This window comes from Paenibacillus lautus NBRC 15380 (assembly GCF_004000945.1).
Classification (GTDB): Bacteria; Bacillota; Bacilli; order Paenibacillales; family Paenibacillaceae; genus Paenibacillus_AQ; species Paenibacillus_AQ lautus.
This window is the reverse complement of sequence record NZ_BIMF01000027.1, coordinates 1-57,671: the sequence shown is the minus strand read 5'-3', so window position 1 is coordinate 57,671 and position 57,671 is coordinate 1. Positions and strand designations below refer to the sequence as shown.

Annotated in this window: 42 protein-coding genes and 4 pseudogenes (1 of these 46 running past the window's edge); 23 read left to right on the top strand and 23 right to left on the bottom strand. The window is 46.3% G+C overall.

Annotation, left to right across the window (positions count from 1 at the left end):
- The 3 genes from PLA01S_RS28775 to PLA01S_RS32175 all read left to right on the top strand — a co-directional run.
- Positions 1 to 414: the 3' portion of a DUF4184 family protein gene (locus PLA01S_RS28775; RefSeq protein WP_127595422.1), read on the top strand. 324 nt of this gene lie to the left of the window's left edge; the window shows 414 of its 738 coding nt (coding positions 325-738); its start codon lies beyond the left edge, outside the window; its stop codon occupies positions 412 to 414.
- Between the two features lie 41 nt (positions 415 to 455).
- Positions 456 to 1,310, top strand: a complete 855-nt coding sequence (locus tag PLA01S_RS28770) for a protein phosphatase 2C domain-containing protein (RefSeq protein WP_127595419.1) — start codon at positions 456 to 458, stop codon at positions 1,308 to 1,310.
- A gap of 243 nt (positions 1,311 to 1,553) precedes the next feature.
- A complete protein-coding gene (locus PLA01S_RS32175) occupies positions 1,554 to 1,724 on the top strand; it encodes a hypothetical protein (RefSeq protein WP_164817535.1) in 171 nt (56 codons plus the stop codon).
- A 147-nt stretch (positions 1,725 to 1,871) separates the two neighbouring features.
- On the opposite strand, the gene PLA01S_RS28765 is transcribed toward PLA01S_RS32175, so the two are convergent.
- From PLA01S_RS28765 to PLA01S_RS28750, 4 genes are all read right to left on the bottom strand, one after another.
- Positions 1,872 to 3,071, bottom strand: coding sequence for a Ger(x)C family spore germination protein (locus tag PLA01S_RS28765; protein WP_272868174.1), 1,200 nt, complete (start codon positions 3,069 to 3,071; stop codon positions 1,872 to 1,874).
- A gap of 1 nt (position 3,072) precedes the next feature.
- Entirely contained in the window at positions 3,073 to 4,602 is a 1,530-nt protein-coding gene (locus PLA01S_RS28760; RefSeq protein ID WP_127595413.1) for a spore germination protein, read from the bottom strand.
- A gap of 3 nt (positions 4,603 to 4,605) precedes the next feature.
- Entirely contained in the window at positions 4,606 to 5,694 is a 1,089-nt protein-coding gene (locus tag PLA01S_RS28755; protein WP_127595410.1) for a GerAB/ArcD/ProY family transporter, read from the bottom strand.
- Between the two features lie 453 nt (positions 5,695 to 6,147).
- Positions 6,148 to 8,205, bottom strand: coding sequence for a GxGYxYP domain-containing protein (locus PLA01S_RS28750; protein WP_127595408.1), 2,058 nt, complete (start codon positions 8,203 to 8,205; stop codon positions 6,148 to 6,150).
- Between the two features lie 318 nt (positions 8,206 to 8,523).
- Here PLA01S_RS28750 and PLA01S_RS28745 point away from each other — a divergent pair, with 318 nt between their 5' ends.
- The 16 genes from PLA01S_RS28745 (at position 8,524) to PLA01S_RS28675 (ending at position 33,274) form a co-directional block, all read left to right on the top strand.
- Positions 8,524 to 9,672 carry a GntR family transcriptional regulator gene (locus tag PLA01S_RS28745; RefSeq protein WP_127595405.1) on the top strand — a complete coding sequence of 383 codons (1,149 nt, stop codon included), beginning with the start codon at positions 8,524 to 8,526 and terminating at the stop codon, positions 9,670 to 9,672.
- Between the two features lie 165 nt (positions 9,673 to 9,837).
- Positions 9,838 to 12,069 (top strand): hypothetical protein, encoded by a 2,232-nt coding sequence (locus PLA01S_RS28740; protein WP_127595402.1) that lies wholly within the window; start codon positions 9,838 to 9,840, stop codon positions 12,067 to 12,069.
- A 24-nt stretch (positions 12,070 to 12,093) separates the two neighbouring features.
- On the top strand, positions 12,094 to 15,165 hold the full coding sequence (locus PLA01S_RS28735; RefSeq protein ID WP_127595399.1) for an alpha-mannosidase: 3,072 nt from the start codon (positions 12,094 to 12,096) through the stop codon (positions 15,163 to 15,165).
- A gap of 47 nt (positions 15,166 to 15,212) precedes the next feature.
- A complete protein-coding gene (locus PLA01S_RS28730; RefSeq protein WP_127595396.1) occupies positions 15,213 to 16,139 on the top strand; it encodes an ABC transporter permease in 927 nt (308 codons plus the stop codon).
- Between the two features lie 12 nt (positions 16,140 to 16,151).
- On the top strand, positions 16,152 to 17,048 hold the full coding sequence (locus PLA01S_RS28725) for a carbohydrate ABC transporter permease (protein WP_100537064.1): 897 nt from the start codon (positions 16,152 to 16,154) through the stop codon (positions 17,046 to 17,048).
- Between the two features lie 72 nt (positions 17,049 to 17,120).
- A complete protein-coding gene (locus PLA01S_RS28720; protein WP_127595393.1) occupies positions 17,121 to 18,779 on the top strand; it encodes an extracellular solute-binding protein in 1,659 nt (552 codons plus the stop codon).
- A 161-nt stretch (positions 18,780 to 18,940) separates the two neighbouring features.
- Positions 18,941 to 20,953 carry a glutaminase family protein gene (locus tag PLA01S_RS28715; protein WP_127595389.1) on the top strand — a complete coding sequence of 671 codons (2,013 nt, stop codon included), beginning with the start codon at positions 18,941 to 18,943 and terminating at the stop codon, positions 20,951 to 20,953.
- A gap of 18 nt (positions 20,954 to 20,971) precedes the next feature.
- On the top strand, positions 20,972 to 24,190 hold the full coding sequence (locus PLA01S_RS28710; RefSeq protein WP_127595386.1) for a glycosyl hydrolase: 3,219 nt from the start codon (positions 20,972 to 20,974) through the stop codon (positions 24,188 to 24,190).
- A gap of 264 nt (positions 24,191 to 24,454) precedes the next feature.
- Entirely contained in the window at positions 24,455 to 26,056 is a 1,602-nt protein-coding gene (locus PLA01S_RS28705; protein ID WP_127595383.1) for an S-layer protein, read from the top strand.
- 192 nt (positions 26,057 to 26,248) lie between these two features.
- Positions 26,249 to 26,620 carry a MerR family transcriptional regulator gene (locus PLA01S_RS32300; RefSeq protein WP_218033671.1) on the top strand — a complete coding sequence of 124 codons (372 nt, stop codon included), beginning with the start codon at positions 26,249 to 26,251 and terminating at the stop codon, positions 26,618 to 26,620.
- Positions 26,621 to 26,637: 17 nt separating this feature from the next.
- Positions 26,638 to 26,970 carry a hypothetical protein gene (locus tag PLA01S_RS32295; RefSeq protein WP_218033670.1) on the top strand — a complete coding sequence of 111 codons (333 nt, stop codon included), beginning with the start codon at positions 26,638 to 26,640 and terminating at the stop codon, positions 26,968 to 26,970.
- A gap of 161 nt (positions 26,971 to 27,131) precedes the next feature.
- On the top strand, positions 27,132 to 27,815 hold the full coding sequence (locus PLA01S_RS28695; protein ID WP_127595379.1) for a DUF554 domain-containing protein: 684 nt from the start codon (positions 27,132 to 27,134) through the stop codon (positions 27,813 to 27,815).
- Between the two features lie 208 nt (positions 27,816 to 28,023).
- Positions 28,024 to 29,697, top strand: a complete 1,674-nt coding sequence (locus tag PLA01S_RS28690) for a ribonuclease J (protein WP_127595376.1) — start codon at positions 28,024 to 28,026, stop codon at positions 29,695 to 29,697.
- A gap of 276 nt (positions 29,698 to 29,973) precedes the next feature.
- Complete coding sequence (locus PLA01S_RS28685; protein WP_127595373.1) at positions 29,974 to 30,924, top strand: carbohydrate ABC transporter permease; 951 nt, start codon at positions 29,974 to 29,976, stop codon at positions 30,922 to 30,924.
- Positions 30,925 to 30,984: 60 nt separating this feature from the next.
- The gene (locus PLA01S_RS28680) at positions 30,985 to 31,854 is read left to right on the top strand and encodes a carbohydrate ABC transporter permease (RefSeq protein ID WP_071220686.1); all 870 of its coding nucleotides are present in this window, start codon (positions 30,985 to 30,987) and stop codon (positions 31,852 to 31,854) included.
- 40 nt (positions 31,855 to 31,894) lie between these two features.
- Positions 31,895 to 33,274, top strand: coding sequence for an extracellular solute-binding protein (locus PLA01S_RS28675; RefSeq protein ID WP_100537073.1), 1,380 nt, complete (start codon positions 31,895 to 31,897; stop codon positions 33,272 to 33,274).
- Between the two features lie 1,400 nt (positions 33,275 to 34,674).
- Here PLA01S_RS28675 and PLA01S_RS33115 read toward each other — a convergent pair.
- Genes PLA01S_RS33115 through PLA01S_RS28650 form a run of 6 tightly spaced genes read right to left on the bottom strand, consistent with a single transcriptional unit; the run spans position 34,675 to position 42,661 of the window.
- Positions 34,675 to 34,809 (bottom strand): hypothetical protein, encoded by a 135-nt coding sequence (locus PLA01S_RS33115; protein WP_371860467.1) that lies wholly within the window; start codon positions 34,807 to 34,809, stop codon positions 34,675 to 34,677.
- Positions 34,810 to 34,849: 40 nt separating this feature from the next.
- Positions 34,850 to 36,511: an alpha-amylase family protein gene (locus PLA01S_RS28670; protein ID WP_127595370.1), complete on the bottom strand. Its 1,662-nt coding sequence runs from the start codon at positions 36,509 to 36,511 to the stop codon at positions 34,850 to 34,852.
- Between the two features lie 32 nt (positions 36,512 to 36,543).
- Positions 36,544 to 39,531 carry a TIM-barrel domain-containing protein gene (locus PLA01S_RS28665; protein WP_164817534.1) on the bottom strand — a complete coding sequence of 996 codons (2,988 nt, stop codon included), beginning with the start codon at positions 39,529 to 39,531 and terminating at the stop codon, positions 36,544 to 36,546.
- Positions 39,532 to 39,576: 45 nt separating this feature from the next.
- A complete protein-coding gene (locus tag PLA01S_RS28660) occupies positions 39,577 to 40,845 on the bottom strand; it encodes an ABC transporter substrate-binding protein (RefSeq protein WP_164817533.1) in 1,269 nt (422 codons plus the stop codon).
- Positions 40,846 to 40,888: 43 nt separating this feature from the next.
- On the bottom strand, positions 40,889 to 41,770 hold the full coding sequence (locus PLA01S_RS28655; protein WP_127595361.1) for a carbohydrate ABC transporter permease: 882 nt from the start codon (positions 41,768 to 41,770) through the stop codon (positions 40,889 to 40,891).
- A gap of 12 nt (positions 41,771 to 41,782) precedes the next feature.
- The gene (locus tag PLA01S_RS28650) at positions 41,783 to 42,661 is read right to left on the bottom strand and encodes a carbohydrate ABC transporter permease (RefSeq protein WP_246059903.1); all 879 of its coding nucleotides are present in this window, start codon (positions 42,659 to 42,661) and stop codon (positions 41,783 to 41,785) included.
- 308 nt (positions 42,662 to 42,969) lie between these two features.
- On the opposite strand from PLA01S_RS28650, the gene PLA01S_RS28645 reads away from it, so the two are divergent.
- Positions 42,970 to 43,869 carry an AraC family transcriptional regulator gene (locus PLA01S_RS28645; RefSeq protein WP_127595358.1) on the top strand — a complete coding sequence of 300 codons (900 nt, stop codon included), beginning with the start codon at positions 42,970 to 42,972 and terminating at the stop codon, positions 43,867 to 43,869.
- Positions 43,870 to 43,926: 57 nt separating this feature from the next.
- Entirely contained in the window at positions 43,927 to 44,112 is a 186-nt protein-coding gene (locus PLA01S_RS33110) for a hypothetical protein (RefSeq protein WP_371860466.1), read from the top strand.
- Here PLA01S_RS33110 and PLA01S_RS28635 read toward each other — a convergent pair.
- Positions 44,050 to 44,445 (bottom strand): annotated as a pseudogene (locus PLA01S_RS28635) (ABC transporter permease); the annotation flags it as partial. The gene PLA01S_RS33110 and the pseudogene PLA01S_RS28635 overlap by 63 nt on opposite strands.
- A gap of 10 nt (positions 44,446 to 44,455) precedes the next feature.
- Here PLA01S_RS28635 and PLA01S_RS28630 point away from each other — a divergent pair.
- Positions 44,456 to 45,957 (top strand): annotated as a pseudogene (locus PLA01S_RS28630) (Tn3 family transposase); the annotation flags it as partial.
- Positions 45,958 to 46,202: 245 nt separating this feature from the next.
- Here PLA01S_RS28630 and PLA01S_RS28625 read toward each other — a convergent pair.
- The 6 genes from PLA01S_RS28625 to PLA01S_RS28595 all read right to left on the bottom strand — a co-directional run bounded on the left by PLA01S_RS28625 (position 46,203) and on the right by PLA01S_RS28595 (position 51,335).
- Complete coding sequence (locus PLA01S_RS28625; protein WP_127595433.1) at positions 46,203 to 47,027, bottom strand: ATP-grasp domain-containing protein; 825 nt, start codon at positions 47,025 to 47,027, stop codon at positions 46,203 to 46,205.
- Positions 47,028 to 47,660: 633 nt separating this feature from the next.
- Complete coding sequence (locus PLA01S_RS28615; RefSeq protein ID WP_127595349.1) at positions 47,661 to 48,035, bottom strand: nuclear transport factor 2 family protein; 375 nt, start codon at positions 48,033 to 48,035, stop codon at positions 47,661 to 47,663.
- Between the two features lie 101 nt (positions 48,036 to 48,136).
- Entirely contained in the window at positions 48,137 to 48,772 is a 636-nt protein-coding gene (locus PLA01S_RS28610; RefSeq protein ID WP_127595345.1) for an NAD(P)H-binding protein, read from the bottom strand.
- Positions 48,773 to 48,969: 197 nt separating this feature from the next.
- Positions 48,970 to 49,713, bottom strand: coding sequence for an SDR family oxidoreductase (locus tag PLA01S_RS28605; protein WP_023988867.1), 744 nt, complete (start codon positions 49,711 to 49,713; stop codon positions 48,970 to 48,972).
- A 44-nt stretch (positions 49,714 to 49,757) separates the two neighbouring features.
- Positions 49,758 to 50,786: an NADH:flavin oxidoreductase/NADH oxidase gene (locus PLA01S_RS28600; RefSeq protein WP_127595342.1), complete on the bottom strand. Its 1,029-nt coding sequence runs from the start codon at positions 50,784 to 50,786 to the stop codon at positions 49,758 to 49,760.
- Between the two features lie 126 nt (positions 50,787 to 50,912).
- Positions 50,913 to 51,335, bottom strand: coding sequence for a MarR family winged helix-turn-helix transcriptional regulator (locus tag PLA01S_RS28595; RefSeq protein WP_127595339.1), 423 nt, complete (start codon positions 51,333 to 51,335; stop codon positions 50,913 to 50,915).
- A 339-nt stretch (positions 51,336 to 51,674) separates the two neighbouring features.
- Between PLA01S_RS28595 and PLA01S_RS28590 the strand changes: the two are divergent.
- A pseudogene (locus PLA01S_RS28590) lies at positions 51,675 to 52,177 on the top strand (recombinase family protein).
- Between the two features lie 277 nt (positions 52,178 to 52,454).
- Here PLA01S_RS28590 and PLA01S_RS28585 read toward each other — a convergent pair.
- The 6 genes and pseudogenes from PLA01S_RS28585 to PLA01S_RS28560 form a co-directional block, all read right to left on the bottom strand.
- A complete protein-coding gene (locus PLA01S_RS28585) occupies positions 52,455 to 53,939 on the bottom strand; it encodes an amidase family protein (protein ID WP_127595336.1) in 1,485 nt (494 codons plus the stop codon).
- A gap of 393 nt (positions 53,940 to 54,332) precedes the next feature.
- Positions 54,333 to 54,767, bottom strand: coding sequence for a DUF6773 family protein (locus tag PLA01S_RS28580; RefSeq protein WP_127595333.1), 435 nt, complete (start codon positions 54,765 to 54,767; stop codon positions 54,333 to 54,335).
- Between the two features lie 4 nt (positions 54,768 to 54,771).
- Positions 54,772 to 54,951 (bottom strand): helix-turn-helix transcriptional regulator, encoded by a 180-nt coding sequence (locus PLA01S_RS28575; protein WP_268801976.1) that lies wholly within the window; start codon positions 54,949 to 54,951, stop codon positions 54,772 to 54,774.
- 829 nt (positions 54,952 to 55,780) lie between these two features.
- Positions 55,781 to 56,632: a DUF4367 domain-containing protein gene (locus PLA01S_RS28570; protein WP_127595330.1), complete on the bottom strand. Its 852-nt coding sequence runs from the start codon at positions 56,630 to 56,632 to the stop codon at positions 55,781 to 55,783.
- Positions 56,629 to 57,195 (bottom strand): sigma-70 family RNA polymerase sigma factor, encoded by a 567-nt coding sequence (locus PLA01S_RS28565; RefSeq protein ID WP_127595431.1) that lies wholly within the window; start codon positions 57,193 to 57,195, stop codon positions 56,629 to 56,631. Before PLA01S_RS28565 ends, PLA01S_RS28570 begins: the two co-directional genes overlap by 4 nt.
- Positions 57,196 to 57,272: 77 nt before the next feature.
- Positions 57,273 to 57,515, bottom strand: a pseudogene (locus PLA01S_RS28560) (N-acetyltransferase); the annotation flags it as partial.
- Positions 57,516 to 57,671: the final 156 nt, after the last annotated feature.

Sequence of the window (57,671 nt, the reverse complement as noted above, 5' to 3'; positions counted from 1 at the left end):
TTGGTGGGCGTTGGCACGCACCTGCTATGGGATCAGTTTACGCACAAAGGTGCCTGGATCGTGAATCAGATTCCTTTTCTTACCCAATGGATACATATCGATTCCGCACAAATACAGGTGTATAAATTATGTCAGCACGGCAGTAGTTTGTTTGGGCTGGTCCTGATCGTATGGTGGATTCATCGCCATTTGTATGTAGCATCAACGCAAAGAGAGCATTCGTATCCGGTTCTACCTTTTTGGGGTGTATTCGTGGTGATCTATATTCTGATTATGCTCATGGCCATGTTGACGGTTGTTGATGGTGATGGGATGACGTTGGTATTACAGCTTGTGGTTCCGGCCATCAGCAGCTTTCTACTTGCAATCCTTGTAACTTGTCTTGTCTTTTGGCGGGCTGCAAGGGGCAAGTAGCAAATCTAGTAAACAGAATCGGAATTGACAGGAGGATGGTAATGGTAACCGTTGAGCAATTCACGCATAGGGGAATCCATTTCTTAAATGAAGATGCACTTGTCATAAACGAGCGAGCTGCCGTGTATGGCGTGTTAGATGGGGTTTCATCCATCGTCCCATACCTCAGCGACAAGGAGGAAACCGGAGGTTACATCGCTGCTCAAGCCGTGAAAAACTACTTCGAATCACTGGACCGGGTCGAACAGCTTACGGAGCATGTTGCGGCAGCGAACCAAAAGCTAAGAGAGCTTATGGTGCAAGCCAATATCAACACGGAGAAAAAAGATGGGCTTTGGGGTACTGCTCTTGCTCTTGTACGAATTCAAGAGGATCTCGTGGAATTTGTACAGACAGGCGACTGCATGATTCTTGCCGTATACCAAGATGGAGAGGTTCGCCCGTTGACCTGGAGACAAGTCGCTCATTTAGAATCTCCGGCCATCGAGAAATGGGAGGAAGGCGTAAATAAGGGATTGTCCAATCAAAAAGACCTCCACGGGACGGTTATGGATATCATCAGGGAGAATCGCTTTCAGAGTAACACGTATGGAGGCTATGGCGTATTGAACGGGGAAGCCCGCGCCGTTGATTTTCTCGAATACGGAAAGCTCAACAGGTCTCGATTAAAGCACGTGATCTTGTTATCGGATGGTTTATTCTGGCCTTCCAAAGATGTGCCCAGTGATCGATCCTATTGGGACTATACCGCGCAGCGTGTACTCGAAATCGGTGTTGAGCAGTATGCACATAAATTGCTAGAGATCGAAGAGGCTGACCCTGAATGCCTAACCTATGCAAGATTTAAAAAATCCGATGATAAAACAGGTATGGTGCTTCACTTTAACAACCCTTAGATGGTCAATCGATAAATTATTTATTGCATGGCAGACCCGGATTCGCTCATTGAGGATATCAGAGTATTTTTCAGCAAGCTTCGCTGCTTTAGACACGTTGAGAAATCGGTATAAAACAAGAGCATCATTAGAAGGGGTTGGGGCCCTATATCATGAAAAATATACAAACGTGCTTTGCCTAACAACATTTTCTTGTCCGGTTCATATTTTATTGTAATGGCATGGAAGCGGGAGGTATGTGGTATGGGCCAACGAACGCAAAGAAAACGAAGACAGCAGACAACCTCGCATAAAGCTACGGTTAAACAATTGGCGTTTATTGCAGCTATCTTAGTGTTAATTGCCTCAGCTATAGGCCTCTACGTTGCATACGATGACTTGTTCGAGGATGACGACGTGGAAGTTATCGTATAACAAAGCGTGTTTGGACAAACCGATCCAAAAAACGTTTATTTATCTTTTTCATATATGGCACATGAAGGTTCCGCTTCAATACAAAGGCAGCCGTTCTTGACCATTAGAACAGGCTGCCTTTGTTGTGGGTTCTTTTTATGGCAAAAGTCAGGAATCTACTTCGTTTTTGGTCATAGGTGTAATTGGACCATAATGATGGGGGAGCAATTTCATGCCAGCGTGATCCAGATGGACTTCGACATGAACGGTTTCCAGCGCGTCTGCTTCAATCGGTTGAGCAGAGGATTGATTGATTTTTTTCCAAAGCCGGGGGTTCTTCCTGAACAATACGTGCTCAAAACCGAAGAGGTCCGTTTTTGAAGTTACCCCATTTTTAAACGTAGCCAGAATTTCCTCTCGTACTTCCTTAGCTGCCTGTAGCTCCATATCCGTCTTGTTCATATCATCAAGCGCTTCCACCACGTTTCCTGTTAAACTGACGCTAACTTGGTATTTAGGCATGCCGTTGACAATGTTTAGTTTCCTGCGGATTTTAGGATTGGATAAAACCACGACGCCTGCTAATTCACCACTCTTATTTGTTATCAGGATGTGTGAACGTTTCGTATCGGCTTCTAGCCAGCGCAAACCGGTGAGCTTGTCATCGGTAAATAAGCCTTTCGATACCCCTTTGGATATAGGAAATACTCCGTTAACCACCAACTTCGGATTTTCTTTTTGGTTTAGACTCCATGTCTTTTTATCGATCGAGAGATTTGGAAGCAACATCGTCCAGCCTGGTTCTGTCATCAGTGCCATAAAATCAAAATATCGAATGGGTTCTATATAGGATCTCTGTTTATATTCCTCAGCAGGTTCATGGGCCAATGTGTTTAATGGGGAAAGGTTGAAAAACGCTGGGACATTCAATAGCTGTTCGATCGAATCTTTCGTGCCAAATATCCACGGGGTCATTCGAACCTCCTGATAACGGCCGATGGTATCCAATTTGGTTAGGACATTTGATTTCAATACGTTCTCACTAATGAGAATACAGGAGATATGGCTCCAGACCGTTCGTTCCTGGGTAGAATCATAGATGGCATTGATCGCCATGTCCAAGGTCCTGCCCTTTGTTTTGGAAGTCCATATTTGGGAGGGCTTTTCCGCCTTACCGGATTCGCTTTTGGCAACGGATGTAAAATCCATCATCTGAGTGTAAACAACAAAGTCATCCCCTTCTTGATCGATTCCGATGGCCGTGATGTAATTGATGTCTTGTATTTCCTTGATGTCCCAGCAGCCTGTTAACATATTGAGAATGACCATTAACCACATTAATTTTAGGATTCTGACGCAAATTGTCATCTCATGTAGGTTCCCTTTCTTCAGATGTGTCATCTATTGTTTGAAACATTTGCGGTCGTTTTTTGTTGAAAGCCCAAGGTTTTTTCAAGAGGGAATTCATCAGATCTTTGATGGTTAATGGTGACACAGGAGCTAAATACGGAAGACCGAAGGATTCCAACACAGAGAGATATGCAATGAGGCTTAGTATTCCAATGAAGAATCCAAGCATCCCCAGCACGGAGGACCAGATTAACACATAGACCCGGATAATGCTGACCGTCCCACTTAGCGTCTGATTAACCAAAGTAAAAGTTGCGACCGCTGTCGTTGCAGATACAACCAGCATGGTTGGTGACGTAAGGCCTGCGCGTATGGCGGCATCACCGATAATCAGACCGCCTAATACTGCGATGGTTTGACCGACTGCTTTGGGCAGCCTGATGCCAGCCTCTCTGAAAAGTTCGAACATACCCAGCATCAACAGGATCTCCATCGGCCCGGACAGCGGAAGCCCGAACCGGGAAACGGTAACGGTCGCAAGCAGCAGAAAGGGAAGCTGATCCATGTTGTAGCTTGTCAGCGCAACCCAAAATCCCGGCAGCATAATGGCGAGAAAGAGACCCAGCAGCCTGAGAAGTCGCTCAAAGATGACAAAGTAATATGGAAAATAGGAATCTTCTGGCGTTTTTAATAATTCCATCAAATTGCATGGGGCTATTAATGCCATTGGCGAACCATCCACAAGAATAACGAAACGTCCTCGAAGCAAGCACTCCACTACAAAATCCGGTCTGCCAATGTAGTCCATCAGCGGAAACAGGGAGAGAGTAGAATCGGAAAGGGCTTCTTCCAGTTGGCCGCTGGTTACGAGTGCATCGACATGGATGCCTTTTAATCGCTTCTTAGCCTCGTTGATTACTTCCGGCCGTATGATATCGGAAATGTACAGCAGCGAAACTCGGGTCTGACTGCGATCGCCGATAACCATTTGTTCATTATGGAGCGTGGTGGTGCGCAGTCTTTTCCTGACGAGTGCCACGTTCGTGATGATATCCTCCGTAAAAGCGTCTCTTGCGCCTTTGATGGCCACCTCGGTATTGGATTCCTCAGGCTGTCTATTGGGACGCGCGGCGATATCGATGGAATAAAAGCATTTTTCGGTTGAAAAAAATAATATCAATCGCCCTTCAAACAGAAGCTTTACAACATCGGCATGCTTGTTAATTTCACTCCATTCCATCGATTTATCCAGTTCTCTGGCTAGTGGTTCCCAATCTTTGAAGTGCTCCAGCTTTTCTTCCAGATCCGGCAGCACGTATTGAGTCATCACCATGGCATCAACCATTCCTTCACTGTAGATCAGCAAAGCAGGAATCGCACTAACCTTCTTTGCCGGGAAGGATTTGATGACAACATCTGCGGAAGAGGCAAACATGGAACGCAGGGTATGTTCATCCAATGTGTCGAAAGTGGGCTGACGGTCAACAGCACCCCGGACTTGTTTTGAATTTCGACGGAACATTCGATTTCGAGGTCTGTGATGTGTCATCGTCTACCCGCCCCCTTTTGTTTTAGGTCTAAATGTGACTACGATCGCAATGAACAGTGTCAGCCCAGATAGGAAGCCAAGGAATGCAAGTGAATATTTGCCCAGAACGAATAACTCAATTTGTCTATCGATTACCGGAATTAAAGAGAAGACAGACAATGCTACCCCTAGCCCTAACAAATACCAAAAGCGCCGCTTGGATTTTTTAAAGGATATGCCATCCGCCATAATAAACAGGAAAAGAGAGATACGGATTAATGTCCCTGAAATCCATTGGTATAGAGCCAGAAAATCGACATGCGTTATATATTTCGTAATCGTGACCAGCATCCACTGTTCGTAAGCAGGATAGCGGGATTCCATCGCAGGAACAGGACCGAATGTGGCGATCGCTCCCATCAATGGTCCAAGCGTGAGCCCGCCGAGAAGGACGGATAATATAACAATGGAGAGGTAGTTCATCTTTCGTTTCATATGATGCTGAAGAAAGATCAGCACAATCATCTCCATAAACCCGCCGCCGGCTACAATCATGCTCTTGAGCATCGGGGTGTAACCTTCTACGAATAGTGGTGTCAACAAGGAGTAGTCCTTATATTGAAGATTCGACACAGCTACAAAATGGCCCAATACCCACACGATGGGAAGTAAGATTCCGGATATAATGGCTATCGAGCGAATGCCGTTATTCGCCACATATACGCATAACAGAATAATGGCCATCGAGACGACCGTTTTGGGCGTTTGCGGCAGGTAGGTGACCCGAATCCAAGTCGCTGTTTCTCTTAATATGACCATGGACATCCAAAAAAAGTAGAGCGTCGTTATGCTAACGAAGATCCAGCCCATGATAGGACCGAAGCTGTCTTTGAACCAGGCGAATATCGATTGCTGCTGTGTTCGTTTCATGATAAAGAACAAAATGTAGATCCAGCCAATATGCAGGATCATCGTCAGCAGGGTCCCCATCCATGCGTCACGGCCCGCGTACTGCAGAATAAGCGGAATCAGGATAACATGATTGGTGATACCCAATGACAACAGCATGATGAAGTAGACCTCAATCAATGATATCTTTTTGCTAGTGGGCATTATACTAATCTCCATATGAGGGAATACATGCTAATCGATATAGTGAGTATTCACCATTTGCCGCATTTTATGTATGAGGGGAAGAGTACGAGCATCTGTCGAATGGATGTGGTTTTTGCGATTACCCAAGAAATAATCAGGAGAAATCATCTGGCTGCAGATTGATTTGACATTGTAAATCGGGTCGATTGATGGGGGAGGGGAGGGTTGAACGATATTAATTAATGATATTAACCAAATTAATTAACGGCATTAAACGACATCAATGAATAGTGATTGCATGGTCAATTAATGTCATTAACTAATTATATTTAATGACATTAATTGTTTTCTCTAAAGGCCGTAAACAAGGGGGAGGGCAGGATATCTATTACATCATAAAAGCATCGCAGATCCAATCATAATCGGACCTGCGATGCCCTCATACATCTGTCACTTATTTAACAGGAATCATCATTTCTTAATTGGCGGCAAGTTGTAGCTTTCACGGATCAGAGAGAAATAATGATCGGCGCGAACGACTTTGAAATCTGCCCCGAGCTGTTCGGTCAGGGCCAGCGCATCGGAAGGGGTCATGCTCCATGCGAGCATACCGAGTGAGACAAACAACGGTGACTTACCGTCCCAATTCGCTTTGGCTTCATTGAGCACCTGCAATCCGTCTTGAACGGTGCTGATCCCGCGGATCGTAGATACGGGCAGGCTGTCGCCAACGATTTCAACCCCGTATTTGTCTTCATAACTAATAAATAAACCGGGTACGTTATATTCCTCCTCATATGCTTTTGCTTTAAACGGAGATAACGGCACATTCTCGCTATCGACTCGGTTCAGTACATAAGGGATCGTCATTCCCGTCTTATTCAGATACTTCTCGGTTTGCCGCAAAAACTGCTGGAAGCTTGCATCCGGCCAAGGACTAGGGTAAAAATATCCGGCTCCAGACGGCCCGGCAATCAGCAAATCGTTCTCTGTAGCCGAGTTGAGATAATAATTCAAAATCGCCGGAGCACCTTCATAGAGCAGCGGGCTGGAGGTCCAGTTGATCGGAACTTTGCCCCGGGCCGGGTCATCCCACATGACGCGCATGCGATGCTGGTTATATTGAAAATTGTCTCCTTCCGTAAAGGTATAGGTCACGTAAATTTTATTCTCAAGTGCCGGTTGTGGAGGTGTTTTCGCGAGCTTGAACTTCGGCTTGGTTCCGGAGAAGACGGTCAGATTGCTGAACCAATCGGCCGCCAGAACATAGACACCATAACGGGAAGCGATCTCGACCGAGCTGAACTCGCCCTCCACATCATTGCTGAACCAGCCGAGGTAAGGAGTACCCGGCTCCACATCGGACATGATTTTCTCGAAGAGCGCTTTTTGCTCAGGCACATTAGAATCGAGCCAGAATACCATCGCTTTATTGGCAACGGCGTAATCTCTTAAATAGCCATAGGGCTCCTGCTGCTCGGCAGAGGGAGGGCGGATATTCCCCGCCGAAACCTTGTACTGGTTCCACATATCGACTTCAGCGGTCAGTTTCTCAGTTCCCGCAGGAGGGGTGAATTCATATACAAAATAACTGCCGTTATCGGCAAAGCGGTGCCCGCCTGAGCCTTCACTATACTTGGAGTTTTGCCGATCATAGAGATAAGTCTCTTCTTCAGGGGTTCCTGCGATGAAGGACGCTATCTCCTTGCCGTCAGCCTTGACCGTCACTTCATGTACCGCGGGTCCCCAACCATCCTGGGTGAAAGCATCATCGAAACGCAGATAAACCGATGATTCTCCCAAGAGGGAGGAGAGGTCGAGGTTATAAGTATCACGGTTGCTTGCATCCCGCACCTGCTGCTTCTCTTCCGCAATCGTCATGAACGATTCAGGCAGTCCGGAAGGAATACGAATCGCTGTATCCGGATCCAGCCCGATCAGCATCTGATGAGTTGTCTGCTTCCACAGATGCTCGTATTGCCAGGTGTATGCTTCAAGCCGGCTATCGAATTTGCCGCGAAGATCGTCCAGAATCTTCAAGTCGTATGGAGCTTTGGACAATTTATCGGCCAGCTCAGGGCTGGCAACGACCGCCTTCTTCAAACCTGCGAGCGTGGTGGCGACATTAATCGTATCAGGAACCTCCGGATCATATACAATCATGCCTTTTGCCTCGCTGCGATAAGCGGAGAACACGTCCCAATAATCTTCATGAAGCGTGTAAGGCACGTTTATATCGTTAAGCCAGGTCATTTTCCCTTCTTCCTGGGATTCAATCAAATAGATCCGGGGCTGATCCCTGTTAACGATTCCCTGCAAGGTCCCTAACAACAATTTAATGTCACCTGGCGCATCATAAATATCTGCGGCGTCCAGATGCTTAGGCTTCTTGAAACTTGGCAGTTCACGATGATTGGAGCCGTTAGTTTGCGCTGACTGTGGATCCGTTTCCGAAGCGTAAGCTGCACCGTTCGTTAATGAAAAAGCACATAGGATGGCTAAACAGAGAATCGTGAATCTACGAGCCATGGCGAATTCACTCCTTGTTATGGTCTATGGTCAGAAATTGAAGCGTGTGTTCATCCGTAAACCTCTATCCTCCTTTTGCGGCCCAATAGCTGGTTAACACTCGCTTATCAACACATATTAAATATATTCAAATATAGATTTACAAGTGGTTCGACAAAACTTCCTATAATTCTTGAAAATTAGGCAATTTAAACACAGGTATAGCAAGGGTTTGTCGTCATAGGCTGTTGATCGGCTCATGCTTGTTTATTGCGCTTGTATGTGTAAGGATATATTATATATTTCAAATATCATGAATGAATTGGTGATGTGATTAGAATGAGTGTAAACGATCGAATTCCGTTGTATCAGCAAATCCAGGACTATATCCGACACGTCATAGCAACAGAAAATATGAAGCCAGGTGATCGTATTCCGACAGAGAAGGAGCTGATGGATCAGTTTCATGTCAGTAAAATAACGGTTGCCAACGCCCTAACCGGATTAGCGAATGAGAAATTAATTGCCCGCGTCCCGGGCAAAGGCAGTTTTGTAGCAGAGGAGGCCAACTTCTTACCTGCGGGCCAGGCATCGACTACGCCGCTTAAGGGAAGAGACGGGAAGCGGGCCACGGGCATGATTGGCGTGATTATGCCCACCATCCATGATTATTTCGCGATCAGACTTATCGAGGGCATCCAAGAGGCACTGAATGACGAAGGTTATCGGAGCATGATCATGTTGACTGACGGCAAGCTGGAAAAAGAAAAGGACGCCATCAAAGAGCTGAAGGCACTCGGAGCCGAAGGTCTGTTGATTTTCCCGGTCGACGAGGAGAACTACAACGAGGAAATACTGGGTATGAAGCTATCCGGGTTTCCTTTTGTGCTGATTGACCGGTATTTGCCTGGGGTCGAGACGCACTATATTGCCGCCGATGGAAGGCGCGGCACGAGACTCGCCGTTGAACATCTATGGGAGCTTGGACACCGGAACATCGCCATATGCTCCGATTCTCCCCTTCAAACCGTCACAGTTCAGGAGCGGATTGAAGGATATATTGATGCATTAAAGGACAAAGGCGCGTTAATCAATCCGGCGCATATGATTACGGATTTCAAACCACTGAGCGTGCTTAAGGATGCCGAAGCTCATCCACTGTACCGGTATATCCGAAATCGTATGGTTACCGCCTATATTTCGCTGAACGGGAGATTGGGCGTACAAATCTATCAGATGGCTAAGCAAGCGGGGCTTAACGTGCCGGAAGACGTGTCGATCGTCAGCTTCGACGATCCGACTTCCATCGTGGAGGAATTCAGCATATTTACACATGTCAAGCAGTTTGAACGGGATATGGGATATCAGGCTGCCGGTAAACTGCTCGAAGTTTTACGCGGTCATGGAGAAGTGAAGAGCTACAGCAAATTGCTGATTGAGCCTGAGCTTGTGATCCGCCAAACTTCGGGTCATGTTCCACAAACTTAATCATTACGCTAAGGAAGAGCCCTTTCCGTTAACTAACGGAGAGGGCTTTTTTTAATTCTCACTAAAAAACATATTGAATATATTAATATTATATATTATATTCTAGAAAATGATGGATTACCTAGAAGCACAAGTACATCTAACCTGAGCAGGGAGGTTGAGAACGTGCCAAAAGATCGCAGAGAAGAGCGAACCGGGTTTCAGGAATCGGCTCCGTATCATCCCGACTATGATCTTCAGACTGATTTTGTGATGGTCTACGGAATTGACGAATCGATGCCGGAGCGCATTCAGCAATGGAAGGAAAAGGGATATATCGTCCATCTGATGACAGGAGTCGCATGGGGGACATACAACAACTATCTGGATGGGGAGGTTGACGGCTTATCACATTGGGATGAAGCTCAGACCGATCGTCACGGGGAGATGATCCTGCATGGCAAACAACCGGTTATTCCTTACATGGTGCCAACGATTTCCTTTGGCCGCTATCTAGCGGATCGAATACGCATCGCGGTTGATGCGGGCGTCGAGGCCATCCATCTGGAGGAGCCGGAATTCTGGGTGAATGGCGGTTATTCGGAAGCGTTTAAGCGGGAATGGCTGCTGTTTTACAAAGAGCCATGGATTCCACCGCACTTTTCACCTGACGCACAATACCGAGCTTCCAAATTGAAAGCGCATTTATACACACGTGTGCTGGACCGGTTATGTGCAGAGATGAAGGATTACGCACTAACTCGTTACGGCCGAGTCCTTCGCTTTTACGTTCCGACCCATAGTCTGATCAATTATACGCAGTGGCGAATCGTCAGCCCGCAATCCGGGCTCGTTGAGCTTCCATCCATTGACGGATACATTGCACAGATCTGGACGGGTACATCAAGGACGCCAAACGTGTATGAAGGGCAACGCAAGGAACGAACGTTTGAAACCGCTTACCTTGAATATGGTGTGATGCAGGAGCTGGTTCGCGGAACTGACAGACGCATGTGGTTCTTGCATGATCCGATCGAAGATAACCCGAACCACACTTGGGCGGATTACAAACAGAACTACTTAAAGACCGTTGTTGCCTCATTGCTGCATCCCGGGGTTGCCCATTACGAAGTTTCACCCTGGCCGCGAAGAATCTTTAAAGGAACTTATCCATCCGATGACGGCTCGGGTAAGGAGTCCATCCCGTCGGAGTATGCAACGACGCTGCTCCAGGTCATGCATACGCTGGGCAACATGGGCCAGGAAGTGATCGTATCGGCGGAAGATGACTTGCAAGTTGGCGTTCTTATTGCCGACTCCGCTATGTTTCAACGGATGAAGCCGGAACCGGAAGCGCCCGATGCCGGCAAATACGACGGTACCGACCCTGAAGGATTTCAGGCGGAAGGGGACACGGAGCTTCTTGATTTTTCCCCTTTTTACGGTCTGTCGCTGCCGCTGCTGAAGCATGGAATACCCGTTCGTCCGCTTCAGCTGGATAATGTAAGGCGGTATCCGGGGTATTTGGCTCCATACCGAGTGCTGGTTCTGAGCTATGAATTCTTCAAACCGGAGTATCCGGACATTCATAATGCGCTTGCCCAGTGGGTGCACGAAGGCGGGGCGTTGATCTATGTGGGCGATGACAGCGACCCGTATCATGGCATTCGTTCATGGTGGAACCATGATCATAAGTATAAGCCGTTTGGCTCCAAGTACAACTCACCGCGGGAGCATCTGCTTGAGCAGCTTGGTCTGAAGGAGAAAGCGGAAGGTATCCATCAGGCAGGAAAAGGCGTCGTGTGCTGGTTGGATCAACATCCGACTGAACTTGCCCTATCCAAAGCAGGGGCAGACCGGCTGCGGCACGCCGTCCAAGACACGCTGGAGGCACTTCACGGTACAGAACTCATGGTGATTCCCAAACATTATTTCAAGCTCAAACGAGGTCCTTATCTTATCGTTTCGGTTCTTGAGGAATCGATCACCGATGAGCCGTTGAACATCGCAGGCCCGGTTGTGGACTTGTTCGATCCAAAGCTATCCGTTCTGCCTCAGGTTACGTTAAGTCCAGGGAAACAAGCACTGCTCTATGATGTTGAGGCCGGACGCCCTTCGGACGGCAAGGCATCCGTTATTGCCGCTTCCTCCCGCATCGAGAATCTTGTCCAGACGGAATCAGGTTTCCGATTCATTGCGAGAGGGCCGTCCAATCTGCAGGCAAGCGCGAGATTATATTGCCCAACAGAGCCGATATCTGTCCAGTACATCATTCAGGATCAAGCCGTACCTGCCGGATGGGCATGGGATCCGCAGTCGCTAACCGTCCTGCTGCAGTACGAACATGGCGGCGCGAACCTAGCAGAGATCCAGGTTGATTGGACAGCGCAATTCATACCTGAGCCTGCAACCGATTGATGCCATAGAGAGGAGCAAATCATCATGCCATACGAACCGATAAGGCTGGAACCGTTAAAACAAATGTTAAACCATCTCCGGGAAGCTATATATGAGCCCGTTGCCGAGTTGGAAGTGACGGCATGGGTTACCCCTCAGCCCGTATCGTACATGGATCGAATGACAGGCACGCCAATGACGCTTGTCCATGGAGAACGATGGGGCAGCCTGTGGGACTGTGCCTGGTTCCGTTTTACCGGGAGTCTTCCGGCTAATTGCCGTAAGGAAAACGTCGTCCTCTTACTCGACATCAACGGCGAGTTGTGTCTGGTAGACCTGGAAGGATCGCCAGTTCAGGGATTGACTACCGTGAATTCGGAATTCGATTTTTCATTAGGACTCCCCGGCAAACGCGTTGTCCGGCTTCATGATATGTACATGAACGGATCTGACATTGAAGTATGGGCAGATGCAGGCAATAACGATCTCTTCGGCAAATATCGGGGAGGAACCTTGAAAGAGGCTGTCATCGCGATCTGCCGGGAAGATATTCGAGGTCTCTATTACGACGTCGAAGTACTCTTGGAAGCTGCGGAGCAGCTCCCTGCCGGAACCGCACGCAAAGAGAGAATCTATCAGGCGCTGTATGACGTATCATTGCAGCTTACGGATTTCTCGCCGGAACCGATCAATCAAGCGAAGAAGCAATTGGATAAACAATTACGCTTGCAGGGGGGCGATCCGGTCTTAACGATCAGCGCGGTAGGTCATGCACATATTGATTTAGCCTGGTTGTGGCCCATCCGCGAAACGATCCGGAAAGGTGCCAGGACGTTCTCGACCGCACTTCGCATGATGGAACGCTATCCGGAGTATGTATTCGGCGCAAGCCAGCCCCAGCTATACGACTGGATGAAGATGCATTACCCCGCGCTATATGAACAGATCAAGGAGCGGGTGCGTGAAGGCAGATGGGAACCGCAGGGGGCCATGTGGGTGGAGTCGGATACCAATGTGCCGGGCGGTGAATCCCTGGTCCGCCAGATCCTGTACGGCAAGCGATATTTTCAGCAGGAATTCGGTTTGGAGATGAACTCACTCTGGATGCCGGACGTATTCGGTTACTCCGCAAGCCTGCCGCAGCTGCTCAAGAAGTCGGGCGTGGATTACATGATGACCCAGAAGCTCTCCTGGAGCGAGTATAATCGACACCCTCACCATTCCTTTCTATGGGAAGGGATTGATGGTTCCGCCGTATTAACGCATATGCCGCCTGAAGATACGTACAACAGCCCGGCAGCCCCGCGTTCCATCGCCAAAGCGGAGCGGGAATATTTAGATAAAAATGTATCCAGCCATGCCCTGATGCTCTTTGGCATTGGCGACGGCGGAGGCGGTCCGGGCGAGGAGCATTTGGAGCGGCTGGCTCGCGAGAAGAACCTGCTCGGCCTGTCCCCCGTCGTACAGGAGCCCTCGTGGAAGTTTTTTGAGCGATTGAATGAAGAACGCAAGTCATTCCAGACCTGGCGCGGTGAGCTTTATCTGGAGAAGCACCAAGGCACCCTGACCAGTCAGGCGAGAAGCAAACGGTACAACCGGAAGATGGAAAAAGCGCTGCGCGAGCTGGAGTTTGCTTCCGTGCTGGCTGCCCGGTTAGGCAAGACATACCCCTCCGAAACGCTGGAGACGATCTGGAAGGAAGTCCTGCTGTATCAATTCCACGATATTCTTCCGGGATCTTCAATTAAGCGGGTGTACGATGAGTCGTTAGAACGGTATGAAAAGCTCCTTTCACAAACGGAAGCCATGATTACCGAAACCTACCGCTATCTCGCAGAGCATATTTCACACGATGCCGAGGCTTCTCCTGGAACTGTCGTATTCAATTCGCTGCCTTGGGAACGCCGGGAATGGCTGCGCTCAAATGGACGATGGCATAACGTGTTGGTTCCATCGATGGGCTACGCCGTCATATCGGATGTCGCCGATCCTGGAGCCGAAGATGAAGTAGCGTCAGGCATCGAAATGCTTCTGGAAAAACCGGAAACGGAATTAGACGTTACAGCCTTGAAACGAAGCCTGGAGAATGACAAATTGATCGTGAAATTTGATCAAAATGGAGGCATTGTATCGATCCTGGATAAGGCGGAAGCACGCGAAGTCATTCAGCAAGGCCGCTCGGGTAATGATCTTCGCGTGTATCATGACGACGGGGATGCCTGGGATTTCCGTCATGATTATTCGGCGAATCCGGGGAAGCAGTTAAAGCTCCTTCACATCCAGGAGCTGCGGGACGGCCCGCGAATCGGGCTGGTTTTCAAGTACGCTTATGGGGAATCTACGCTGACCCAGACCGTTGTGCTGACGGAGGGCAGCCGGCGCATCGATTTCGAGACGGACGTGGATTGGAAAGAGAACGGCAAGATGCTAAGAACCTCGTTCCCGGTCAATATACGCACGGATCAGGTTCACTGCGAAATTCAGTTCGGCAGCTTGAGCAGACCGACCCACCGCAATACGATGTGGGATTTTGCGAAAGACGAGATTTGCGCTCATCAATGGGTTGACTTATCGGAGCCGGATTATGGTGTCGCGCTGCTCAATGATTGCAAATACGGCCATCGGGCGATCCATAACGTGCTGGATCTGCATTTGCTCCGCAGCAGCTCTTATCCGGATCCGGAAGCGGACCGTGCGGAGCACCGATTCACCTATTCGTTATATCCGCATCAAGGGAACCATGTCCAAGCCGAAATCTACCGAAGAGGCAATGAGCTGAACATCCCGCTTCGTACGATGCCCATGCCTTCCATGCTTGATCAAGAGAAGGGAAAGCTTCCTTCATCCCAAGCGTTTCTGCGGCCGGATCATCCGAACATTATGGTGGAATCCGTCAAGAAAGCCGAGGATGGCGACGACATCGTGGTTCGTCTGTACGAAACATCGGGAACGCATGCCAACACGGCACTTCATTTCGGATTTGAAGCGGCCGAAGCCTGGACTACGGATCTGATGGAAAACATCCTTACTGCGCTGCCGATTGACAAAACATCCAACACCATTGCGCTATCCTTCACGCCGTTTGAAATCATCACGCTGCGTTTGAGATTCCGTTAATATAACCGGGGCGGCCAATCCGCCCCACTGAAAGGAGAGGTGGGAATGTGAGCAAGTCACGATTAACCAACAACCGATTCATGAAACGAATCTGGCAGCACAAGCTCTTTTACTTGTTCATGCTGCCAGGCATCGTCTGGTTTTTTCTATTCTCTTACGTGCCCTTATACGGAATTCAAGTTGCTTTCCGGGACTATACCTTCGTTGGCGGATTCACCGGGAGTCCCTGGGCAGGATTTAAGTACTTTGAACAATTCTTCAGTTACTATCAGTCTGGTGACATCATTCGCAACACGGTCATCATCAGTCTCATGAAGCTGCTGATCGGATTTCCGATGCCGATCGTGCTTGCGCTCCTGTTGAATGAAGTTCGGAAGATGAAATTCAAGAAGACGATTCAGACTCTTTCTTATTTACCTTATTTCGTATCGTGGATCGTGGTTGTTACTCTCATGCAGCGTTTACTGACTCCATACGGGGGTCCGGTCAATGACTTGCTGGGCTCATTCGGAGCCGAATCGATCCAGTTCCTGAACAACCCTACCTGGTTCTACCAGATGATTGTCGGGTCGGACATATGGAAGAACATCGGCTGGAATTCCATTATCTTTATGGCCGCCATTGCGGGTATCGATCAGCAGCTCTACGAAGCTGCCAAGATGGATGGCGCAGGACGTTTCAAGCAGATGTGGCATGTGACACTTCCAGGTATCCGCAATGTGGCCATCATATTGTTTATTCTCGCCGTGGGGAATCTGATGAGCGCCGGGTATGAACAGCTCCTTCTCCTGAATGGTCCTGCGACTGCCAGCATGGGCAGCGTACTGGACGTGCATGCCATCAATTCCGGTATCCGAGAAGGGCGTCTCAGTTACGCCGCTGCGGTCGGACTGTTCCAAAGCATCATCGGGCTCATTCTGGTTCTGACCGTCAATCGAATCGCCCGCAAAGTCAGTGATGTATCCCTGTTCTAAGGAGGTGACGTTATGAAACGTAAATGGTCTTTATTCTCGGTGTTCAATTACACCGTTCTTGCCATCATTGGATTTTCCATGATCTATCCGTTTATTTATATTTTGGCGTATTCCCTTAATGACGGGAAGGATTCCATGATGGGGGCGATCTATTTTTTGCCCCGTAAATTCACGCTGGAGAACTACGCCCAGGTATTCGATAATGCCCGCATCTGGAAGGCGTACCAAATTACGCTCATGCGCACCGTGCTGGGTACATTCCTTCATGTTGTGCTGTGTACGCTCATGGCCTATGCGCTTTCCAAAAAAACATTGCCAGGCCGCACTTTTTTCACCTTTTACATCTTTTTGCCAACGATTTTCAGTGCCGGGTTCATCCCGTTCTTCATCACGCTGCAAAAACTGCATCTAATCAACAGCTTCTGGGTGTATGTTCTGCCGATGCTGTTCAATTTCATGCACATCGTCATTATCCGGACCTTTTTGCAAGGCATACCCGAGGAGCTGGAAGAGTCAGCCCGCATTGATGGGTACGGCGATTTTCAAATCTTCGTTCGGATCATACTTCCGCTTTCGGGACCGGTGCTGGCCACCATCTCCCTGTTTATCGGAGTGGCCCATTGGAATGATTGGTTCTCGGGGGCGTACTACGTATCCAACAAAGATTTGATACCCGTGCAGACCCTGTTGCAAGAAATGCTGACGGAAGCTGAAGCACTGTCCAATTCCATGCAGCGGGCCGCGCAGCAGGGAGGGCAGACGGTTGGTGGAACCAGCGGTGCTGGCGCAACGCCGGAATCGCTCCGGATGGCCTTGCTTGTCATTACGGTCTTCCCGATATTGTGCATTTATCCGTTCCTGCAGCGATATTTCGTAAAGGGGGTTATGATCGGTTCGGTTAAAGGTTAGGTCATCCTGACCCGGAATTTGTCCAAAGCTTTACCAAGATCATTGATATCCATATTCCAGGAGGCGATTGGTTTGAAGAGGGTTTGGTCGAAAGGCGTATCCGCATTGCTCGTGTCCATCATGGTTGGAGGTTTGCTGATCAGCTGCACGAATTCATCAGGGAACGGAGATAACGGAGAAGGGGCAGAAGGAGAGAATTCATACAAACTCAAAATATTACACAATTGGAATGGCTCAAACGGTTCCGATGCCATGACACCGGTGGAGGAAGTCATCAAGGAGAAGACCGGCGTTACCCTTGAATGGGAATATACGAAAGGCAGTGAGACGGAGAAGGTCAACCAGATCTTCGCCACGCAGGATTTGCCGGATATCTATACCGGACCTGCCTGGGGCGGGGAGTTGGATGGGATCATCAAGGCGGCCAAAGAAGGACAATTGGTGGATATATCGGACAAGCTGAAGGATTATCCGAACCTGTCCAAATCCATTGCGGAAGAAAATGTGCCGCCGGCATTATATGAGAAAGCGATTGATGCTTACGACGGCAAAAAATATTTGCTGCTGCAAAATCAGCCGGCCACGAACGAAGACGGCATGGATTGGCTCTATGGCTTCTATGTGCGCAAAGACATTGCCGAGAAAGTCGGCGTCGATCCGCAATCCGTTGTCACGAAGGACGATTTCTATAACTTCCTCAAAAAAATCAAAGATGCCAATTTGCAAGAGAACGGCCAGCCGGTCTTTCCGCTGGGGGGGTTCAGTAACGGCTGGGCCGTTGGCATCGGCAACACCATGTTCTACTCGGGTGCAAGTTATGTAGATAAAGGTGATGGCACGGTTGAACATAACTTCTTCACGAAGGGTTATGAAGAGTACACGCTGTTCTACCGGAAGCTGGTTGAAGAAGGGCTGCTGGATCCGGAAACCTTTACCCAGACGGACCCGATCGCCAAGGAAAAAATCAATCAGGGCCGCATCGCTATCCTTGCCGCGCACTATCCGGCCATTCTGGATGCGTCCAAGGAGTATGTCTCCTCGCATCCGGGCAGCGACTACATTCCGCTCGGCCCATTGGAGCGCGCTGACGTCGAGCCGGACAGGCCGGTTGATCTCGGAATTCAGGGCAACAACGTCACGGCGATCACGAAGAACTGTAAAGGCGCTTGCGTCGACGCTGCGCTGAAGTTCCTGGATTTCATGGCCTCGGACGAAGGGTTCATGCTGGCGAGATATGGAGTTCAGGGTGTTCACTGGGACATGAAAGACGGCAAGCCGGTTGCCAACCAGGAATGGTTTGACAAATTCAGCACAGACACCAACATGAAGCTGCGCAAGAACGAAGGTATCAGCATTGGCCTCGAGTCGCTGACGGGCCTTGACCGGATCAATTCGGTTGCTGGCGGAGACATCTGGGCCGAACAGGAACGGCTGGATGCCATGGAGAAAGCACGCAAAATCCTCCGACCGAACGGCATTCACGTGATTACCGCCTATAACCCGGGCGATGTCATCACGAAAGCACCGGAATGGGAAATGCTGAAGCCATCGATGGATCGAATGGGGGATGCTTGGAAGGAAGCGGTATTTGCTAAATCGGATGAAGCCGCCATGAGCATTATTAACGAACTACGAGAACAGCTACGTAAGACCGGATATGAGAAAGCGATGCAGTTCACGAACGAAAATCTGAAGGGGAAAGACGTGGTAACCGTTCAGATGCCGAACTGATGACTTCCATCATCAAGGGAGCCCGGTAATACGAAAGGCTTCGCAGCACCTTGGCAATCAAGGGGGCGAAGCCTTTTGCGCTCTCCTCACTTTTGTTTCCAAATCGCAAGGATATGAAAGGCATTATCCAGAATAAAGAAGAATGAAGGAGTTGAAGTCAGATGACAACGAAATTCAGACCTCCATCCGTACCCCTGGTCACCGTAGATCCTTATTTTAGCGTGTGGTCCGCTGCAGATCATCTCTACGATGATCATACCCGGCATTGGACGAACAAGATTCAGGGCATGGTGGGACTAGCCATCATTGATGGCGCCCCGCGACGATTCATAGGAAAAGTTATCACGCAGGATCCGGCAGAACGACTTGAGCCTGAAGCGCTTGAGCAAACCGATCTGACAGTTGAGCCGCTAACCACCCGTTATACGTTTCAGGGGGAAGGCATTGAGCTTCAGGTTGAGTTCACCACGCCTTTGTTACTGGATAATCTTGATCTGTTATCCCGGCCCGTCACGTATGTGACGGTACAGGTTCGTTCGATGGATGGGCGTGCCCATGATGTTAAGATCTACTTCGATGTCACAGGCGAGTGGTGCGTGCATACACCGGATCAGCAAGTGACCTGGGAGCATCGCCTAATCGATGGACGCTTGAATATGATGTCGATGGGCACTGTTGAACAGCCCATTCTACAGCTTGCCGGAGATGATACGAGGATCGATTGGGGGTATATGGTTCTGGCGGTTCCCCGTACGGAACGTATCCAGACGGTGATTCATGCTGTGCCAAGCCGTGAATTATATGTACGAACCGGCCAATTACCGTCGGAAGATGATCATCAGAAGCCGAGACCGGTATCCGATAACGTTCCCGTTATGGCCGCCGAAATCGATTTGGGTCCGGTCCGGGAAGAATGGGTATCCGAGTATCTGATGCTTGCGTATGACGATATTCATGCAATCGAATATTTTAACCAGCCGCTGGATGCTTATTGGAAGCGAAACGGATGGACCTTTCATGACATGCTGTTAGCCGCAGCCGATCAGTATGAAGACATCATGCAGCAATGTGAGAGATTCAATCGCGAGCTCACGGCTGAGAGTCTTGCCGCAGGCGGCGAAAAGTACCGGGATATCTTGGCGTTGACCTATCGACAGGCGATTGCCGCTCATAAATTGGTTGCCGATGAAGCGGGACGCGTGTTGTTTTTTTCCAAGGAGAATTTCAGTAACGGTTGCATCGCTACGGTCGATGTCAGTTACCCGTCGATTCCATTGTTCTTAAGATACAATCCTGAACTGGTCAAGGGTATGATGCGCCCGATTTATAAGTATGCCATGAGCCCTGATTGGCCGTTCGATTTTGCGCCTCATGACGTGGGAACGTACCCCAAAGCCAACGGTCAGGTGTATGGCGAGAATAAACTGGAATACCAGATGCCGATTGAGGAATGCGGAAATATGCTCTTGATGGCTGCCGCGGTATGCAAGTATGAAGGAGATACGGATTTTGCCCGGGAACACTGGGAACCTCTTACCGCATGGGCGGGGTATTTACTGCAGCATGGGCTCGATCCGGATAATCAGCTGTGCACGGATGATTTCGCCGGACATCTGGCGCATAATGCGAATTTGTCCATTAAAGCGATCTTGGGCATTGCCGCGTATTCGTACATGTGCGATCAACTGGGCTTGCAGGACGGAGCCACTTATCTTGCAGCCGCTCGAAACATGGCGAATGAATGGATATCCATGGCCGATGCAGGAGACCATTATAAGCTTACGTTTGACAGTGCCAACGATTCTTGGAGCATGAAATACAATCTGGTATGGGATCGCCTGCTGGAATTAAACCTGTTTCCAAAAGAAGTTGCTGCCCATGAGCTGGAATATTATAAGTTGAGACAGAATCGTTACGGCCTTCCGCTGGATAGCCGCGATACGTATACAAAAGCGGATTGGCTGGTATGGTGTGCCTCTATGAGTGCTACAAAATCCCAGTTTGAAGCCATAATTGCGCCCTTATGGGATTTCATGAATGAAACCTCTGCTCGCGTTCCGGTGACCGATTGGTATGACACGATGAGCGGCAAGCAAATGAATTTCCAGAATCGCTCCGTTGTCGGTGGATTTTTCATCCAATTGCTGATGTCCCGGTCTGGATTAAATTCGTGAAGAGACAGGTGATGCATTGTGAATAACGTTAATGTTCAGGAAGAAGCAGCCCATAAGGATCATAAGCAGGATCTAACGCAGCTGAAGGTGCAATTCGAGAATCCGGATGCCACGTATCGCCCGCAGCCATTCTGGTTCCTGAATCATGAGCTCACGAAGCCGGAGCTGGAGAGCCAGATACAATCGATGGATGAAGCGGGTGTCGGCGGTGTTGTTCTGCATGCTCGTCATGGGATGCAAACCTCGTACCTGTCGCCGGCATTTATGGAAGCGTTGGAGTTCTGTACCCTGGAGTGCGAGAAGCGCAACATGGTCGTCTGGCTGTACGATGAGGACAATTGGCCAAGCGGAACGCTGGGCGGCAAGCTGACCCGTCAGCATCCGGAATATCGCATGCGATACTTAAGGGTCGAAGAGAAAAGATATACGCACGACGGACAGCAGGAAGGCTTGAAGCTGGACTTTGCACGCTATGATCATAATGAGCTTATAGCCATTCTGGCTTATCGCGCTGTGGAGCAGGACGGGGAATGGCTGCTCTGTGATGATCCCGAGGATCTCACGCATGCATGGGGAGGAGATTGGACGCCGACAACGGAGGATTCTTATATCGTGCTGGCCTGCTGGTCCTGTGAGATCGCGGAAGGCATCACGTTTGCCCAAGGGTACTACTTGGATACGTTGAATCCGGAAGCCGTCCAGGCTTTTATCCGAATGTCCTATGATCCGTTTCAGTCCTTACAGAAATACTTTGGCGCAACGATTCGAGGTGTTTTCACCGACGAACCCGGGCTAATGATCCACGATGGTTTCTTCGGCGTGGAAGCGATCCGTACGACCGTTCACGATGTGGGCGCTACCCTGCCGGGCTTGGTCTTTGCTTGGACACAGGGCATGGCACAGCGGTATCGCCAAGAGAATGGTTATGATCTCATCCCGCGGTTAGGCGCATTGTTATACAATATGGCTGATGGCAGCCGGTCAACGAAACAGCAATATTATGATACGATAACGCGCTGGTATGTTGAGGGTTATCATCAGGCGATTCGTACATGGTGTGAAGAGCATGGACTCCTGTACATCGGTCATACGCTCGAAGAGCCGGTCTGGGGACAGGCCAGATCGCAAGGCAATCAGACCCGGGTGCTGCAGCAGTTTCACTACGCAGGCGTGGATTATCTAACGCCCGGAATCGGTACGAAGGAGAATCCGCATCGGATCGTGTCCGTGAAGACGGCAGCTTCTGTCGCGCAGCTGAACAGCAAGGAACGGGTGATCTGCGAATCGTTTGGGGCAAGTGGTCACGGCTATTCCATGCGAGAGCGGCGACTGGATGCGAATTTCATGGCATTCCTGGGTGTTAATCTGTTCATCCCGCATGCGTTTTATTATTCGTTTGCTGGGTATCGGAAGACCGATTTTCCGCCGACGGAATTCAAACACGCGCCGCATTGGCCGCATTATCGTGCTTTTTCCGATTATATCGGGCGACTGAGTCTGCTCGGCGCGTGCGGAAAACGTACACCGGAGGTTCTTCTGCTGTCACCTATTCATACGGTATACGAAAATATGTTCGTATCCGGTCAATCGAATAGACATCCCTCTTCCGATGCTATGTTCTCGCTCCTGTCGGATCGTTTGCTTCGCAGATCCATAGATTACGACTATGTTGATGAATGTCAGCTTCGCGAAGCCACCCTTATGGATGGGGAAGGGGTTCGATTCAGCGAGGGTGGGAACATATATTCGCTTTTGATTATGCCGGAGATTGAGGTCATGTCGAAGGACATTGCCGCACAACTCGTTTCTTATGTGAAGCAAGGCGGTACTCTCGTTGCTGTAGGAGCGATACCGCGGCATAGCGAGTCCTTGCATCATGATCCGGAACTGGAGAAGCATATGCATGCGTTATTTGGTACGACTCCGCAGCATGATGCGTTACGATCCATTGGCAAGGGTTATAGTCTGTTTTATTCCCTGGAGGATCGCGATTCATTGGATTCGTTGTGTGAACGTTTAGGCGGGTTATTAAGGAAGTCTCCTGTTTTACGATGGAAGTTGATCGAAGGTCAACATGAGGATTTGATCAGTGTAGAACGTGTGTTCGATAATCAAGTATTTGTGTGGCTGATGAACTGGTCGGAGAAGCCTGTTTCCTTGAAGCTTGATGCAAGAGAGGCGAAGCACCGAATCGAAGAATGGGACTTGGAAAGCGGGAACATACGCCGGTTAACCAGCGATTCCATCCTTACCTATGCACCTGGAGAGCTGCGAGTACTCTCGCTTGTACCGGAGGAAAGCCCAATCGGCGAAAAGGAACAAACGTTCGATGCGGATCGAAAATCCAAGGATGTCATCGTTCTTGAAGACATGTGGCGTTTCCAGACACTTGAACCCAACGTTTTATTACTGGACCAATGGCAGGTCACGCTGAATGACCGAAAGTCCAGGATGAACGCAACGATGCCTGGGCAAGTGAACACGTATCGTACAACGTTTACCATGACGCAGGAATTGATCGAACGATTGCAATCACCGAGTCGTCGAGTTCATTCAGATCCATCGGATGACGACGAATCCCGTAAGATGTTGTTAGTTCTGGACGATGTGGAGCAGAAAATACCATCCCATATCGGCTTTCTGCAGCGTAGGCGCAATCTTGAAATCTTCGTGAATGGCGTAAGGCAGAATGCGCTGCAGCCCTCAAATTGGCAGGATCAACACTATGCCAACGTGGATGTCACCCCTCATTTGTTAGCAGGCGAGAACGAACTTGAGATTCTGACGGTTTCATTGCTGGAGCCGATGCCGGCGATTTCATTCCCTGCATTTTTGATCGGACCCTTTGTTATAGAGGATCAGATGAGGCTAAACGCGGATCGCGAACATGTGTTTGGTTGTTGGTCTTCTGCCGGCTATCCTTATTATGCGGGAGCGGGAGAATACTCACAGCAAGTGGATCTAACTCAACTTAACTTGGCCCCAGATGAGGAATTATGGCTGGAAGCAGAAGATATCAGGGAGACGGCTTGTTTATACGTGAATGATATGGAGGCAGGGATCCGGTTGTGGCCGCCTTATCACTGGAACATCACGCCATATGTTGAGCAGGGGAACAATCACTTTACCATCCGTGCAGCCAATACGCTGGAGAATTTGTATGGAAAGTCTGCTTTGCCTTCAGGGATGAACGGACAAGTCAAGTTGGTTCGTCGAACCTTATCCAAAGGTATATAATCTTATAAGATATTTTCTGAAAATGACTACAGCGAGTTCAGGTTGTAGTCATTTCATTAATACAGTTTACATAATATATGATATGTAACCTATAAACGAAGAACTTGTGTATTTCGAGTTTCAAAGCCGGTGGCTTTTTCTATCGGACATAGGTAGGGGAGCTTCATTCTTACAAATTCAACGATTTACGATGACATTCTCTTAATCATAAGGGCTTACACTTGAGAAGTTTGATGAACGATAACAACTCGGAGGTGCCATGAAATGCAGCTAAAGAAGAAAACCATCATGGTTTTGGCGCTCAGCTTGTCCATTCTTTCGCAAGGCATGATTGTTCATGCCAAGGAAGATGGGGCGAGGTTTAAGCCGGAAGAAAACGGCAAATGGATGACGGGAGAGTATCACGCGCATACGTATCAATCCGATGATGCTAGTCAATCCCTGCAGGAATTGCTGGACAACGGATTCGAAAAGTATCATTTGGATTGGATCTCGGTCTCCGACCATCTTAGAGTTTCTAAACGGGACGACGAGGGAAATCGTCTTGCCGGCGGAGCTATTCCGTTCTCCAAGGGAATGGCTCAGTACCAAATCCCCAAGATCCAGCAGCTTCAGAAAGCAGGGAAATACAAGAACAAAATTATCTTTTCAGGTGTTGAGTGGGACATGCCTACATATGAACATGTGGGAGTCGGCATTATAGCAGGCAATTTCGGTTCAGAATCGAGCCTGAAAGCAGTTCGTCAGTTCGAGTATCTGTTCACCGATCGCGATGAAGCGATGTTCGATCCCAAAGATGTTGCCGAATGGAACAAACAAGACAGCCGGGCCTATACTACACCCGAAGATGCCCGAACAGCGCTGGCTTGGCTCCAGAAATACTACGGTAACAGCAGTTATGCATTGCTTAACCATCCTTCTAGAAAAACCGTGTACACCATCGCGGATATACGGGATTTCAACAATATTGCGCCGGATGTCGTATTCGGAAAGGAAGGCATGCCCGGGAATCAGATGGAACCGGATCGCGGCGGACTAAACTTAACCACGCCGGAAAACAGAACGTACGGCGGCGCTGATTTCATGATTGCCAAGGTTGGCGGCGTCTGGGATGCGCTGCTTGGCGAAGGACGCGAATTTTGGAACTTTGCGAACTCGGATTCTCATTTTGAGATCAGTGAAAACCGTTTATACTCCAGTGGATATTGGCCGGGACAATATGCGAAGAACTACACTTGGGTGAACGGAAAAGATATGCAAAGCGTATTGGACGGTATGCGTTCGGGTAAATCATTCTCCGTTTACGGCGATTTAATTAACGCGCTGGATTACCGCGTTCGTCACGGGAACAAGCAGGCCGAAATGGGAAGTAACCTGCAAGTGAAAAAAGGGAACCCCATCGAAATAACAATCCGATTCAAAAGCCCGGACCAAAACAACAACGGTGATTCTGTATCCGTAGATCATGTCGATTTGATCTCAGGCGACGTAACCGGTAAAGCGCAACTAGGTACGGCCGCTTACAGCAAGAGCACCAACGATTCAACCAAAGTGGTTAAACGGTTTACGAGCAAGGATTGGAAAACCGATCGGGATGGATATAATGTGATTACTTATCGGACAACAGCAACGAAGGATCAATATTTCCGATTAAGAGGGACTAACCTTGGCGTGAATGTTACTGGAGAAACCAGCAATGGCGATCCACTTATGGATCTAAAAACGGACATCGAAGACAACGAGCAGCGGTTTGCGGAAATTAATAAACGGAACTATAGTGACCTGTGGTTTTACTCCAATCCGATCTTTGTTAGCGTTGACGACAAGCCGGTTAAAGCCCCTAACCAACAGGGGAAGCATCAGTAAGACGCGACTCGCGCTCGATTCAGAAGACTGCCGATGGTTCGGCGGTCTTTTTGCTTTTTTTCACACGCAGTATAATGAAGGATGATCGTAATATAGCTGATAAACATTGGATTGTAATTTTGTTGCATATCCCATCATTTTATTGTGCAAATTGAACGAAGCGTATAGGCTATTAAGGAGAGGAGAGATGATATGTTTACGATCGGTGAAATATCCAAGCTTTTTCAGATCGATATCCGCACCCTCCGGTATTACGACGATATTGATTTATTTAAACCGGCATCCGTGGATCATCTGACCAGTTACCGTTATTATTCGGTCGATCAATTCGAGCAGCTGAACACCATTCTGTATCTCAAAGCGCTTGGCATTCCTTTAAAAGACATCAAGCATTTTCTGGATGATCGGGAGATTGAACATATATTAACCCTGCTCAAGAGCAGCAGCGCAGAACCGAGGAGAAAATTGAGGAATATCAAAGAATCCAGGCGAAGATTAAAAGCCGAATCGCTCAGATTGAAGATGCCTCGAACAAGGAAGAGCTTTACAAAATTCGGGAAGTAGCGCTTCCCGAGAGAGTGATGGTGTTGCTGAAACAGAACATACATAAAAGCGACAATCTGGATATGCCGATCCGATTATTGGAGAACAGCACGAAGATGAAGTCCACCATTTTTCTTGGCAAAGTAGGATTATCGATCTCGATCGATCGTTTAATGCAGAGCAAATTTGATGAATACGACTCTATTTTTGTGATTGTAGAGCAGGAAAGTGCGCGCAGCAGCTCCGAAGTCGAAGAGAAGAGATGGCCGGAAGGCACCTACATCACGATTCGGTTTGCAGGGACACACGAAGATGAGCGCCTTATTACAGAAAGCTCCTGGATTATATCGAGGAAAAAGGATACAGCCTGATTGAGGATGCGCTTGAGATCACGTACATTGATTATGGGCTTACCGGTGATCCCTCACAATTCGTAACCGAAATTCAAATGCTCGCTAATTAAACGATTGACCCTCCAGCTGCTGGAGGGTTTATTCTTTGTATCAAAACATATTAGTAGGAGAGAACGACTGTGATAGGAACCATTGTAAACGTAACAACCATTGTTGTAGGCAGCACGATTGGAAATGTATTTAAAAAGGGAATGAGCGAATCCTACCAGGACATCCTGATGCAGGCGATGGGTTTGGCCGTTATGGCACTCGGTGTGCATTCGATCGTGAAGTATATGCCCGATAGTCATTATCCCGTCTTATTTATCGTAAGTCTCGCCATAGGCGGTCTGATCGGGGAGAAGCTGAATCTAGAGCAGGGATTTAAAAAAGCGGTGTCGAGGTTTACCAAGGGAAATTTGGCTGAAGGATTATCAACGGCCATTCTGTTGTTCTGTATCGGAACACTGTCCATTATCGGACCGATCGAGAGCGCTTTGAACAATAACCATACCTATCTGTTCACCAATGCCATCCTGGATGGCGTGACGTCAATCGTACTGGCTTCAACCTTTGGCATTGGCATCGTTCTATCCGCCGTGGCCACATTTTGTTGGCAAGGGTTATTGTACGTTATGGCCGGCGCAGCCTCTGGCTTGATCACGACGGAGCTGTTAACCGAAATATCCATTATTGGCGCCATTTTAATTTTTGCTTCAGGCTTAAACATTTTGGGCATACGGAACTTCAAAACCATGAATCTCACGCCGGCGCTGTTGATCCCGGTCGTATTCATTACGATTAAAAATCTGCTCGGTTTTTAACCTAAAACCCGGATTCATACTAGCATATCTGGATTATAAGGATAGCCCGCCTCGGATGGCGGGTTTTTTGCTGTATTCCATACCACATACGCTGCATGAGCCATTGTTTACCTGGGTGCATAAGTTTTGTGACAATTTCAATAATATAGGAGAACCGACAGCATCTAAGAATTGGACTCGTGGATAGAGAGAAGGAGGCTTCATCGTTATGAATATAGCTGAACATAAACTGCTGGTCGCAGCTCTGGGCGGCGTTAATGAAATTGGTAAAAACATGTACTTCATTCAGTATGATCAAGATATCGTGGTCATTGATTGCGGCTCCAAATTTCCTGACGAAAACCTGCCCGGCATCGATTTGATTGTGCCTGACTTTACCTATTTGCTGGACAATGTGGATAAAGTCAGAGCTCTTATTGTCACCCATGGACATGAGGACCATATCGGAGGGATACCCTATTTACTGAAGCAGCTCCCGATCCCTGTGTATGGGACCAAGCTCACGATTGAGCTCATTAAAATTAAGCTTAAAGAGCATCGCATTCTGCGTGAATCCGAGCTTCACACGATCGATGTAAATTCCACCATTCAAGCGGGTGCCATCCATGCCTCTTTTTTTTCGACCAGCCACAGCATCCCGGACTGCGTGGGCATCGTTTTTCAGACCCCGGAAGGCAATGTTGTCCACACGGGGGACTTTAAATTTGACATGTCTCCTGTGAAGGGGCCTTATCCTGATCTGCATCGAATGGCTGATATCGGCAAGCAAGGGGTTAAGGTGTTATTGTCCGAAAGCACAAACGCCGAGAGACCGGGATTTACACCTTCGGAACGTCTGGTTGGCGGACATATCATGGAAGCATTTGCGCAGGCCAAACAGCAGGTATTCATCTCTACGTTTGCTTCCAACGTGAACCGCGTTCAGCAGATCATCGATGCCGCCGCGGAAACAGGACGAAAACTGATTCTGCTCGGCCGCAGCATGGTCAATGTCGTTACCGTTTCCAAGGAGCATGGCTATTTAAACATCCCCGATGACTTACTGATTGATGCAGGCGACAGCGAGCGCTATCCACCAGACAAAATCGCTGTGCTATGCACGGGGAGTCAAGGCGAGCCTATGGCAGCATTATCACGATTAGCCAACTCCACGCATCCCCATATCGAGATTTTACCTGGCGATACCGTCATCATTGCTGCAGGAGCCATACCGGGAAATGAAAGGAACCTTGCTCATGTGATCGATAATTTGTATGTGCTGGGTGCCCAGGTCATCTATGGGTCCGGCTCAGCTTCAGGGATGCACGTATCCGGTCATGGCAGCCAAGAAGAATTGAAATTAATGCTCACCTTGATGAAACCAGACTATTTGATTCCTGTCCATGGAGAATTCCGAATGCTGTATCAGCATCGTCAGCTGGCGGACTCCGTGGGGATCCCTAATGAAAATGTGTTCATCATCCAGAATGGCGACACGATACAAATCCAGCAGGGCATGGCATCCTTAGGTCCCAAAATCCCTTCAGGCAACAGTCTGGTGGACGGATTGATGATCGGAAACGTAGGCAATATCGTTTTGCGGGACCGTAGACAGCTGTCTTCCGACGGGATGCTCATTATCGTAACCACGCTCAGCAAAACGGAAAAGCAGATGGTGGCCAAGCCCGAGCTCATATCCAGAGGTTTCATTTTCGTAAAAGATTCTGAGGAATTCATGGGTCAAATCCACGATATCGTCACGTCTTCCATGAAGGATTTAACGGAAACCGGGTCTACCCAATGGAATCTGATCAAGCAGACCTTGAAAGATCATGTCGGCAAATTCATATACAGCGAGACCAAGAGAAGGCCGATGATTCTGCCCATCATTATCGAAGTATAAGCCCCTCTGCATATATAAAGCACAGCCTCAAATAGGCTGTGCTTTTTTATGTGCGTCGATTTAGGGTCCAAAACTAGGCATACACCCGGATGTGGGCAGCTGCATACACTGCCGATAAAGGAATCACTGAAGGTGTTGTTCTTCCGTTCATGTCTGTGAAAAAAAGAATAACACATAATCCGGATTCGTCCACATAACCATTTACAGAATGGACATGAACGTCTTGTCCGATTACCGGAAAGGGATCCGGCTATTAACGAAAGGAGGAGGATCGGTTTGTCATCCACCCCAGAAGGGAAATGGACTGCGGAACATGGAAAATGGTCTAAACGAAGGTTCAAATTTACGCGCAATGACTGGATGGGTTATCTATTCAGCGCCCCTCTGATCATCGGAGTCATCGTATTTGCCATTTATCCCATGTTCGCCGCACTGTTTATGAGTTTTCATCAGACATCCGGGCTCAATTTATCCGGCACCTGGGTGGGCCTGAGCAACTACCGTTACGCATTAGAAGATTCCTTATTTTGGCAAGCGCTTTCAAATACGTTTGTCATGGGGATTTGGTCTGTACTGCTTGGAATCGCACTATCGTTTGTTTTGGCGAGCCTGATTAATAATCTGAAATGGCATCTGGGACGCAATTTTTTCAAAGCGGTATATTTTCTGCCCAATGTTGTATCCGGCGTTGCTACAAGCCTGTTGTTCTCCTTCTTGTTTTTTCCGTCCAAGGAAGGGCTGATCAACTTTGTGATTGGTTTGTTTGGCATCGATCCTGTCGGCTGGTTCACGAACCCGGAAGTGGCGCGTTACAGTATCGTGCTTATGAGCTTGTGGGGCGCCCTTGGGTATAACACCATTATTTTTCTGGCCGGTTTGCAAAGCGTCCCGCGGGATCTCTATGAGGCAGCCGAGGTGGATGGGGCCGGCACCTATCGGAAATGGTGGTATATTACGATTCCATACTTGCGTCCGATCTTCGTGTTCATGCTTATCATGGGAACCATCGGCGGAATGAAGCGCTTTACGGATGTATGGTTAATCGGTGGAACCGCAGGTAATCCTGGGGGAAGCTTGATGACCGTGGTGCTGTATATTTACCGAAATGCATTCCTCTCTTCACAGATGGGGTTGGCTACGGCCGTATCCTATCTGTTATTCGTCATCATACTCATCCTAACCGTGTTCCTCATGCTACTCAACCGCCGCAAAGACAGTTTGGACTAATGCCATTATCCATTTCCGGGTCCGTAGGGGAACCTTATTCCAGAAGACAGGAGGGTAACTATGAGCAGTTCAGCCTTGCCCAAGGAGCCTGTGCGCCGTAAACGAATCACACTTCAACAGCTGATACTAACGCTGGTTCTGTTGGTAGGATCATTCATCATGATTGTGCCATTCTTATGGATGCTGGTAACGAGCTTCGATTGGGCTGCACGATTAAATATTTCATTCCCGCCGAAAATATGGCCGGAGGAGCCTTCGATCCGAACCTATGAAGCCGCATTCACCAACATTAATATGTTTCGATATATCGGCAACTCCACGCTTGTAAGCGCAGGAGTCATTATCATCAGCTCGTTGTCCGCACTCTTATCCGGTTATGCCTTATCCAAGCTCCGCTTCAAAGGAGCAAACTTCGTCCTGCTGCTAGCGCTAAGCACGATGATGATTCCATTCGAAATGACGATGATTCCTCAGTATTTGCTGTTCAGTAAACTCGGACTGGTCGACAACTACCTGGCTTTCTATTTGCCGGCGATGAACTATGCATTTGGTACATTTTTAGCCAAAGCATTCTTCGATCAATTACCCAGCAGTTTAAGGGAAGCTGCGGTTCTGGATGGCGCCAAGGAAATCACCGTATTCAGCCGGGTTTATCTGCCGCTGTGTACGCCCATTATCGCCACCATGGTCATTCTGCTGTTCTTAGGCGTATGGAACGATATGCTGTGGCCGCTGCTGATCTTGAAATCGGCTGCCAAGTACACGATCCAGATTGGATTGGCCATGTTTACGTATAACAACGGAATTAACCAGCAGCCATCCATCATTATGGCAGCAACGACTACGAGCCTCATTCCGGTTATCGTCGTTTATATGTTCCTGCAGCGTTATATTATCGAAAGCATTGCGCTGTCCGGTATCAAGCAGTAATTCAGAATTGAAGCTAAATTTATGCGGGGGTGTTGATGTGATGAAAAAAGCGGTGCTGCTTATTCTGTCATTCGTGCTGGTGTTTACATTGGCCGCTTGTTCAGGCAGTTCGGGAAAAGATGTAACAGGCGGCGTTACGATTGAAAAGGTATCGGATATGGAAGGAACGGTTCGCGTTGCGCTGGCAGGCTGGCAGCTGGATAACGGAATCGATGCGCTGACAGGCAACCCGACCGTCGGACTCAACGAATATTTGGATAAAACGTTCAAAAAAATGTATCCGAACATCAAACTGGAGGTTTATCAAATCCCTTGGGAGAACGTAAAAGCCAAACAAACGGCCATGCTGCTCTCCGGTGATGCGGATGTCTTGTATACCGGTGGAGCCTTTGCATCACAATGGTACCAGGAAGGGCTGCTGCGTGACCTGGACGACTTGATCGAAAAGGATACTTCGTTTGACCCGAGCATTTATCTGGAAGGCATTATGAACAACTCCTATAGCACCAAGTCGCCCGACGGAAGCAAGCAGTTTGGGATTCCTGCCGTTCTTGGCCGCCGGATGACGATTTATGATAAGAAGCTGTTTGAAGACTGGGGCGTTGAAACACTCTCGGCACAGCCGGGACCGGATGAAATTCTGGAGAAAGCCAAACAAATGACCGGCAAAAACCCGAAAACCGGTGAAGACAATTTCGGTCTGTATTGGAGCGGCAATTCGTTAAACGGATCCACCTTTGTTGCGTTAACCCTTGCTTATGGCGCCAAAGGAGCGGAAGGATCGCTGAAGGATATCAAGAACATTAAATGGCACCTGAATTCTCCGGAAATGGTCAAAGTGCTGGAATGGCTGAAAGAAGCCGCACAACTGCCGCCGGCAGGTTTCGTAAATGCCCAAGGAGCTGAGAATTTCGGTCTGGAGAAGAACAATATCGCCATCGCCCTCGATTCCACCGGCGGCTCAACGATGAGTGAGTACCGGTCGAAGCAGAACAAAGAGCTGCTGGACCGTTTTGAACCTGTGCTGAACATGGGGCCAAAAGGCGAAGGCTGGGTGGCGGTTGACCCGTTCATTATGGCAAAGAATGCGAAAGATGTGGATGCATCATGGGAAGTATTAAAGTTTTTGACAAGCTACATGACGCAAAAATATATGTATGAGAACTTCTCCAGTACCCCGACACTTAAAAACGCTGATTTCGTAACGCCGGAAGACAAGTTTGTGAAAAAAGCACTCGAAATCGCAGATGTTGGCCACTCGGAGCTCATGGATGAAGCCAATCCGTTCTATATGAGCGATATCGCTCCAGCCATTAACGGATTCATAAGCCAGGCTGCATCCGGAAATGCACCGGATATTCAGAAGTTTCTGGATGATCTGCAGGCTCGTGCTGAGAAATGGTCGGCAAATCTGAAGTAAATCAGGAGGGGACTGCACAGGGTGCGCATTGGCGTGGTTGGTACGTTTAGTAACACGGTATCGCGAGTTTCGTATGAAAAGACTGTAGAAATCTAAGGAAGTTCCTATCCCTGCAGAGACGGGCCTAATCATGATGATTATATGAGTCAAACAACACAATATATTCCAATATTATGTAAAACGTGCATTATCCCGATAATGCCCGGATAAAAACCGACCTATATGGCCGGTTTTTTTGTGATTATGCTGACAAATTCCAGATTTGGCCATCATGGAGTTCGGCACATAAAGTGGATAATGAGACCGCTAATAAAATTACATTAAATGGTGAATAATAAGAATGTAGAAGGGAGGCAGTGCGAAAAATAATACCGATGATCACACAATAAACAGGAAGCGCTATGTATTGATTATGATGTTCGGGGCTAAAGGATTATAGATTCAAGTTTTGATGTAAATATAAAAGAAAATCCAGAAACGATCAATTAATCCACAAATCCAGAAACGGTGTAACGATTAATCTATATATGAATAAATCTGGATAATCAAATGAAGTTATGATTAACTACAAAGTGAAAATGTTTAAACCGACCGACGCGACAATCATTGATGATTGATATTGATTTAAGCCAGGATTCAAAAGTAATTTAAATGAGACTTAAACGAATGAACTATAACTTCGAAGATAAGAAATTAAAAACAAAACAAATGGTGTGATTAAAACGAAAGAGAAACGATGAATATTGAGTAAATGTTAATAATGAAGAAATAAGCAAATAAGCAGTAAATCAGAAAAAATGAAGAAATAAGCAAATAAGCAGTAAATCAGAAAAATCAGTTCAGAAAATCTTGCAAGGCGTTTTTCCTTAGGGTCTGTTTCACAAAACTCGTATTTTGTACATATGTCTTAGAATCCGGAATCGTCCTTAGTCTGCTTGTTCTATTGTCACAATACAATTGGCGTGTTTGCTACGATCAATCGATTTATCACTCTCCTTCTCTTTTAAATAAAAAATAAAAAAAGCCGCTGATAGCAGCTTTTACATTATGGTTAATCTATAATTTTATCCGTTAAAGCTTTAATTACTGCAGAAAGTTCCTGATCTTTTTGAAGCATTTGAACTATTTTTTCGTATGCATGAATAACTGTAGTGTGACACAAATTTCAAAGCCAAGCTTCACCGCCTCGTCAACGTTCGCCTTAAAAACATCCTCATTGATTGCGGAAGCCTCATAGGGCCACCAATGATTCCAGGCGATGGGAACGCTGCGCGAAATGGCGTTCACGGGATACCAGAACCGCTTGCCCCAACGGCCAATTCGATGGATACTTCATTGAGTCCGCCGTGCGTAGGGGAATTGCCCCCCAAATAACGGCTCCCTGCAATGGAACGCTGAATTTATTGCAATGTTACACTATCCAAGTAAATCGACGTTTGTCTGCTGGAATCTACAGGAGATAAAAATTGGACGCCAACTTCTTTCGCAATTCCTGAGAGATTCAAAGTCAGTGTGGTGGCACTAGCAGAGTTTATGGTAAAGGTCCAGAATCATCCCAAGCATATCCCTATCCTGTTATAATATAAGCTTTGCTTGAATTCCGCTACTTACGTCGCCCAATTTGGCGGCCTCTGCCCCATTCCGTAATTCGCTCAGCTCGTTCCAGTTAAATGTCATTACCTCCCCGGCCAGCTTCCATTTCTCCGGACAGGTCGTCTCGATCCAATCAAGGGGTTCCCCTGAAGGAATATAAGCCGATGCCCATTCAAACGCGGCTTTGATATCCGATTTCATATCGTCGGTCAGAATCGACGGATCAGCGGAGACAAACAGAGGCGTTCCACTCTTAGCCAAGAGCTCAAGCCACTGGCGGTTCAATCCCCATGGTATTTTGTCCGTAGCTCCGACGCAGTCGGCATCTGCGAGAAAGAACGCCCTGTGCTGAGGCATACGGAAGCCCAGTGTATTAATGCCCATTTTGCGGGTGCGTTCCCATTCATGACCGCTGGTATCGTCTCCGGTGCGCTGGATATGGACCAGACCCGCAGCCAGATGCCCAATGGTATTGCAGCCTATAATGATCGAATCCCCTGCCGCTTCCCGGATATACTGGTAAAAATTTACAATGATTTCAGCCGTCGTTTTCGAGCGGTCCCTGAAAGGCTCGCGATAAGCGAATAAGGACTCGTTCATTTCAAAGCCCCATTTTCCAAAGATGTCGAACGTAGAAAAGTCATGTTTAATGAGCTGGTACCCCCAATCTGCCAGGCGTTGGACGTCCTCCGCAATCATTTCCAGTGCCTCGGGAGCGGATGGATCCACTACGGTGGAACCGTCCCCATCGTTCTTTCTCCGTTTCAAGCCGGGATTCACCCGCTCGCTCGTCAGAAGCGGGCGGTACCATATTCCCGGTTTGACTCCGATTTCCTTCATTTCTGCTGCGAGCCGCTTCATATCCGGAAACAACTGGTTGCCGCGGTCCCATGGCCCACCATTGCAAGAGTTTCCGTTTAGACGGATGGGCTGCCATCCGTCATCGATAACCATGCAAGGACGAGGCCCTTCTTTTGGACTGAGTTCCGCCACGATCCGGCTGTCGTTCAAAATCTCCTCATGAGAGCTGTTTCCATATGCGTAATACCAGTTATTGCTTCCGTATACCGGTTCATCTGGCAGCAAGGGATCATCACACAAAGATCTGCAGAACACCGATGCCGCTTCAAAAGGCGTTTCGCCTTGTTTACCCTCCCGAAACACGATGGTGGCAGCCGCGAGTATACGGTTCCCAAGCTGAACCCCGAGCGTTCCATTCCGCACATCGAGTGTTAGCGTAAACCCTCGCGGATCCGCTTGCCAATAACATATGGCTCCGGGACGTGTCTTAACGCCAATACCATGCGTAACCCCTCCGGTATGGACCAAAAAATACCAGGGTAGCCTCCGTTCAGGGACAAGTCCCCGCCACTCCAAGTCACCATAGCCCCGTTCCCAGTGGTCACCTAGTACTTGAACGGGCCCACCCCAGGGTTTTTCCCATCGGAGCATCACGCTTTTGATTTCTTCGTTCGGTGATTCGATCGTAACCTCCTGGTTTCCACTGACCGGCGTAAGTTTAACCTCGGTCGAGCGAAGGATCCATGAAGCAGTCTCATCAGAATATACCATGGATTCGACTCCGCGGCCCGCCTCCAAATATATAAAATCCGGTTTACATTGTGACAGCCATGCCGTTGTCATATTTCATGCACCTCTTTCTATCATTGTTGCCCTTAAAAGGTTGTAAACTCTAGAAACCCAAGATTCAGTTCGCCATGATCCAGCTGGAAACGGATAACATGCTCTCCTTCCGGAAGAATGAAGCCCGAATTGGATACATTGATCCATGTGCCCGCTCCCTGTCCCTCAAATCGGACAGCTCCGGACAGATTACGTTCATCCACCCAGACACTTAAAGAGCCGCTGACCTGAGAGGCCAGTCGTAGGGTTACTGCGTAACGGTCCTCTTTCGGTATGCGGACGGTATATTCTAGCCAGGAACCAGGCTTGAGCCCGGCCAAATACCATCCCCCGCCCGAATCCTCCGTCTCCTTCATGTTTACTCGTTCGTCCCGGTAGCTATTTCCGCTCAAGTCGTCCTGGACGACCCGGAAGGCGATTTTTTCACCGCCGCGGTCAAAGTTCTCTGCCCTGATCCGGCATGGCAATGTCGCAGGAGGATAGAGATAGGGCGTCTGACCGCCGTATGCCTCATGAATTTGTTCACGTTCGACTCCGGCGCCGGATCCGACAAGGATTGGCTTTGCCGGCCAGGGGAACCATGGATCGCCTGTAGTAACATTCACTTCATAATGCAACCGTTCATCCGTGCTGAAGCGAATAGAGAGGATTCTCCTATCCCGGTCCCAATACCATCCATGATCCCCTTGCTCCCAGATGCGTTCGGAATCGGCTCGGGATAAGTCAATCTCACCCAAATCGACACGATGAGGCGAATACTGCAAATGAATTTTCATTTCGTATGCAGAAGGAGTGAAGTGCTTATTGGACTCATCCAAGGTAACCGTTACGGATGTCCCGGCTAATTCTGCGCAGCGAATGACGGTTTCCGTGTACATGCCTTCGGTCTCGAAACGATTCGTTTTCCCGTCGTCTTGGTACAACGTAAAGGTCGACGTTCCATCCGGATAAATATCGAAACAGATTGGATCCCATGCCTTCTCGCCGGTATGGCCCATTTCGGGGACCATCGGAATGATCGCTCCAGACTTTACAAATAGAGGGATCCGGTTCTGTGGCGCATAAACCATGGCCGACTGTCCGCCTTCATAGACATGGCCGTAATCGTAGTCAATCCAGCGCCCTTGCGGGAAGTAAATCTCGCGAGCATTGGTAAATTCGGTGAATACTGGAGCGACAAGCAGTTCTCTCCCGAACAGAAATTGATCTTTAAGGTCAAAAACTTCCGGATCATCCGGATATTCGAATACGAGCGCTCGCATGATCGGCGAACCAGTGAGATGCGTTATCCGATGATAACTGTAAATATAGGGAAGCAAACGGTACCGAAGCTTGAGATAATGCCGCGCGCTGCTTTCAACGAGCGCCCCGAAAGCATAAGGTTCCGAAGGACCGACATGGTGGGCGCGCGTAATCGGCGAAAAGCATGCAAACTGCATCCATCTCTCGAACAGCAGCCCCTGTGATGCAGAGTCATTCTTGAATAAATGCCCCAAAGTCCCCTCAGCCGGATCGTAGGTCGAGGAGATGAAGCCCCCTGCATCGGACGTCCAGGCGGATATGCCCGACATCGACGCATTCAAGGCCTCCGGTCCATGCGCGGCAAAGGTTTCGTAATCGGAGAACACGTCTCCCGTCCAAATCGATGTTCCGTATTTCTGAATCCCCGCCGTCCCGCTTCTGCCCAGAATGAACACTCTGGAACTTGGAACATAATTTTTCTGCATTTCGTAATACGCTTTCGCGTTCAGCAGGGCAAAAACATTGTGAATCTCCTCTTTGGGACCCCCATGATAATGCGTGTTGAGCGGTTCCCCTTCCGGCTCAATCAGATCCAGCCACCATCCTTTGATGCCTTCCTCATACAAAGGCTGGATTTGCGGCCACAGCCACTCCTTGATGTTCGGTGCCGTAAAATCCATCAATTCGCCGCCATAATGGCCGCAGGTCACCGTGCTTCCTTCACCGTCCGTGGCAAAAATGCCGTGTTCAACGCCGTCCTGGTAATTGGTGCTGTCTTTCTTGATCATCGGTCCGGCATTGGACAACATGAAGTTGACCCCATCAAGCCCGTGAGCAGCGATTCGCTCACGGCTTTTTCCTTTCCAGCGGGGATGCCATTTAAAATTCATCATATGTTCGGCCCAGTCATAATCAAACACGATGGCATCCAAAGGAATGTCCCTTGAACGCATTTGATGAATAACGTTATCCGTTTCTTCCCAATCGTGATACGTGCATTTACTTTGAATGAAGCCCAGCGCCCACAGCGGCAGCATAGACGGGCGGCCAGTCAGCCAGGTATACTGCTCCAAAATACCGGCAAAAGACGGGGCGTTGATGAAATAATACAGGAGCTCGCCGCCTTCAGCTCTCCAGTAATAATAACGCTGCGACTCGTTTCCCATATCAAACCGCATCCGGTAACTGTTGTCCACGAACATGCCATAGGGCTTCTGTTGGGGACCGGTGCTGATAAAATAGGTGACCGGAATGTCTGCTGTTACTCTCCCTTTGGATATTTTTTGTCCTGTGATCATATCCCGGACGATCCCTCTTCGGTCCAGGGAACCCCCATAGTGGTCATTGTCCTGTCCCAGCCCGTAGAAGTGCTCCGAGTCCGAGAGCGTATGATACAGATACACGGCTCCCGATTCGTCCCAACCGGCTCCCGCTTCCGGGCGCTGGGAACTAATAGGCTCCCTGTCGTCCTGCTGATAAAAATCAACGGATACTGGCGATTTATTGACCCTTACCGAGAGGCCAGGCGTCAGGACGCGGATGTACGCCCCTTCATCGCTGACTTGAAAATCGCATGCTTCCCAGTGCTCCTCCTCTACCGCATAGGATGGTTTCTTCTCAAATGTACCGCATGGGTCAACCCATACACGCACCGTTTGAGGCGAACATATATCCAGACGGACACCAGCCTGGTCGCTCGTGTAAATCAACACGCTCGATTTCCGGACATCATGGCTTTCATATTTATAATCTTGAATCCATGTTGGTTGCTTAGTCACATTGCACATGGTTTCCACTCCTTACGCGAGATACGCTCTCTATTTTCATTTCATATTAAATTTCTTTCGGATCTTGTCCGCCAGTTTGGGAAGAGCAACATCCGCTCTTTCCTTGCCTCTGGCAATTTCATCGACGACCGGTTGGATCAAGTCCTGCGCCTGGGCCAGGCTCGGAAACGATGGCATGACCACCGTATTTTCCTTCATGGATTTAGGCACGGATTTTACGTTGTCCGGCGAGTATTGCCCTTCAAGGAAGAACGGCTCTGCTCGTTTCACCGAGGGATAGGCGCCCACAATGTTCGATTGGATATCCTGCCCTCCTCCATGAGTCAAAAACTCAAGCAGCTTCCACGCTACCTCTGGATGCTTGGTTTGCGAGCCGATCGCGATCGGAAGCCCCAACAGCTGTGACTTGTTCCCGGCACGTCCGGCAGGTACTTCCACCACATCAAATTTGAATTTGGCTTCTTCTGTATAGGCCTTCCAGTTCCAAGGACCGCTAAAGGTCATTGCGGCCTTTCCTGCGAGGAACAAATCCCCCAGCCCCTGGGATTCAGCCGTCGTCGGGGCGACGTGATGAACATTGGTCAAATCGGCCACCCATTGCAGTGCTTCGATCGTATTCGGGCTGTCCATCAGCACCTTACTACCATCCTGACTGAAGAGTGCGCCTCCATTTTCAACAATCGCTTCCTGCCAGGAGTATGAGGTCATCCCAAATTGCGTGGTTCTGCCTTTGGCATCCCGGATCGTCAATTTTTTAGCCGCATCCAGAAAGTCATCCCAGGTCCAGTTGTCTTTGGGATAGGGAACGCCTGCTTTATCGAACATATCTTTGTTATAAGCGATATTGATCGTAATCATATCCCGCGGAAGCGCATACATCTTCCCGTTCCAGGATCCCCGTTCGATGGCGCCGGGAAGCCAGTCTTCCTTTTTCATGCCTTTTTCCTTGAAAAAGTTGTCCAGGTCCAGAAGCAGGCCCTTTTCCGCAAAATCGGCCAAGAACGTATCCTGGATCCAGACCAGGTCCGGCTGATTGTTTCCTGCTGACATCGTGACAAACTTCTGCATGATGTTATCGAACGGTGCAACCACGATTTCAACCTTAATTTCCGGATTTTGTTTCTCGAACTCCTCGATGATTTGCCGGTCGCCACTCACCTCCGCGGGACCGTTCCCCCACATCATAATGCGTATGGTTTTGGTTCCGTCAGCGTTAACGCCGCTACTACCAGCGGAGCATCCCGTCAACAACAAACAGCATGTCATCAACATCGATATTGCAATCCATACTAACTTCATTCTCATCCTGTTCATACCTCTTCCCCCCGTTCCGTTCGAATCATCTGCTCTATCCCTTCAGCCCTGACGTCGCAATTCCCTGGACAAAGTACTTCTGTGCGAAAAAAAACAAAGCGATCAGCGGTAAAATCACCATCGTGCTGGCGGCCATCATCGGTCCCCAAAGCATGGTGTTCTGCCCTTTAAAGGTTTGAATTCCCAGGGACAATGTGAATTTGGCCGTATCATTCAAATAAATGAGCGGTCCAAAGAAGTCGTTCCAACTTCCCATAAAGCTGAGGATGCCGACGGTAATCAACGATGGAACGGAAAGCGGCAGCATGATATTCCAGAAGATCCGGAACGATCCGCAGCCGTCGATAATTGCTGCCTCATCCAGTTCTTTGGGGATCGTTCTGAAAAACTGACGCAGCATGAAGATAAAGTAGGCGCTCCCAAAAAAGGATGGTACGATCAACGGTAAAAACGTATTGATCCATCCCAGCCTTGCGAAGATCAGATAGACCGGAATCATAGTAACCTGAGATGGCAGCATCATCGTTGCAAGGAGCATGACGAACCAAAAGTTCCTTCCTTTACCGTTAATTCTCGCAAATCCGTAAGCAACCAGTGCACTGGAAAGAATCGTTCCGAGCACTGACAACAACGTAACAATGATCGTATTTTCATAGAATTTCAAAAATGGAACCAAGTCGAACACTTCGCCGTAGTTTTTCCAATCGAATTGTTTAGGTAAAATGGAAGGTGGATAGGTTATCGCTTCGGCTTCGGGTTTTAACGACGTGCTCAGGAGCCATACGAAGGGCAGCAGAAAGAGGACGGATAACACAATCAGCAGTACATAGACTACGATCCGATCCATTTTTCGGGAGCCTTTTATACTTTGGATTCTTTTGTGCGGCGCCTCAGCAGTTGTTGATATGTTGGTCATGCCATTCCCTCCTTAATCTTCGTAGTAGACACGCTTGCCTAACACCTTAAATTGAATGGCTGTAAAAATCAGAATAATTACGAAAAGCACCCAAGCGATGGCAGAGGCATATCCCATATTGAAATACTTAAAGGCATTCTGGTATAGGTATTGAACCATGAACAGCGATGCGTAGTTTGGTCCTCCGTTGCTCATAACGTAGGATTGGGTAAATACTTGGAATGACCCAATCATCCCCATAATGAGATTGAAGAAGATCACATGGGACGTCATCGGAACGGTCACATTCCAAAACTTCTTCCAACGCCCGGCACCATCCATCTCTGCGGCTTCATAGAGTGAGGTTGGAACGCCCTGTAATCCGGCTAAATAAATGACCATGCCGCCGCCTGCTCCCCATAAGCTCATGATGATCAAGGCCGGCTTGACCATCGTCTCACTGGCTATCCAGTCAGAAACCGGCAATCCAAGCGCTGAAAGCATGGCATTAGCCAGACCGAATTGCGGTTGAAAGATCAGCAGCCACAGGAGCGAGTTGGCTACCGCCGGCACCAGAGACGGGAGATAAAAGAGCGTTCGAAACGCGCCCATAAATTTCACTTTCGCGTTAAGCAGGACTGCGAGCAGGTAACCTGCGGCGATACCAAGCGGCACGCCAATGATCGTGTAATAGAACGTATTCCACAACGATTTCCAAAAAATGTAGTCCTGCGAAACTAATCTATAGTTCTCTAATCCAATCCACTTGGACACCCCAAACAGCTTCCAGTCGGTAAATGAAATATACAGAGAATACAACATCGGTCCAGCTGTGAGTACAATAAACCCGAACAGCCATGGCAAAATAAAGAGATAGAATTGGCGTGTTGTCTTGCTTCTGGAAATCCTCAAGCTTCATCACTCCCGTGTCGGTTTAGAATAGTGTCTTACATCACCACCAAACATAAAGCGCTTTCAAGTTGTTTAAAGAACTATTTATTTTGATATATGTGTTCTCGTCGTCCATCCTCCTCTGGTGTACAATCTCATTTATGAAGATGATGTGGATGCATCACATTTGTTCCTTATTATAAGCGAGAGAGTAACTCCCTCCGATAACGAACGGAGCCAACCCGGGGATGAATAATGAACCAAATGGGACATATTTTGTTTTTGCAGGTATACTAGTAGTGCAGAATCTAAGTGCTTAGAGGTGCGATATGGATATTAAAAAACCAGTCCCTGATTTTGTAACATTTGAGGATATGTATACGGAGATTTGCTTATACGGGGCCCACATTTCCGTTGTCGAACATCCGGGTATGGTGTGTCAGCGGCACTTACACCATATGATGTACGAACTCAACTATGTGCTGGAAGGATCTCAAACTTGCATTATCAATGATCAATCATTTACACAACAGACAGGAGACCTGGTCATTATCCCCCCCATGATGCTACATCAATATCGTGTGGAGTCCGGAGCACGCACCAAATACTTTGTCGCCCATATTAAAATTATCGAACCGACTTTTTTGCAAAAAATGATGAAAGCCGCACCAATGATGATTCACCCGGACACCCAATTAAGCAGAAATTTGAATGTCCCTGTTCAGGATCTAATGATGAGTTTGGAAAACAAGGAATCCTTTATTTCGATTCTTCATCGAATTTTTGACATCTCGTTTCAAATTGAACAATTTTGCGAACATGAGTCTGTGCTGCTCCAGTCTGACCAGGATTTGTCTTACCAAATTGCGCGGGAAATCGAGAAGTTGCTGGTCCCCTCAGAGAAACTGGGGGAGGAATCCTTTTCCAACTGGTTGGAGCAGATCTCAAATCGTCTGGGCTTCAGCAGAAGGCACTGCAGCCGGATTTTTCGAGAGGTCTATCAGATGTCCCCACGAGATTACCTATCCATTCTCCGACAGCAGGAAGCCATGCAATTTTTATTAAATGGAAATGATTCCATCGAACAAATAGCTTATCGAATCGGGTATGAAAATGTACAAAGCTTTATTCGCCAATTTACAAAATGGACTGGGATGACCCCGGGGAAATTTCGCAAGAAACAGGATGGTGCTGCAATGTACCTCACGCCGCTTGAGGAACGAATCTAAAATAAATTATTGCTCTAAGGGTTGGGTGAATATCAAAAAGCCCCTTCGTTCAAAGACGTGACCGACTCCGCCTGGTATCATGACGCCGTGGCGATCGCCAAGGAGAATGGCTTAAGTTCTGGTTTCGAGGACACACCTTCCGGCCGAACGGCCAGATCACACGGGAACAACGTTTATCATTTATGCTACCTTACTCTTGTAAGCCCTCTTTGCGAAAATATAAGCAACAACAAGAACACCTAAGCACCATAGAATCGCAATCAAAGCGTCATTCCCTACAGGCTCATTCATAAGCAGGGAACGGATGGCTCCAACAATAGCAGTAACCGGTTGATGTTCCGCAAAGGCGCGGACGACTCCGGACATGGATTCGGTGGGGACAAAGGCTGAACTCACAAACGGCAGGAACATAAGCGGATAGGAGAATGCACCAGCTCCCTCGGCGCTTTTGGCTAATAGGCCGGATATGACTGCCATCCAGGTCAATGCGAGCGTAAACAGCAATAGAATCCCGGTTACGAGCAGCCATTCAGTGATTCCGGCAGACGCCCGGAATCCCATTAACAGGGCAAATAATCTATCCCACCTGCCCCAAGATTTTGAAGAACACAAAGAAGAATATTTCCAAGCGCTAAAAGCGCCACTCGATGTAGAGCCTTTTATTTCGGACATTATACAACTGATGAAAGATAAGCTCTATTTACTGAACCAAGGCTTTGAAGATAAGAGCAACGATAAAGTTGCGATTACCAGCAGAAATAACAAGGGATGGATTCGTGTTACCCCGCTAGAAAAGCGCCCGAACCTCCACATTTGTCTATGATTAAACAGGAGATCAGAAACCGTTGGTTTAATATCAACCTCTTAGATTTATTAAAAGAAACAGACTTTCATACTGGATTCACCAAGCACTTTAAAACTACAGCGGACCGGTCTATTTTAGATGAGGAAACGATTCAACGTCGGCTACTTCTCAGTCTATTTGGATTGGGAACAAATACAGGTTTAAAAGCTGTCTCTGCTGGAAATAACCAAGATAGCTATCGTGAACTTCAGTATATCCGTAATAAATTTATTCATAAAGATCACTTGCGAAAAGCCAATGCAGAGGTTACCAATCAAATCATTTACCATCGAATAAAAGAGGTGTGGGGGGAAGCTACTACCGCCTGCGCTTCCGATTCAAAACATTTTGGATCGTGGGATCAAAACCTTCTTACTGAATGGCATCCTCGTTATAAAAGACATGGAGTCATGATATATTGGCATACAGATCGCAAGTCAGCATGTATCTATTCTCAGCTTAAAACTTGTCTTTCCTCCGAAGTTGCAGCCATGATGGAGGGTGTTCTTCGTCATTGTACAGACATGGAAATAGACCGAAATTATGTAGACACGCATGGACAAAGTGTCGTTGCTTTTGCCTTTTGTCATTTGCTTGATTTTAAGCTGATGCCACGCTTCAAAAATATTGGCTCTCAAAAATTATATCGTCCTGAAGCCGGAATGAATGAGGAATATCCTCACTTACAACCTGTATTAAGTAGGCCCATTAACTGGGATCTCATCCGTCAACAGTATGAGCAAATCATCAAGTTTGCGACTGCTTTACGGTTAGGAACTGCATCAGCAGAAGCTATTTTAAAGCGATTTACGAGAGATACGAAGCACCCGACTTACCAAGCTTTATGTGAGTTAGGGAAAGCGATAAAAACCATTTTCTTATGTGATTATCTGCATTTTGAGGAAGTTCGTAGAGAAATCCATGAAGGACTAAATACCGTTGAACATTGGAATTCTGTTAACAATTACATTTTTTATGGAAAGAATAGCGAAATTCGGTTCAATTCTCTAGAAGACCAAGAAGTATCTGCATTATCGCTCCAATTGCTTCAAAACTGCTTAGTTTATATCAATACTTTAATGGTTCAAGAGATTCTCTATAATAACAATCAGTATTGGTTAAAGAGGATGACTCCCGAAGACTTTAGAGGATTAACACCTTTATTTTATAACCATGTGAATCCATATGGGACATTTAAATTAAATATGAATAAGAGAATTCCAATCAATCTAAAAATTTCATAAAAGTGTTGCTTTGAAATAAAGTTTGATCAAAAACACCTCACAAACTCGTATTTTTTACGGTAAATAAAAGAATCCACTTTGAAAAAAAGATTGATCAAAATAGATTCTTATTCTACAGATTTAAGTTTCGGTTTTATAAAAAAGTTTGATCATTTTCTACCTTTGATACTCCACAATCGCGCCCTATAATGGAATAACTAAGATGCTTATATTAGCTGGTATAGTTCTATAAGAACAGTAAAAATTTAAACCTTAAGAGCTTTTTGTAATGATTTTTTCATTGCTTCTACAAAATTCTGACGTGTCTCTTCAGATAATTCTAATAAGGAAAGATAAGGATTTAAATCTTCTAATTCGACTAATAAAAGCTCCCCTTGTTCGCTTCGACAGGCATCAACTCGTTGAATCCCCCAGTCAAGATTATTCCAGTCGATGAAACGTTTAGCAAAAGCTAAATCTTCTTCCGTAGGTACATACTCTTTCAATTCCCATCTTTTATCTTTATCCGGTGCATAAAGAGCATACTGAAATTCTTTGTTGATAAAATAAAATGAGACTTCATATTCAAAATTGATAAATGGTTGTACCAATGTATTTTTCGATTCTGAATTAACTTTTTCACTCAATTCATCTTTCGTAACAAATTCCATCCCGATAGAATCTGCTCCATCTTTCGGCTTTACGATATACGTGTCTACATTAGGGAGTTTATTTAGGGAATCAAGCGTATCAATCGTTGGAATAACAGGAAAATGAGCATTTGTTAGTTCTATTAAATATTCTTTTCCGTTCATATCAGCCTTCCCATCAAACGAATTATATGTGTTTAAATGTTTAGAAACAATTCGGTTGCGGAACGCTTCATATTTGTCTTTAAAATTTGCGACTGGACCTGCATTTCGGAAAACAATTAAATCAGCATGATCTTCAAATGCTTCGATATCTTCAGGATGACAGATGACCAAATTAAAGGCTTCTCTAAGTTTAGAAGTAAGAAATAAATCCTCTTCATAATAGTTTCTTCCTTTTGCTTCATAATATAAATCTGTTACAAATAGTAGCGTCTTCATTACGCCTTCACCTGCTTTTCTTAAATTTTTATTCACTAAAAAACACCCCTTAGATAATCTTATCCAAAGGGGTAAAGCATCGTAACTTTTTTGCAAACGGTATAACTTTCATTAAAACGGTACATCTTTTTTATAAACGGTACTTTGTTTCAAATCTACACCTGTTTTTTAAATTATAAGATATTCTAAAACCTTTGAATACCGTAAATTTCCTTCTTTTAGTTCAATAAAAAGAAAAAAGAGGATTATCTCACCATCCCCTCTTGTATATCAGGCTTTTTTATTTCTGGACCCTTTATGAAAACTCTTACATTTATAAAGGCTAATAGACCGAAATTTCCGAATGTTACCACGTTTAAAGTTACCCGTAATTTTTAGCTAACACTAACTAGACAAGCCAATAATCATCTAAATGGTGACATCAATAAAATTAAGCTTTGTACTGTCGTAGGAATAGTAGTTATACGTAATCTTCTTCTTGTCTAGGATTCGCATTACATTGGTTTTGTCCTGCTTTTTTACACATAATTATCACCGATCTGACTGTTTAAAAGGTTTTAATTCCTGTCTCAAAAACAGTGGACAGTCCTCTATTTTTGAGACAGGCTTATGATTCTATTTGGAAATTACTTATTACGAATGCAGATGGAATAACTTCGAAATAATGATCCATTCACCGTCTAGTTTAAGTAATTGCTGAAAATCAGTGTATGATTCGCCATATGCATCATTCTCTAAACTTATACGAACAGAAGCAATCGTTCCTTCAACATCTAGAATATCAACCCTTGATTTAAGATCCATTGCAGAACCAGCTTTATCCATAAAGTCCCATAAGTTTTGAATAGGTCCTCCTAGAAAGCCATCAGTTGTATTGTAACCGTACATAGTTGCATCTTTATGAAAAGCTTGCTTTGCTACTTCTTTGTTCCCTGAAATAAGACCTTCAATATACTTATTCACCACTTTAATAATCTCATCGTAATCTTTTATTGCTGTTTTGCTCATTTTTCCTAAATCCCCCTTAAGTTATAAATAGTCCGTTTAACGATAATAAAGTTTTCTAACCCAGGCTCGTTTTATTTAATTAGCACATATAAAAGCTATTCTTATAAATTCCGCAAAGCATCTGATATAGGAGTTTTACCATCGCTCATTGTGATGACTTTTTCGATGGTATTAGGGTCTTGCAAACTCTGAACTAACGTATCCACTACATTTTCTATAGAATTTTCACCAGGATAATCAATATTGACATCTATTTTTCCAGATCCAGGCTCCTCTTTTAAAACACCAGGCTGTAATATTGTATAGTCTAGCTTGGTATTATTAATTAGCCAATGATCAGCAAAATGTTTAGCAATATTATAATTTGTTAAATCTTTTAGAAAAGACTGATTCCACTTGTCTTGATTTAGGGCAAAAACTGAACTAAGAATGATAAATCTTTTTATTTTCTTGTGCTCAGCAGCGCGCATCACTTTAACAGCACCATTTAAGTCAATCTTCAATAAATCTTTTCCTTTAGAACCAGCTACAAAGAAAATAGCTTCTGCATCATACATATGCTCAGCTATTGCTTCAGGGCTCGCTAATAAATCTATATGAACATAGCGAACATTGTTCGAACTGCTTGTGAGGTTATCCCTTCTAGTTCCTGCGTAAACAAAATGTCCGTTCTCAACTAGTTTATCAACAAGATGTGAACCTACTCGACCATTAGCTCCTACTACTAATACCTTCATGAAAAAACCTCCCCAAAAATGAATTTAAATGAGTATTTATCTTATAGTGATAAAAATGATATTAACATGGTCTGACCATATTGATATTATTTTACTCTATTCAATTTAAAACAAACTATAAATGTAAAAACTTATTGTCTAATTCTTATAAGTGGGGTAAATTACCTCTCTTTTCTTTCGTAATCAAAATTATCTCATTACCATTCCTGTGCTGTAGGTGTGACAATCACATCATTAATCATGACGTTCGCAGGCTTATTAACCACAAATCCAATTGTTTCAGCTACATAGTCTACGTCAATAGCTACCTTATTTAATTCTCCCAGTACAGATTTTACATCTTCATCTGTCACTGTATCCTGCCAATTAGTTGCAATGACACCTGGTGAGACTAAAACAGCTTGAATATTATGTTTGACCGATACCTCTTTACGTAGACTTTCGGTAATTGCTCTTACTGCATACTTCGTAGAACTATACACACCATGACCTTCACCAATCGCATGACCGGCAATAGAACCTACATTAATGATTTGTCCACTTCCTTGTTTCTTCATATGAGGTAGGACCGCAGCTACTCCATACAGCACACCTTTTACGTTAAGGTCAATCATCGTTTCCCATTCGTCTACATGAGCGTTATCCCACATGGAGAACAACATCATCCCTGCACTGTTAATTAACGTATCAACTCTTCCGAATTTATCTACTGTAAAGTCTACGAGAGATTGAACGTCTTCTTTGACGGTAACATCTGTCACCTTGTAAGAAGCCTTCCCCCCTTCTTTATTGATTCGCTCTGCTAGATTTTTTAGTTTCTCTTCATTTCTGGCAGCTAGAACGACAGAAGCTCCATTCTTCGCAAGATGAATCGCTGTTGCTTCTCCAATCCCACTTGAAGATCCTGTAATAATGACTACTTTGTCTTGAATATATGACATCTTTTATACTCCTCCTTTAGGTTTTTATCTTTTGTCATTTCAACTTATCTTCTAAAACCATCTGCGTACTGTGTAGGCACAGTCGTTTCTTTTTTTAATGTAGCTGCAGCTTCTAATGCCCAATGAGGATTTCGTAACATTCCTCGTCCAACAGCTACAAGGTCTGCCTCCTCATTTCCGATAACAGCGTTTGCCAATCCAGGGGCATCCAATCTTCCAACTGCAATGACCGGAACATTGAGAGCTTTTTTAATTTCTCGAGCTAGTGGTACTTGATAAGCAGCATGCGTACCAGGTTTTCCCCAAGCAGCAATAGGACCTTCACCACCTGAAGAGATGTCAAAGATATCTACTCCTGCTTTTTGATATTCTTTTGAAAACTCTATACTTTGGTTAATTCCATATCCACCTTCTACATATTCTTTAGCAGATATACGCATCATTAACGGCATATCTTCTGGTATCTCAGCTTTGGCTGCTTCAATAATTTCTCGGCCAAACTTAGTTAGATCCTTTCCATACTCATCATTTCTTTTATTTGTTAAAGGAGAGTGGAATTGATGAATTAAATATCCATGAGCACCATGGATTTCAATTGTGTCAAATCCTGCTTTTACTGCGCGCTGTACGGCCTTGCGAAACTTTTCTACCATTTCTTTCACTTCATCTGTTGAAAGAGCTCTAGGTGTTTTTGAATTTTCATCAAATGGAATAGCAGAAGGTGCAACTGGCACCGCAGCATCTTCTGCTTTACGTCCAGCGTGAGCGATTTGAATACCAACTTTTGCTCCATAACGGTGGCAAGCTTCTACAATTCTTGCTAAAGCAGGGATTTGCTCGTCTGACCATAATCCTAAGTCAAAGTCTGAAATACGGCCATCAGGCTCAACATCTGTCATTTCAATCATAATAAATCCAGCTCCACCGATCGCTCTATTTACATAGTGCAGGTAATGCCAGTCCGTAGCGATCCCATCTTTATTTTCAACCGAATATTGACACATTGGAGACATCACAATACGGTTTTTTAACTCCAATCCTTTTATCTTATAAGGACTAAATAAATGTTCCATGATAAAAAACTCCTTTTTATTTAAATTAAATGCATGACGCATGCATATAATTTAACGCTAAATTTTCTCCATGTCAAGTCAAAGTACTCCATCTGAAAAATGAGTACTTTGACTGATTAGGAATTTTTATAACTCTTCTATTAACTGTTTCATTAATCCTTCAACATTAACCGTAGAGAGATATGATTTTAGTATTTCACGGAAAGAAACTAAACTTCTTTGTAGTTTCTTCTCACCTAAGTCAGTTAGGCGAGTATAGGTACCTCTACGGTCATCTGTACAAACATGCTTTTCTAATGCACCACAGCTATTCGCTTCCATATTACCTACTAGCCTAGAAAGCGCACTCTGACTTAAACCGATCATCTCTTGCAATTGCTGTAATCTGAGCTTTTTGTCTGGTGCTTTGGAAAGGTAGTAGAGTACGTAGAATTCTTTTAAAGATAAGCTGTACTCCGCTTGCAGGACATTCTCCAATTCTTTCTTTATTTTATTTTGTATAGAGTCTATGGTTAACCAATGATCCATAAAATCATGATTAGTATTCATGATATTCCACCTATTCTACATTATATTATTGCGTTCTAATCAGAATATATGCACAAACTGGTACGATACCTAAACCATGTTACATAATAATTCTTTAACATACAATTTTACCAAAGTAAAGTGCAAACAGTCAAATTTCTACTACTGAATGTTAGGTACCTAAACTAAAATATCCAATTTAACCACCAAGTGTTATTCAATTATCTGGCCCTTTTCTTGAATAACTAATGTGTTTGAGAGGTCATTTAATCACCTTCAAGCACATACGACATCTCTTTTTTTACTCAACTACATTACCGCGTTTCCACGATTGATCAGAACCTAGACAGACAACTTAGCATGCTAAAGGAATATGGCTGCGAAAAGATAATTGATGAAAAATTCACTGGTACAGTGAAAGACCGTCAAGGTCTGCAGAATTTAATGAATGTGATTAGGGCAAATGATATTGTTGTAGTAGAGAGTATTTCACGTCTGGGTCGTAAAACCTCGATATTTTAAGTATCATTCAAGAATTTGAAGATATAGGAGTACAATTTGTCTCCTTAAAAGAGAATATGGACACACGAACATCAACAGGAAAGGCTATGTTTCAAATGATGTGTGTGATTGCTGAATTGGAACGGAATCTCATCGCTGAACGAGTAAAAGAAGGATTGGAAGCAAGTAAGAAGCGTGGGAAAAAGCTTGGAAGACCGAAAGTCGACAAGGATAAAATAGCCTTGGCCCTACGAATGTATGACAGTAAGGAATACTCTGTAAAAGAAATTATAGAAGGCACTGGTATTTCACAAGGTTCTTTATACAGAGCTATTCAGAAGCGGACCCTAGAAACAACATAAGGAGCATACACTTTGCTCCTGTTTTCTCATATCATCACTCCACTTATCTGCTACTTTGCGGTCTATGACAGCAACCCTGTGACTAGGCCATATAGAGCGATCTCCCGCAGGTTTGCTTTTCAAAATTTCACTTTCAGCTCATTTAATAGCAAATTTCAATCGCTGTGTTTGTATTGAACTATCGTTACCCGTTAGCGTAATCACGATGGTTAAGTCCCTGCAGAGACATGGTCAATACGTAGCTGTTAAGACTAATGGTATCATTACGAATCAGTGACTACATCAATTCACCCAGATCTGGCGGACGACGAAAAAGTGTTGCCTGCTCGAAACTATAGGCGATGCTTATTAACGTGGGCTCACTGAAAGCCCTCCCGGAAAAGACAACACCAAATGGACCCTGCGTCGAATCTCCATCCGCATCAATTGTTCCTTTGGCTGAATAACCGGCGGGCACCGTTATAAGGGGATACCCTAATCTGGCAGCAATGTACATACCATCAATATCACCGGGTAGCATTAATGCATCTAAGCCGTGTTGATCGAGTGCATAGTCAATTCCTTGCGATACTGTCGGATGGTTATATTCTTGACGTTTAAGTTGATAGGTTGTCTCGTTTAGTGCATTTTGTTCCGAGCGAATCAGATTATCTTGGCCAAACTTCAATGAGGAAGCAGCGTGCTTCTGATTATAAGAAATCAATTCTTGAAGAGAATGCACGGGCATATCCGAGCTCAACTTCGATAAATAGTGATTCAGGCCTGTTTTGAATTCGTAGCAGATAACATCATTGTTCCATGGATGCTGTTCCAAATAGAGGTCCACAGGATCGATAACTGTAGCACCTTGCTCACGTAGAACATTAATGGCGGATTCCATGATTGAAAGTCTTTCTTCATCCAATGAATCATAGTAATGTCGGGGAATCCCAATGCGAGCTTTACGCAGAAAGTCTCGGTCGAGATAAGTTGTATAGTCATGAGAAGTACGTTGCGGGCTAGTCCATGTTGCCTCATCGTTTTCGTCAAAACCGACGATTGCTCCAAGTAGAATCGCTGCATCAGTGACTGTCTTGGAAATTGGTCCTGGTGTATCCTGACTTATGGAGATTGGGATTATGCCGCTGCGGCTCGTAAGCCCTATAGTAGGCTTTATTCCAACGAGAAGATGTTGGCTGGCCGGCCCAATAATCGAACCTGCGGTTTCTGTTCCTATCGCTGCTGCTGCCAGGTCCGCAGCTAGTGCTGCAGCAGATCCTGAACTTGACCCGCTGACGAAGAGCTTGCCAGGTCCATATGGATTCAACACATATCCACCCCTAGAACTGAATCCAGCAGGCATACGGCTGGACATAAAATTCGACCACTCGGTCATATTTGCCTTACCTAGAAGAACTGCGCCGGCAGCGCGGAGTTTTGCGGCAATAAACGAATCTTCAGGAGCAAACGACTCAGCCAATGCGATTGAACCAGCGCTCGTATGCATTCGGTCGTGTGTATCGATGTTATCCTTGAGCAGGATTGGTATTCCGTGAAGAGGCCCCCGACTACCTGTTGTTTTTAGCTCAAAATCGAGATTCCTTGCGATTTCAACCACATCTGGATTAATCTCTAATACAGCATTGATCAAAGGATTATACCTATGAATTCTTTCGATATATGCTAGAACGAGGGCTTCGGAGGCACATTCACCCGTAGCCATTGCCTTTTGAATGCTGACCAAATCAGCGTCCTGAATCCAATCTTGCAAGTTGATGCTCATATATTAAGATACCCCCCAGTGATGGTAAATTATAGGACAATAATAATACGGTAACATTCTGTCTTACTACGTGTATAGGTAAAGTTTCGATATAATAAAAAAGTATCTTTGGGCATTGCAGGAGAGCTTATACATATCCGAACATCAATATTGTATCTAAAGAAAACTGCCCGTAAGCACAACGAGGCTACCGATCATGACGGCAGCCTCGTTTAAGTTAATTATTAAGTTATAGTTACCCGTTAGCTCAAAAATGAACATAACTTCGTCTATTAAGCAAGCCACGGAAACCAATTCATTGTTGCTATTTAAGCGCATCACCATGAAACTCAAGATTTAGGGTAAAACATCACCCTTTAAGATAGGGACCGTGTCTATATTGGCATCACACAACTATTCCTCTCCCCGATTGTTTCTTCGGTTGCTCCAGTACTTAAACACAACACACAGCACAAGTACGGCAATTGAAATGGCTAAAATAAGGAAGGTTCCGTCTTTGTCGTCCATTGCTTCCGTCAATTTGGAGGAGTAAACGATAGCCGTTACACAGGTAATAACAGAAAGAAGTAGCGCTGCTGTTGACTTTTTGAGCGGCTTTCCCTTCACTTTCTGCCCTGTATACGCCCCGGCAAACAGTAGACGGATTAAATAACAAGACATGCACACGATCATAATCAAGAAGACATTTACAGGATAATCTAGCCATGTAACCCCAAAACCTCTTAGTCCGATATCTAGAAAAAGTAAATAAAATAGTAACATAAACGACTGGTTACCGATGTGGTTGCGTCTGGCCAACTGCATTTCGTCAAGATCCTTCGAGTTCATTATCTCATTCCTCCCAAAATAGCTGATCCAGTGTCTTTCCGAGCCTCTTGCAGATAGCAATACATAAATGGATTGTTGGATTATAGTCCCCATTCTCAATAGCGTTGACCGTTTGTCTTGTAACGCCTACTGCTTCAGCCAACTCCTTCTGGGACAGGTCCAATGCAGCTCTTGCTGCCTTCATTTTCAAATTCTTAGCCACCTTGTCACCTCTATCCAAAATATAAAACAAACCATACATAATGTCAAATATAATTGACGTTATGTATGGTTTAAAGTACTTTGATTGTTAAATGAAGAGAAAAATATTACCCTTAATTGTAGCTTCGGTTTACACTCTTAAGAAGATCCTACAAAAAACCAAAAATATTGCATTCTTGATGCTACTATTGGAAGATTAATTATTATCTCTTGGTTCAATTTATTATCCTCTCTTGTCTTATCTAACTATCCTGCCCGTTAGCTTAATGAAATTGCATGGAACATAGTAAGATACTTATCTAATCGGGAATCGGCTCATGTTCTTGTCCATTACGGCAATCGGTACAAGTTCTTGTCCTCGACTCGGGACAAGAACTTGTACCGATAAAATAAAAAAGCCGCTAAAATAGCGACTTTCAATGGGACCATGTTCTTGTCCCTCGACAATACAGTTCTTCCTTCCCTTACTCATCAACTACTCTTTCATTTGCTCTATTTAGTCGTTGAGCAGCAACAATACACTACTGCTACTCTCCGGCGTCTTGACCACTTCACCAATTTGTTTTAGATCAGGAGTTTATCTCATATTTCAGTGCTGCCGCATACCTTTGCATTTGCTATAATCGCAAATGCATTTCAGAAAGATTTTAACGATCGCGTACGTAGGCACTTGGTATAGTCCGCCTTCTTTTGAAGCAGTTCCCTTACTAGGCTGAAATGGGCTGGACGCAAAAAGAAACGGCAAAGCCGTCCTTTACAGACGGCTCCCGTTTCTCGTAGAAATATAAGATAGTATACCGCGAATCTTACAATTAGCGGATCGACTCGGCAATGCGGATGATTTCGCTTCTGTTCACACTACCACTGGAGAGGGAATACAGTGCGTCCTTGGTTTCCCAAAGCAGCGTTCTGTCATCCATCAGGATCGCTTTAACACCGTTCAACTGCAATTCCTCAATCTTGCCGTCTGTACCCGTTTCGAACGCACTCTCTTCATCAGGTAGCCGCTGCTGCATGTAGATACTGCCTTTTGTCTCCTTGTTTGTAAAATGGAGATTGACATATTTGCCGCTTACCTCCTCCACGTCACGATAGAATTCCGCTCTGTCAAAGGCGTATCCCTCTGGCAAATACTGCGGGAGCTTTACCGGAAAGTCGGCATAGTCGGCCAGCTTTGTTGTGTCCTTTATGCTGAGTATATGCTCCGCGATGTCCGGGTCCTGCTCTCCCTCTTTGGCAGCTTTGTAAGACTGCTTGCCCGTTGATTCCGTCGGTTGAGCCTGAGGTTCTATCTGCGCCACCTCAATATGTCCCAGATTGAACGAAGCCAGCACTTTATCTACTATATCCTGTGCAAAGGAAGGCTGGGCAATGGTTATGCTCAGCACTCCGCCAGCCAGTACAGCGCTCAGCGCGATGGCAGGACGTTTGAATCCACGTTTATTTTTCATTGTGTTTGCCTCCTGTTTATTGTTCATGGCCCGTACTTTAAACAGCACGGCGCTGCGGTTGGAATATTGGCTGAAATCTTTGCCGGACAGCGCTTGGCCGAGCTCCAGCAGCTCACGGTTTTCCTCTGTACCGGCCAGCCCCCCCGGAGCCGCACCGTGCTCACAAGCCTCTATATCGCGCAAAAACTTATCGTTATTGCCTTTGACTTTCATAACTGATCCACACTCCCAAGTTCAGCTTTCAGTTTTTTCATGGCACGGTAGAGAATCACTCCGATATTGCTTTCGGACAACCCGGTAATCTGGGCAACTTCCGTGTTCCGGAGACAGGCTCCGAATTTTAGCGCCACCAGATTCCGCTCTCTTTCATCCAGTTTGTTAAGCGCACCAATCAGTTTGTCGCTCTGCTCTTCCCGCAGGATTAGGCTTTCCGGGTCTTTTTTGCTTGATACCAGCTCCTTGATTGCTTCCAGCGAGAAGAACTGCTGTCTTTTTTGCCTTCTGTAGTAGTCATTCACTACATTTCTGGCGATGGCGAACATCCATACTTCAAAAGGAGCTTTATTCTGCGAATACGTCTCCAGCTTGCTTAATATCTTTTCAAATACCACACTCGTCAGATCCTCGACCGTATGAATGCTACTCACACGATAGCCGATATAGTTGAAAATCCGTTTATAGTAGGCTTCAAAAATCTCTGTAAACAACCTGTCTATTTCCGTCTTTTCCCTGATCTCCTCCTGCATGAAAGGGTGAAGCAGCGCGCGGTCTTGCATCACTTGAGAATCTCCTTTCGCCAATGTATTACCTGGCCAAGTAATTCAACAGTTAATACGCCCGTATCCCGGTTCCATTACAAAAAAAAAGAAACGGCTGCATCGCCCTCACAGGGACAGCACCCGTTTGCCGCACATTTCAGTATTGTTTTGGCCAGCAAAATCTCCAATGGTTCATCGTTAAGCAGCAGTCCGCCGGCATACCGGCACCCCAGTTTTCTGTAAAAATGCTGCGCCCCTTCATTGGACATCGTCGAGGTCATCAGCCGTTTGAACCCCCGCTGCTTCATTTCATTTTCCCAATAAAAAAGCATCTCGCGGCATGGATATGACTTATCGCAGCTATTACCGGATAAATCTGTAACGGATTTACTGCATTCCCTAGTGCCGGATGTGATCGCATGCTAAAAAAGGAAGTTCGGGGTTCTGAGGAAACATTCTCGGACCAACTAATGGAGAAATAATGAAGTCCATAT

Coding starts and splice junctions, on each gene's coding strand:
- PLA01S_RS28615 (WP_127595349.1), bottom strand. CDS start 48,035: ATGAGCAAAACAGCAATAAAAGATTACGATGAGATTATTAAAGTGGTG.
- PLA01S_RS32175 (WP_164817535.1), top strand. CDS start 1,554: ATGGGCCAACGAACGCAAAGAAAACGAAGACAGCAGACAACCTCGCAT.
- PLA01S_RS28565 (WP_127595431.1), bottom strand. CDS start 57,195: ATGCAAGACCGCGCGCTGCTTCACCCTTTCATGCAGGAGGAGATCAGG.
- PLA01S_RS28605 (WP_023988867.1), bottom strand. CDS start 49,713: ATGTCATATATTCAAGACAAAGTAGTCATTATTACAGGATCTTCAAGT.
- PLA01S_RS28670 (WP_127595370.1), bottom strand. CDS start 36,511: ATGACAACGGCATGGCTGTCACAATGTAAACCGGATTTTATATATTTG.
- PLA01S_RS28660 (WP_164817533.1), bottom strand. CDS start 40,845: ATGAGAATGAAGTTAGTATGGATTGCAATATCGATGTTGATGACATGC.
- PLA01S_RS28645 (WP_127595358.1), top strand. CDS start 42,970: ATGGATATTAAAAAACCAGTCCCTGATTTTGTAACATTTGAGGATATG.
- PLA01S_RS28770 (WP_127595419.1), top strand. CDS start 456: ATGGTAACCGTTGAGCAATTCACGCATAGGGGAATCCATTTCTTAAAT.
- PLA01S_RS28610 (WP_127595345.1), bottom strand. CDS start 48,772: ATGAAGGTATTAGTAGTAGGAGCTAATGGTCGAGTAGGTTCACATCTT.
- PLA01S_RS28680 (WP_071220686.1), top strand. CDS start 30,985: ATGAGCAGTTCAGCCTTGCCCAAGGAGCCTGTGCGCCGTAAACGAATC.
- PLA01S_RS28705 (WP_127595383.1), top strand. CDS start 24,455: ATGCAGCTAAAGAAGAAAACCATCATGGTTTTGGCGCTCAGCTTGTCC.
- PLA01S_RS28570 (WP_127595330.1), bottom strand. CDS start 56,632: ATGAAAGTCAAAGGCAATAACGATAAGTTTTTGCGCGATATAGAGGCT.
- PLA01S_RS28715 (WP_127595389.1), top strand. CDS start 18,941: ATGACAACGAAATTCAGACCTCCATCCGTACCCCTGGTCACCGTAGAT.
- PLA01S_RS28585 (WP_127595336.1), bottom strand. CDS start 53,939: ATGAGCATCAACTTGCAAGATTGGATTCAGGACGCTGATTTGGTCAGC.
- PLA01S_RS28655 (WP_127595361.1), bottom strand. CDS start 41,770: ATGACCAACATATCAACAACTGCTGAGGCGCCGCACAAAAGAATCCAA.
- PLA01S_RS28625 (WP_127595433.1), bottom strand. CDS start 47,027: ATGAAGACGCTACTATTTGTAACAGATTTATATTATGAAGCAAAAGGA.
- PLA01S_RS28765 (WP_272868174.1), bottom strand. CDS start 3,071: ATGACAATTTGCGTCAGAATCCTAAAATTAATGTGGTTAATGGTCATT.
- PLA01S_RS28760 (WP_127595413.1), bottom strand. CDS start 4,602: ATGACACATCACAGACCTCGAAATCGAATGTTCCGTCGAAATTCAAAA.
- PLA01S_RS28575 (WP_268801976.1), bottom strand. CDS start 54,951: ATGAAGGCAGCAAGAGCTGCATTGGACCTGTCCCAGAAGGAGTTGGCT.
- PLA01S_RS28580 (WP_127595333.1), bottom strand. CDS start 54,767: ATGAACTCGAAGGATCTTGACGAAATGCAGTTGGCCAGACGCAACCAC.
- PLA01S_RS28735 (WP_127595399.1), top strand. CDS start 12,094: ATGCCATACGAACCGATAAGGCTGGAACCGTTAAAACAAATGTTAAAC.
- PLA01S_RS28595 (WP_127595339.1), bottom strand. CDS start 51,335: ATGAATACTAATCATGATTTTATGGATCATTGGTTAACCATAGACTCT.
- PLA01S_RS28725 (WP_100537064.1), top strand. CDS start 16,152: ATGAAACGTAAATGGTCTTTATTCTCGGTGTTCAATTACACCGTTCTT.
- PLA01S_RS28755 (WP_127595410.1), bottom strand. CDS start 5,694: ATGCCCACTAGCAAAAAGATATCATTGATTGAGGTCTACTTCATCATG.
- PLA01S_RS32295 (WP_218033670.1), top strand. CDS start 26,638: ATGGTGTTGCTGAAACAGAACATACATAAAAGCGACAATCTGGATATG.
- PLA01S_RS28745 (WP_127595405.1), top strand. CDS start 8,524: ATGAGTGTAAACGATCGAATTCCGTTGTATCAGCAAATCCAGGACTAT.
- PLA01S_RS28690 (WP_127595376.1), top strand. CDS start 28,024: ATGAATATAGCTGAACATAAACTGCTGGTCGCAGCTCTGGGCGGCGTT.
- PLA01S_RS32300 (WP_218033671.1), top strand. CDS start 26,249: ATGTTTACGATCGGTGAAATATCCAAGCTTTTTCAGATCGATATCCGC.
- PLA01S_RS28675 (WP_100537073.1), top strand. CDS start 31,895: ATGAAAAAAGCGGTGCTGCTTATTCTGTCATTCGTGCTGGTGTTTACA.
- PLA01S_RS28750 (WP_127595408.1), bottom strand. CDS start 8,205: ATGGCTCGTAGATTCACGATTCTCTGTTTAGCCATCCTATGTGCTTTT.
- PLA01S_RS28600 (WP_127595342.1), bottom strand. CDS start 50,786: ATGGAACATTTATTTAGTCCTTATAAGATAAAAGGATTGGAGTTAAAA.